The sequence below is a fragment of the Streptomyces sp. NPDC088354 genome (assembly GCF_044753585.1).
Taxonomy (GTDB): Bacteria; Actinomycetota; Actinomycetes; order Streptomycetales; family Streptomycetaceae; genus Actinacidiphila.
The window spans coordinates 1-54,310 of record NZ_JBIVNJ010000028.1 but is presented as its reverse complement, the minus strand read 5'-3'; the positions used below and the strand labels follow the sequence as shown (position 1 = coordinate 54,310).

The following is a 54,310-nucleotide window of genomic DNA, read 5'->3' as shown; positions in this document are numbered from 1 at the left end:
CAGATCGCCGAGAAGCGCGCGTTGAAGCCCGCCGGGGCCTGCCCGACCCGCCACACGCGCACGTCCCAGGGCAGCCGCCCGGCCAGCCGGCGCAGCAGCTTGTCGCCCTCCCGGGCCCACACGTCCTGCGGCAGGTCCGCGTGCGCGACCTGTCCGCGCGCGTGCACGCCCGCGTCCGTGCGCCCGGCCACGGTCAGCTCGACCGGGTCGGGCAGCCGCAGCACGGTCTGGAGGGCCGACTCCAGCTCACCCTGCACGGTCCGCCGGCTGCGCTGCTTCGCCCAGCCGGAGAACTCGGCCCCGTCGTACGCCAGGTCCAGCCGCACCCGGACAAAGCCGGGAGCCACCTCGTCACTCACCAGTCACTCCACCAGTCACTCAAACGGAACGGGCCCGCCCCCAGGAATCTGGGTGCGGGCCCGTCCGAGTACGCCTTACGCGTCCTTGGACTCCTCGGCCGGAGCCTCGGCGGCCTCGGCCTTGTCCTCGACCTCGGCGGGAGCCTCGGTCTTGGTCTCGGCCTCCTTGACCGCGCGCTTGGTCGCGGCCTCCGCCTCGCCCGTGGCCTGCTGGGCCACGGTCAGCGCCTCCACCAGCTCGATGACCGCCATCGGCGCGTTGTCGCCGCGACGGTTACCGATCTTGGTGATGCGGGTGTAGCCACCCGGGCGGTTCTCGTACCGCGGGGCGATCTCGGTGAAGAGCGTGTGGACGATGCTCTTGTCCGTGATCGTCTGCAGCACCAGGCGACGGTTGTGGATGTCGCCCTTCTTCGCCTTGGTGATCAGGCGCTCCGCGACCGGACGCAGACGGCGCGCCTTGGCCTCGGTGGTGGTGATGCGACCGTGCTCGAACAGCGACTTCGCGAGGTTCGCGAGAAGCAGACGCTCGTGCGCGGCGCTGCCGCCCAGACGGGCACCCTTGGCGGGCTTCGGCATGGTGTTTCTCCTCAATCTCTGCACCGGCCGTGTCAGGTACCGGTGTCAGGGCCCCCCGGGCGGGCGCCCGGGGGCAGTCAGATCAGTACTGCTCGGTCTCGACGAAGCCGGCGTCGACGTCGTCGTCCGCGCCGAAGGCGTCGGCGGCGGCGGTCGGGTCGAATCCGGGCGGGCTGTCCTTGAGGGCCAGGCCCATGCCGGCCAGCTTCGCCTTGACCTCGTCGATCGACTTCGCACCGAAGTTGCGGATGTCGAGCAGGTCGGCCTCGGAGCGCGCCACGAGCTCACCCACGGAGTGGATGCCCTCGCGCTTGAGGCAGTTGTAGGAACGGACGGTGAGCTCGAGCTCCTCGATCGGGAGCGCGAGGTCGGCCGCCAGGGCGGCGTCCGTCGGGGACGGGCCCATGTCGATGCCCTCGGCGTCGACGTTCAGCTCGCGGGCGAGACCGAACAGCTCGACGAGGGTCTTGCCGGCCGACGCCACGGCGTCACGGGGACGCATGGCGGGCTTGGTCTCGACGTCGACGATCAGCTTGTCGAAGTCGGTGCGCTGCTCGACACGGGTCGCCTCGACCTTGTAGCTGACCTTGAGCACCGGGCTGTAGATGGAGTCGACCGGGATACGGCCGATCTCCTGGCCCTGCTGCTTGTTCTGGACGGCGGAGACGTAGCCGCGACCGCGCTCGACGGTCAGCTCCATCTCCAGCTTGCCCTTGCCGTTCAGCGTGGCGAGGACGAGGTCGGGGTTGTGCACCTCGACACCGGCCGGGGGCGCGATGTCGGCGGCGGTGACCACACCCGGGCCCTGCTTGCGCAGGTACATCACGACCGGCTCGTCGTGCTCCGAGGAGACGACCAGCTGCTTGATGTTGAGGATGAGGTCGGTGACGTCCTCCTTGACGCCCGGCACGGTGGTGAACTCGTGCAGGACACCGTCGATCCGGATCGAGGTGACGGCGGCACCCGGGATCGAGGAGAGGAGCGTGCGGCGGAGCGAGTTGCCGAGGGTGTAGCCGAAGCCCGGCTCCAGCGGCTCGATCACGAACCGGGAGCGGAATTCGTCGACGACCTCTTCGGTCAACGAGGGGCGCTGAGCGATCAGCATGGATAAAGCCTTCCAGTCATCGGCACCCGCTATTTGATGCCGAGCCGCCGGGCGTCAGCCCGATATCGATACTGCAAGGGTACGGGCGGTGCGGCGCCCGAAGCGCCGCACCGCCCGGAACCCGTGGCGCTGCGCCGGCGCGAGGCGCCGGCACATCACTGGTCAGACGCGCCGGCGCTTCGGCGGGCGGCATCCGTTGTGCGGAGTCGGGGTGACGTCCTGGATCGAGCCCACCTCCAGGCCGGTGGCCTGGAGCGAGCGGATCGCGGTCTCACGGCCGGAGCCGGGACCCTTGACGAACACATCGACCTTGCGCATGCCGTGCTCCTGCGCGCGACGCGCGGCCGACTCGGCGGCCATCTGCGCGGCGAACGGGGTCGACTTGCGCGAGCCCTTGAAGCCGACGTGGCCGGCGGAGGCCCAGGAGATCACGTTGCCGGACGGGTCCGTGATCGAGACGATGGTGTTGTTGAACGTGCTCTTGATGTGCGCGTGGCCGTGAGCGACGTTCTTCTTTTCCTTGCGGCGCACCTTCTTGGCAGCGCCCTGACGACCCTTGGGGGGCATCTACTAACTCCTACGGGAGGTGGTCGGTCCTACAGCGAAGACCGCTGACGAGCGTCCGCTGAGGACTACTTCTTGCCCGGCTTCTTCTTACCGGCGATGGCGCGACGCGGGCCCTTGCGGGTGCGGGCGTTGGTGTGGGTGCGCTGGCCGTGGACCGGCAGGCCGCGGCGGTGGCGCAGGCCCTGGTAGCAGCCGATCTCGACCTTGCGGCGGATGTCCGCCTGGATCTCGCGACGGAGGTCACCCTCGGTCTTGATGTTGGCGTCCACGTACTCGCGGATCTTGACCAGGTCCTCTTCGTCCAGGTCGCGAACGCGGGTGTTCGGGTTCACGCCCGTGGCGGCGAGGGTCTCCTGGGCCAGGGTGCGGCCGATGCCGAAGACGTAGGTGAGGGCAACCTCCACGCGCTTTTCGCGCGGGATGTCAACACCTGAAACGCGTGCCATTCAATGGCTCCTGTTGGTGTTCGGGGGTCTTCCGCAGCACCACTCCTGACCGCCGTACGAGGTACGGATCAGGTCCCCGGCCCCCGGCCGGAGGTGTCGTCAGCCTTGATCGGCTCAACGGATGCTGCGTATGTACACATTGCTTGCGTCGCGCGAAGAACTGCGAGGTGCAGGTCGGTGTGCGTCAGCCCTGGCGCTGCTTGTGGCGCAGGTTGTCGCAGATGACCATGACCCGGCCGTGACGGCGGATCACCTTGCACTTGTCGCAGATCTTCTTGACGCTCGGCTTGACCTTCATGGGATGTCAGGTTCTCCGGGTCGTGAGATCTACTTGTAGCGGTAGACGATCCGTCCGCGCGTGAGGTCGTAGGGAGACAGCTCCACAACGACTCGGTCATCGGGGAGGATGCGGATGTAGTGCATACGCATCTTGCCGCTGATGTGCGCGAGGACCTTGTGACCGTTCTGCAGCTCCACCTTGAACATAGCGTTCGGCAGAGACTCGATCACGGTGCCCTCGATCTCAATGGCGCCTTGCTTCTTGGCCATGTCCTGCTTTCGGGATCGGCTACCTTGGTCGGCTTTTGGCATGCCTGAAGACATACGTGAGCCGACGTGTCAGTCTACGCCAGGCATCCGTGAAAGACGAATCCGGGGTGTATGCCCCCGAACGAAGATCATTAAGCAAGCGGGTCGGGCGCCGCCGTGACCCCGTGCTCCGCCAGCTTGGCCTTGCCGCCGTCCTCGGCGGTCAGCACCAGCGGGCCCTGCTCGGTCAGCGCGACCGAGTGCTCCCAGTGCGAGGCCCAGGTGCCGTCGGTGGTGACCACGGTCCACTGGTCCTGCAGCACCCGGGTGTGCGGGGTGCCCAGGCTGACCATCGGCTCGATGGCGAGGCACATGCCCGGCACCAGCTTGGGCCCGCGGCCCCGTCCGCGCTCGACGTAGTTCAGCACGTGCGGCTCCATGTGCATCGCCGAGCCGATGCCGTGGCCGCCGTACCCCTCGACGATCCCGTACTTGCCCTTGGAGGGCAGCGGCTGCCGGCGGATGTAGGACTCCACTCCGCGGCTGATGTCCTGGAGCCGGTTGTTCTTCTTCACCTGGGCGATGCCGGACCACATCGAGCCCTCGGTGGTCGCGCTGAGCTGCAGCAGCTCCGGTGCCACCGCGCCGACCGGGACGGTGATCGCCGCGTCGCCGTGCCAGCCGTCGACGATCGCGCCGCAGTCGATGGAGATCAGGTCGCCCTCCTCCAGCACCCGCCCGCCGGGGATCCCGTGCACGACCTCGTCGTTCACCGACGCGCAGATCACACCGGGGAAGTACAGACCGCCGTGGTCGGCCTTGAAGTTGGAGGTGGCGCCGTGGTCGGCGATCACCTTGGCCGCGATCTCGTCCAGATCGCCGGTGCTCACCCCCGGCGCGACCGCGTCGCGGCACGCCTTGAGCGCCGCCGCGACGACCAGCCCCGCGGCGCGCATCTTCGCGATCTGCTCGGGGGTCTTGATCTCCACCATCGGCTCTCGCCTTCCTCAGTGCAGCGGATAGCTCAACGGTACGGCCGCGGCGTCCTCCCGGACACCGCGGCCGCAACGCACTCTGACAGGTTCAGGCGGCGCTGTCGCCCGTGGCCTTCTTGACGCCCAGGGCTTCCATCGCCCGCTGGGTGACCTCGGAGACCTTGCCCAGAGCCGAGATCGTGCGGACCAGGCCCTGCTGCTTGTAGTAGTCGATGATCGGCTCGGTCTTGCTGTGGTACTCCTCGAGCCGGACCCTGACCTTCTCCTCGGTGTCGTCCGAGCGCTGGTAGAGCTCGCCACCGCACTCGTCGCAGACGCCCTCGACGGCCGGAGGGTTGTAGACCACGTGGAAGACGTGGCTGCCGTCCTTGCGGCACAGCCGGCGACCGGCGATCCGCTTGACGACCTCTTCCTCCGGGACCTCCAGGTCCAGGACCGCGTCCAGCGCTATCCCGTTCTCGCTGAGGATCGTGTCGAGCGCCTGGGCCTGGCCGACGTTCCGCGGGAAGCCGTCCAGCAGGAAGCCGTTCGCGGCGTCCGGCTGGAGCATGCGGTCCTGGGCCATGCCGATGGTGATCTCGTCGGGAACCAGCCGGCCGGCGTCCATGTACTCCTGGGCCTTGCGGCCCAGTTCCGTGCCCTGGCTGATGTTCGCCCGGAAGAGGTCGCCCGTGGAGATGTGCGGGATCGACAGGTTCCTGGCAAGGTACGCGGCCTGCGTACCCTTGCCGGCCCCGGGGGGCCCGACGAGGACAATGCGCATCAGCGGAGGAACCCTTCGTAGTTACGCTGCTGAAGCTGGCTCTCGATCTGCTTCACGGTTTCCAGGCCGACACCCACGATGATCAGGATGCTCGTCCCGCCGAACGGGAAGTTCTGGTTCGCGTTGAACAGCACCAGCGCCACGGTGGGCACCAGGGCGATCAGACCCAGGTACATCGCGCCCGGCCACGTGATGCGGTTGAGCACGTAGCTGAGGTACTCCGCGGTGGGTCGACCAGCCCGGATGCCCGGGATGAACCCACCATACTTCTTCATGTTGTCCGCGACTTCCTCGGGGTTGAACGAGATGGCCACGTAGAAGAAGGCGAAGAAGACGATCAGCAGGAAGTACGTCGTGATGTAGATCGGGTGATCGCCCTTGACCAGGTTGTCCCTGACCCAGTTTGCCCACGTTGAGGTGGATCCACTGAACTGGACGACCAGTGACGGGATGTACAGGAGCGATGACGCGAAGATGACGGGAATCACACCCGCCTGGTTCACCTTCAGCGGGATGTAGGTGGACGTACCGCCGTAGGAACGGCGGCCGATCATGCGCTTGGCGTACTGCACGGGGATCCGGCGCTGCGCCTGCTCCACGAAGACCACCAGGGCCACCATCGCCAGGCCGACCAGGATGACCGCACCGAACTCGACCCAGCCGTCCGCGATCTTGCCGGACTTCTTGATCGCCCAGAGGGCGCCGGGGAAGCCGGCCGCGATGGACAGGAACATCAGGATCGACATGCCGTTGCCGATGCCGCGGTCGGTGATCAGCTCGCCCAGCCACATGATGAAGGCGGTGCCCGCGGTCATCGTGATGACCATCGTGACGGTCGTGAAGATCGACTGGTTCGGGACGATGCTGAAGCGCTCGGTGCACCCCTGGAACAGGCTGCCGGAGCGGGCGGTCGCCACCAGGCCCGTGCCCTGCAGGACCGCGAGGGCCACCGTCAGGTAACGGGTGTACTGCGTGATCTTCGTCTGGCCGGCCTGACCCTCCTTCTTGAGGGCCTCGAGCCGGGGAATGACCACGGTCAGCAGCTGCAGGATGATGCTCGCCGTGATGTACGGCATGATCCCGAGCGCGAAGATGGTCAGCTGAAGGAGCGCGCCGCCGCTGAAGAGGTTCACCAGGCCGAAGAGACCCTGGCTACCCTGCACCTCCTTGATGCACTGGTTCACGACCTGGTAGTCGATCCCCGGGATCGGGATGTGCGCACCCAGCCGGAACAGCACCATGATGCCCAGCGTGAACAGCAGCTTCTTGCGCAGGTCGGGCGTCCTGAACGCCCGGGCGAACGCGGTGAGCACGGTGCCTCCTGCGCCCCCCGCTTCTTGGGCGGGAGGTAACGGTTGAACAGCAACGAATACGAGTGTGATCCCAGACCCGCGTCAGCACACAGGCTTCACGAGACTAGCAGCGTCTGCCACCTTACCGGCGCACGACCACCGCTTGGAATGAACAACCGGGGATGCTCCGCACAATGTGCGGAACATCCCCGGTCGGGTGTGCCATCAGTCTCAGACGAGCTCGGTGACCGAGCCGCCCGCAGCGGTGATCTTCTCCTTGGCGGAGCCGGAGACCGCGTCAACGGCCACCTGCAGCGCCACGGAGATCTCGCCGGTGCCGAGCACCTTGACGAGCTGGTTCTTGCGCACCGCGCCCTTGGCGACCAGATCGGCCACCGTGACCTCGCCACCCTCGGGGTAGAGCGCGGCCAGCTTGTCCAGGTTCACGACCTGGAACTCGGTGCGGAAGGGGTTCTTGAAGCCCTTCAGCTTCGGGAGGCGCATGTGGAGGGGCATCTGCCCGCCCTCGAAGCGCTCCGGAACCTGGTAGCGGGCCTTGGTGCCCTTCGTACCACGACCGGCCGTCTTGCCCTTGGACGCCTCACCACGACCCACACGGGTCTTGGCGGTCTTGGCACCGGGGGCCGGACGGAGGTTGTGGACCTTCAGCGGGTTCGACGTGTTGTCGGTTCCCATGTCAGTCGACCTCCTCGACCGTGACGAGGTGGCGGACAGTGTGGACCATGCCGCGGATCTCCGGGCGGTCCTCCTTGACCACAACGTCGTTCAGCCGCTTCAGGCCGAGCGAACGCAGGGTGTCACGGTGGTTCTGCTTGCTGCCGATGTACGACTTGACCTGCGTGACCTTGAGGCGAGCCATTACGCACCCACCCCAGCACGCGCCCGGAGCAGAGCCGCGGGAGCCACGTCCTCGAGGGGCAGGCCACGACGGGCGGCGATCTCCTCGGGGCGCTGCAGGCCCTGGAGAGCGGCCACCGTGGCGTGCACGATGTTGATCGCGTTGTCGGAGCCGAGCGACTTCGACAGGACGTCGTGGATGCCGGCGCACTCCAGAACGGCGCGCACCGGACCACCGGCGATCACACCCGTACCGGGGGAAGCAGGCTTGAGCAGGACGACGCCCGCGGCCTTCTCGCCCTGGATGGGGTGGGGGATGGTGCCCTGGATACGGGGGACCTTGAAGAAGTGCTTCTTGGCCTCCTCAACACCCTTGGCGATGGCGGCCGGCACCTCCTTGGCCTTGCCGTAACCGACACCCACGGTGCCGTCACCGTCACCCACCACGACCAGCGCGGTGAAGCTGAAGCGACGACCACCCTTCACAACCTTGGCGACGCGGTTGATCGCGACAACGCGCTCAACGTACGCGGTCTTCTCGGCGGCAGCTGCGCCGCCGTCACGGCCCTTCCGGTCCCGCCGCTCGCCGCCACCGGCACCGCCACCGCGGCGCTGGGGTCCAGCCATTGGATTACCTCTCTCTGTTTCCGCTAGCTACGGAACCGGCTCAGAAACCGAGCCCGGCTTCGCGGGCGGCGTCGGCAAGGGCGGCAATGCGCCCGGCGTACCGGTTGCCACCACGGTCGAACACGACGGTCTCGACACCGGCCGCCTTGGCGCGCTCGGCGACCAGCTGGCCGACCTTCTTCGCCTGCTCGGTCTTGTCGCCCTCGGCACCCCGGATCGAGGTGTCCAGGTGCGACGCCGAGGCCAGCGTGTGGCCCTTGAGGTCGTCGATGACCTGCGCCGTGATACCGCGGTTGGACCGGGTCACGACCAGGCGCGGACGCGCCTCGGTGCCCGAGACACGCTTGCGGACCCGGATGTGGCGGCGCTTCTTGGCGGCGCCCTTGTAAGCATCGCCCTTGGCGATCTTCACACCGTATGCCATGGCTTACTTACCAGCCTTTCCGACCTTGCGGCGGATGACTTCGCCCTCGTACTTGACACCCTTGGCCTTGTACGGGTCGGGCTTCCGCAGCTTGCGGATGTTCGCGGCGACCTCGCCGACCTTCTGCTTGTCGATGCCCTCGACCGAGAACTTGGTCGGGTTCTCGACCTTGAAGGAGATGCCCTCGGGGGCCTCGACAAGGATCGGGTGGCTGTAGCCCAGGGCGAACTCCAGGTTGGAGCCCTTCGCCTGGACGCGGTAGCCGACACCGCTGATCTCGAGCTTCTTCACGTAGCCCGCGGTCACGCCGGTGATCATGTTCGCCACCAGCGTGCGGGACAGGCCGTGCAGGGCCTTGTTCTGACGCTCGTCGTTCGGACGCGTCACCTGCAGGGTGCCGTCCTCGCCCTTGACGATGTCGATGGGCGCGGCAACGGTGTGGGTCAGGGAACCCTTGGGGCCCTTCACCGAGACCGTCCGGCCATCGATGGTGACGTCCACGCCGGCGGGAACCGGGATGGGCAGCCGTCCAATTCGCGACATGGCTTTACCTCCGTTTCCCGACTACCAGACGTAGGCGAGGACTTCCCCACCCACGCCCTTCTTGTTCGCCTGCTTGTCGGTGAGGAGCCCGTGGGAGGTGGAGATGATCGCCACGCCCAGGCCGCCGAGCACCTTCGGCAGGTTGGTGGACTTTGCGTAGACCCGCAGACCGGGCTTGCTGATGCGCTTGATGCCGGCGATCGAGCGCTCGCGGTTCGGACCGAACTTCAGCTCGAGAACGAGGTTCTTGCCGACCTCGGCGTCCTCGACCTTCCAGCCGGTGATGTAACCCTCCTGCTGGAGGATTTCCGCGATGTGCGACTTGATCTTGCTGAACGGCATCGTGACGTCGTCGTGATACGCGGAATTCGCGTTCCGCAGACGCGTCAGCATGTCTGCGATCGGGTCAGTCATGGTCATGTGATGGCCTTAGGCCTCTCTCGCCGGGGTTTCCTATATGCGCCATCCCTCTCCCCCATCAGACTGGGGACGGGTGCGGCGCGGGGACCTACGGCGTAGTAAGACGGTCATGGGCGACGAGCGCCCAACCCTTCTACCTTACGGTATGCGGGAAGGGAGTTCCGCCGCCCGCCAGGGCGCCCCCGGAGGGGCGGTGGCGGGCGACGGGCGGGATCTCGCCGTCCTTGATGCTCACCGAGAGTCCGGCACAACCCAGAAGGGTTGTTACCAGGAGCTCTTGGTCACGCCCGGCAGCTCACCGCGGTGTGCCATCTCACGAAGGCACACGCGGCAGAGGCCGAACTTGCGGTACACGGAGTGCGGACGGCCGCAACGCTGGCAGCGCGTGTAGCCACGCACGCCGAACTTGGGCTTGCGGGCGGCCTTCGCGATAAGAGCCTTCTTCGCCACGGCTCACGCCTCCTTGAACGGGAAGCCGAGGTGACGAAGGAGCGCGCGGCCCTCAGCGTCGTTGGTCGCCGTGGTCACCACGGTGATGTCCATACCCCGGACACGGTCGATCTTGTCCTGGTCGATCTCGTGGAACATGACCTGCTCCGTGAGACCGAAGGTGTAGTTGCCGCGGCCGTCGAACTGCTTCGGCGAAAGACCCCGGAAGTCGCGGATACGCGGAAGCGCGAGCGACAGCAGGCGGTCCAGGAACTCCCACATGCGGTCACCGCGGAGGGTGACGTGGGCGCCGATCGGCTGACCCTCGCGCAGCTTGAACTGCGCGATGGACTTCCGGGCCTTGGTGACGGCCGGCTTCTGGCCGGTGATCGTGGTGAGGTCGCGGATGGCGCCCTCGATCAGCTTGGAGTCGCGGGCGGCGTCGCCCACACCCATGTTGACCACGATCTTGGTGAGACCGGGGATCTGCATGACGTTCTCGTACTGGAACTCGTCACGCATCTTGCCCGCGATCTCCTCGCGGTAGCGCGCCTTCAGACGCGGCTTCACGTGCGTCGTGTCGGTGGTAGTCATCAGATGTCCTCACCGGTCCGCTTGGCAACGCGGATCTTGTTGCCCTCGTCGTCGAAGCGGTAGCCGACGCGGGTCACGACCTTGTTCCCGTCCTTCTCCACGACCAGCTGGACGTTGGAGACGTGCACGGGGGCCTCGGTCGTGATGATGCCGCCGGTCTTCGAACCGCGGTCCGTCTGGCCGGCCTTCGTGTGCTTCTTGACCCGGTTGACACCCTCGACCAGGACGCGGTCCTCAGCCGGGTAGGCCGCGATGACCTTGCCCTGCTTGCCCTTGTCCTTACCGGTGATGACCTGGACCAGGTCGCCCTTCTTGATCTTCATCGGTTACAGCACCTCCGGCGCGAGCGAGATGATCTTCATGAACTTCTTCTCGCGCAGCTCCCGGCCCACCGGGCCGAAGATGCGGGTGCCGCGGGGGTCACCGTCGTTCTTGAGGATGACGGCCGCGTTCTCGTCGAAGCGGATGTACGAACCGTCGGCACGGCGGCGCTCCTTGACGGTGCGCACGACGACCGCCTTGACGACGTCGCCCTTCTTCACGTTGCCACCGGGGATCGCGTCCTTGACGGTGGCGACAATGACGTCACCGATTCCCGCGTAGCGGCGACCGGAGCCACCGAGCACACGGATGCAAAGGATTTCCTTCGCACCAGTGTTGTCGGCGACACGAAGTCGCGACTCCTGCTGGATCACGTCTATCTCCTGATCGTCTGCCGGTTCCCGCAGGATCCTTGCGGATCACCCTGCGAGCCTGGCGGAACCGTCCTGCGGGATGTTCCCCGCAGGAATTGCTGACCGGCTCCGGACCGGCCGCGTGCGATCACGCGGCCGGTCCGGGGGCCCGGCGTGTTACTTGGCCTTCTCGAGGATCTCGACGACGCGCCAGCGCTTGGTCGCGGACAGCGGCCGGGTCTCCATGAGGAGGACACGGTCGCCGACACCCGCGGCGTTCTGCTCGTCGTGCGCCTTGAGCTTGTTGGTGCGGCGGATGACCTTGCCGTAGAGGGCGTGCTTCACACGGTCCTCGACGGCGACCACAACGGTCTTGTCCATCTTGTCGCTCACCACGAGGCCCTCACGGGTCTTGCGGTCGCCGCGCTGCTCGCTGCTCTCAGTCACATTCTTCTCGCTCATCAGGCGTTCTCCACCGTCTCGATGCCGAGCTCACGCTCACGCATGAGGGTGTAGATCCGGGCGATGTCCTTGCGGACGATCTTCAGCCGGGAGTTGTTCTCGAGCTGTCCGGTGGCCGCCTGGAAGCGGAGGTTGAACAGCTCCTCCTTGGCCTCACGCAGCTTGCCGACGAGCTCCTCGTCGCCCAGCTGACGCAGCTCGGTCGCCTTGGTACCGGCCGCCATCACAGCTCACCTGCCTCGCGCCGGACGATCCGGCACTTCATCGGAAGCTTGTGGGCGGCTCGGGTGAGCGCCTCACGCGCAACCTTCTCGTTCGGGAAGGACAGCTCGAACATCACCCGACCGGGCTTGACGTTCGCGACCCACCACTCGGGGGAGCCCTTACCGGAACCCATGCGGGTTTCGGCCGGCTTCTTCGTGAGGGGACGGTCCGGGTAGATGTTGATCCAGACCTTGCCGCCACGGCGGATGTGACGGGTGATGGCGATACGAGCGGACTCGATCTGCCGGTTCGTCACATAGGCCGGGGTCAGCGCCTGGATGCCGTACTCACCGAACGCCAGCTCGGTGCCACCCTTGGCCATGCCATCGCGCTTGGGGTGGTGCTGCTTACGGTGCTTGACCCGACGGGGGATCAGCATGGGGGTCAGGCCTCCGTTCCAGTGGTCTCCGCGGCCGGAGCCTCAGCGGTGGTCGCCTCGGCCTTGGGGGCCTGGGCGTCACCCTGGGGACGGCGGCCGCGGCCGCCGCGCTCGCCACCGCGGCGCTGCGGGCGGTCGTTGCCGGCGCCGCCACCACGGGCCGGGCGGTTGCCGGCACGGGCCGCGGCGTTGTCCGCGCGGACCTCGGCGATGTTCTTGACATCGCCCTTGTAGATCCAGACCTTCACGCCGATACGGCCGAAGGTCGTCTTGGCCTCGAAGAAGCCGTAGTCGACGTTGGCGCGCAGCGTGTGCAGCGGAACGCGACCCTCGCGGTAGAACTCGGAGCGGGACATCTCGGCGCCGCCGAGACGGCCACCGCACTGGATCTTGATGCCCTTGGCGCCGGCCTTCATCGTGCTCTGCATGCTCTTGCGCATGGCACGACGGAAGGAGACGCGGGAGGACAGCTGCTCGGCGACGGCCTGGGCCACCAGCTGAGCGTCCGTCTCCGGGTTCTTGACCTCGAGGATGTTCAGCTGGACCTGCTTGCCGGTCAGCTTCTCCAGGTCGCCGCGGATACGGTCGGCCTCCGCGCCGCGACGGCCGATGACGATGCCCGGCCGGGCGGTGTGGATGTCGACGCGGACGCGGTCACGGGTGCGCTCGATCTCGACCTTCGAGATGCCGGCCCGCTCCATGCCCTGCGTCATCATCCGGCGGATGGCGACGTCTTCCTTGACGTAGTCCTTGTACAGCTTGTCGGCGTACCACCGGGACTTGAAGTCCGTGGTGATGCCGAGGCGGAACCCGTACGGGTTAACCTTCTGGCCCATTACCGGGTTCCTTCCTTGCTGCTGACGACCACGGTGATGTGGCTGGTCCGCTTACGGATCCGGTAGGCACGGCCCTGCGCACGCGGACGGAACCGCTTCAGGGTCGGGCCCTCGTCCACGAACGCCTCGCTGATGTACAGCGACTCGGCATCGGTGTGGTCGTAGTTGTGCGCGGCGTTGGCAATGGCGCTGTCGAGCACCTTGCCCACCGGCACGCTCGCGGCCTGCGGGGCGAAACGCAGGACCGCCTGAGCCTCCGTGGCACTCATGCCACGGATGAGGTCCACCACGCGGCGGGCCTTCATGGGCGTGACGCGGATGTACCGCGCCTGGGCCCTGGCTTCCATGGTTGTCCCTTCGGTGTCTGTCTTTGTCGTCACTGTTCCGCTCCGCAGGTCAGCGACGACGCGACTTGCGGTCGTCCTTCTCGTGGCCGCGGAAGGTGCGGGTCGGCGCGAACTCGCCGAGCTTGTGGCCGACCATCGACTCGGTGACAAACACCGGGACGTGCTTACGGCCGTCGTGCACCGCGATCGTGTGGCCCAGCATCGCCGGGATGATCATCGAGCGGCGGGACCAGGTCTTGATGACGTTGTGGGTACCGGCCTCGTTCTGAACGTCCACCTTCTTGATGAGGTGGTCGTCGACGAAGGGCCCCTTCTTGAGACTGCGCGGCATCTAAACCCGCTCCTAGCGCTTCTTGTTCGTCTTGCGGCGGCGGACGATGTACTTGCTGCTGGCCTTCTTCGGCGAGCGAGTACGACCTTCCTTCTGGCCCCACGGGCTGACCGGGTGGCGACCACCGGAGGTCTTGCCCTCACCACCACCGTGCGGGTGGTCGACGGGGTTCATGGCCACACCGCGGACGGTCGGGCGGACGCCCTTCCAGCGCATACGGCCGGCCTTGCCCCAGTTGATGTTCGACTGCTCGGCGTTGCCAACCTCGCCGATGGTGGCGCGGCAGCGGACGTCGACCATGCGAACTTCACCGGACGGCATGCGAAGGGTGGCCATGGAGCCCTCCTTCGCCAGCAGCTGCACCGAAGAGCCCGCGGAACGGGAGATCTTCGCGCCGCCGCCGGGACGCAGCTCGATGGCGTGCACCGTCGTACCGACCGGGATGTAGCGCAGCGGCAGGTTGTTGCCCGGCTTGATGTCGGCCCCGGGGCCGTTCTCGATCCGGTCACCCTGGCTCAGCTTGGCCGGCGCGAGGATGTAGCGCTTCTCGCCGTCCGCGTAGTGCAGGAGCGCGATGCGCGCGGTGCGGTTGGGGTCGTACTCGATGTGCGCGACCTTGGCCGGCACGCCGTCCTTGTCGTGACGACGGAAGTCGATCACGCGGTAGGCGCGCTTGTGGCCACCACCCTGGTGGCGAACGGTCACACGACCGGCGTTGTTACGGCCGCCCTTGCTGTGCAGCGGGCGGACCAGCGACTTCTCCGGCGTGGACCGCGTGACCTCGACGAAGTCGGCGACGCTGGAGCCACGACGGCCCGGGGTCGTCGGCTTGTACTTGCGGATACCCATTTCTCAGTCCTCGGAAGATTCCGGACTTCGACTCGTCCCGGCCCCCGTTAGGAGACCGGTCCGCCGAAGATGTCGATGCGGTCGCCCTCGGCGAGGGTCACGATGGCGCGCTTGGTGTCCTTGCGCTTGCCGAAACCGGTCTTGGTGCGCTTGCGCTTACCCTGACGGTTGATCGTGTTGACCCCGGTGACCTTGACCGAGAAGACCGCCTCGACGGCCTGCTTGATCTGGGTCTTGTTCGCGCGCGGGTCGACGACGAACGTGTACTTGTTCTCGTCCAGCAGCGCGTAGCTCTTCTCGGAGACCACCGGCTTGACCAGGATGTCACGGTGGTCCGTGAAGGTCCGGCTGGTGATCGCGGTCTGCTCGGCCATCAGGCGTCGCTCCCTTCGGTCTCGGCGGCGCCGTTACCGATGAAGCGGTCGAAGGCGGCCTTGGTGAAGACCACGTCGTCGGAGACGAGCACGTCGTACGTGTTCAGCTGGCCGGCCTCCAGGATGTGCACCTGGGGCAGGTTGCGCGCGGACAGCCACGCGGCCTCTTCGGCGCGGTCGGCGACGAGCAGCACGTTCTTGCGGTCGCTGATCTTGCCCAGCAGCACCTTGGCGGCCTTCGTCGACGGGGACTCGCCCTCGATGACGCCGGTCACGACGTGGATGCGGTTGTGACGCGCCCGGTCGGTGAGGGCACCGCGCAGGGCGGCGGCCTTCATCTTCTTCGGGGTCCGCTGCGAGTAGTCACGCGGCACGGGACCGTGCACGACGCCACCACCGGCGAACTGCGGGGCGCGGGTCGAACCCTGACGGGCGCGGCCGGTGCCCTTCTGGCGGTACGGCTTCTTGCCGCCACCGCGGACCTCGCCACGCGTCTTGACCTTGTGCGTGCCCTGACGGGCGGCGGCCAGCTGCGCCACGACGACCTGGTGGATCAGCGGAATGCTGACCTTCGCGTCGAAGATCTCGCCCGGGAGCTCAACGGTCCCGGCCTTGTCGCCGGCGGGCGACAGAATGTCAATGGTGCTCATATCCTCAGGCCCCCTTGGCCGCGGTGCGGACCAGGACGAGGCCGCCGTTCGGGCCGGGAACCGCGCCCTTGATGAGCAGCAGGCCCTTCTCCGCGTCAACGGCGTGGACGGTCAGGTTCTGGGTGGTGACCCGCTCGTTGCCCATGCGGCCCGCCATGCGCAGACCCTTGAACACACGGCCCGGGGTGGCGCAGCCACCGATGGAGCCGGGAGAGCGGTGCTTGCGCTGGGTGCCGTGACCGGCGCCGAGGCCCTTGAAGTTGTGACGCTTCATGACACCGGCGAAGCCCTTGCCCTTGCTCTTGCCGGTGACGTCCACCTTCACGCCGGCCTCGAAGACCTCCGCGGTGATCTCCTGGCCGAGGCTGTACTCGGCCGCGTCGGAGGTGCGGAGCTCCACCAGGTGGCGGCGGGGGGTCACGTCGGCCTTGGCGAAGTGGCCCTTGAGGGGCTTGTTCACCTTGCGCGGGTCGATCTCGCCGAAGGCGATCTGGACCGACTCGTAACCGTCGACATCGTTCGTACGGACCTGGGTCACGACGTTCGGGCCGGCCTTGACCACGGTCACCGGGACGACACGGTTGTTCTCGTCCCAGACCTGGGTCATGCCGAGCTTCTCGCCCAGGATGCCCTTGATCTGCTTAGCCATCTGTTCCGCGCCTCTCAGAGCTTGATCTCGATGTCAACGCCGGCCGGAAGGTCCAGGCGCATCAGCGAGTCAACGGTCTTGGGCGTCGGGTCGAGGATGTCGATCAGGCGCTTGTGCGTGCGCATCTCGAAGTGCTCGCGCGAGTCCTTGTACTTGTGCGGCGACTTGATGACGCAGTACACGTTCTTCTCAGTGGGCAGCGGCACCGGGCCCGCGACCTGCGCACCAGTACGCGTCACCGTCTCGACGATCTTCTTCGCCGAAGAGTCGATGACCTCGTGGTCGTAGGCCTTGAGCCGGATGCGGATCTTCTGTCCCGCCATGGCTACTTCGTAGTCCTGTCTAGTAGTAACGCTCTGGAACTCGGTGGTTCGACCGTCTTCTCCGACCCACGCGGTCGGGCGTGTCGCACCCCTTCTTGTAAATCTCCGCATGGCGGAGACCCTCAGGGAGGGGATACGTGGGAGAAGACACCCACCGAGCGCCTGGCGAGCACCCCGCTGACGCTTCCCGGAAGATTCCCGTACGTCCGCCCCCTGAGGGACGACGAGTACTGTGGGACTCGCTTCCGGTCCTCCCGACGGGAGGCGCGCAACATCGGCGCTCGACCGAGCAACCCGGCTAGTCTGCCATACCGGACGTGCCGGACGCCAATCGGGCCGGGTAGCTTACCCCGCCGGCGCCGGACTCCAAACCCGCCCCCCGTGCCGGATCACAGCCCCCCGGTGTACAGCATCAGGCGCGGCGTGCCGGCGGGCAGCAGCGCGGGCACGTCCGGCGTGGCGTTGGCGGTCAGCCAGGCGGCGAGGGCGGCGGTGGACACGTCCCCGTGGGTGTCCTTGTAGAGCGCGGCGACACCGGTGACGTGCGGCGCCGCCATCGACGTGCCGCTCATACGGGCGAAGCCGCCGCCCCGGGCGGCCGAGGTGATGTTCGTGCCCGGCGCGTTGATGTCCACGCACGGCCCCCAGTTGCTGAACTCCGCCTTGCGGTCGGACTCGTCGGCGGCGGCGACGGTGAAGGCCTCCGGCGCCCCCGCGGGCGAGGTGCCGCAGGCGTCGGTGTCGCCGTTGCCCGCCGCGACGACCGGGAAGACCCCGGCCGCGGCCAGCCCCTCGACCGCCCGCTCCGAGGCCTCGGTGTGCGGCCCGCCGACCGACAGGTTCGCGACGGCCGGCTTCACGGCGTGCTCCGCCACCCAGTTGACGCCCGCCACCACCGAGGCGATCGAGCCGCTGCCGTCGCAGCCCAGCACCCGCACCGACACCAGCCGGGTACCGCGGGCCACGCCCGAGTGCGCGCCGCCGACGGTGCCGGCGACATGGGTGCCGTGCCCGTTGCAGTCCGCGCCCTGCTGCCCGTCCCCCACCACGTCGTAGCCGGGCACCGCCCGCCCCCCGAACTCCTCGTGGGCGAAGTCGATCCCGGTGTCGATGATGTACGAGGTGACGTCGGCGCCGGTCGCCCGGACCGAGAAGCCCGCGGCGCCCGCCTCGCGGTGGTTGATCCGGGCCAGGCCCCACGAGACCTCGTCGGACGCGGCCGCCACCGCCTGCGGCCGCGGCATGGTCACCACCGCGTCCTGCTCCACCGCCCGCACACCTGGCACCGTGCGCAGTTCCGAGACCTGGCGGTCGGTCAGCCGCGCCGCGAAGCCCAACAGGGCGCTGGTGAAGGTGAACATGGGCGCCGCACCGACCTCGCGCACCACCGACCGCGGATCGGTGCCGGCCGCCAGCGTCACCAGGTACTGCCCCGCGATGCCGCCCTCCGACGCCATCCTGAGCGGCGCCGGGACCGGAGGCGGCGCCGCCGCCCCGGAGGTGCCCGCCGGGGCGGCGAGAACGGCCGTGAGGGCTGCGGCGACGGCCGCGAGCCGGCGCGGGGATATGCGCATGGCGGGGGGCTCCAGGAGTCGTACGGGTGTGCACCGAACGCAATCATTCGTAACACCCGGTCACCGGGGCACGCCCGTGCTGCGCGCCATTGGTGGTACCCGGCCCGCGCCGCCCGGCACCGCCGGGAGCCCGGAACGGCGCGGCACGACGACGAGGGCCCCGGCCCACCGCGTGAACGGTGGGCCGGGGCCCTCGTGCAGCTCGCCTACGGCAAGCGGCGGATCGCCGGGATCCTTACTTCAGGATCTTGGTGACCTGGCCGGCGCCGACGGTCCGGCCACCCTCGCGGATGGCGAACTTCAGGCCCTCCTCCATGGCGATCGGCTGGATCAGCGCGACCGTCATGGCGGTGTTGTCGCCCGGCATGACCATCTCGGTGCCCTCGGGGAGGGTCACGACGCCGGTCACGTCCGTGGTACGGAAGTAGAACTGCGGGCGGTAGTTGTTGAAGAACGGGGTGTGACGGCCACCCTCGTCCTTCGACAGGATGTAGGCCTGGGCCTCGAAGTCGGTGTGCGGCGTGACCGAACCCGGCTTGATGATGACCTGGCCGCGCTCGACGTCCTCGCGCTTGATGCCACGGAGGAGCAGACCGACGTTCTCACCGGCCTGGCCCTCGTCGAGCAGCTTGCGGAACATCTCGATGCCGGTGACCGTGGTGGTGGTCTTCTCGGTCTTGATGCCGATGATGTCGACGGTCTCGTTGACCTTGAGCACACCACGCTCGATGCGGCCGGTGACGACGGTGCCACGACCGGTGATCGTGAAGACGTCCTCGATCGGCATCAGGAACGGCTTGTCGACGTCGCGCTCGGGGGTGGGGATGGCCTCGTCCACGGCGGACATGAGGCCGAGGAGCTTCTCGCCCCACTCCTTGTCGCCCTCGAGGGCCTTGAGCGCGGAGACGCGGACGACCGGCAGGTCGTCGCCCGGGAACTCGTACTCGGAGAGCAGCTCGCGGACCTCGAGCTCGACGAGCTCCAGGATCTCCTCGTCGTCCACCATGTCGGCCTTGTTCAGCGCGACCACGATGTAGGGAACGCCGACCTGGCGGGCCAGGAGGACGTGCTCCTTGGTCTGCGGCATCGGGCCGTCGGTGGCGGCGACCACGAGGATCGCGCCGTCCATCTGCGCGGCACCGGTGATCATGTTCTTGATGTAGTCCGCGTGACCCGGGCAGTCGACGTGGGCGTAGTGGCGCGCCTCGGTCTGGTACTCGACGTGCGCGATGGAGATGGTGATACCGCGCTGGCGCTCCTCGGGAGCCTTGTCGATCTGGTCGAAGGCCGAGGCCTCGTTCAGGTCCGGGTACGCGTCGTGCAGCACCTTGGTAATGGCGGCCGTGAGGGTCGTCTTACCGTGGTCGATGTGACCGATGGTGCCGATGTTGACGTGCGGCTTAGTCCGCTCGAACTTCGCCTTCGCCACTGGGGTCCTCCTGTGAAGTGGTTCTGGTACGCCTTACTTCATCGGCGCCAGGTGATCTTTGCTGGGTTGCGGGCGGCCGGGGTATCCGACGCTCCCCTTGCGGTTTGCGGCGGAATACCCCGAAGCCTCCCGGTCAAGCCTACGGCGTGTGTGCAGCGTGAAGAACTGCGGTTACTCGCCCTTGGCCTTCGCGATGATCTCCTCGGCGACGTTCTTGGGAACCTCGGCGTAGGAGTCGAACTGCATCGAGTAGCTTGCGCGACCCGACGTCTTGCTGCGGAGGTCGCCGACGTAGCCGAACATCTCCGACAGGGGCACCAGGGCCTTGACGACCCGGGCGCCGGCACGCTCCTCCATGGCCTGGATCTGGCCACGGCGGGAGTTGATGTCGCCGATGACGTCGCCCATGGACTCCTCGGGCGTGGTGACCTCGACGGCCATCATCGGCTCGAGCAGCACGGGGCTCGCCTTGCGCGCGCCCTCCTTGAAGGCCTGCGAACCGGCGATCTTGAACGCCAGCTCGGAGGAGTCGACCTCGTGGTAGGCACCGTCGAGAAGGGTGATGCGAACGCCCACCATCTCGTAGCCCGCCAGGATGCCGAACTTCATGGCCTCCTGAGCACCGGCGTCCACCGACGGGATGTACTCGCGGGGGATGCGGCCACCGGTGACCTGGTTGACGAACTCGTAGTTCGCGTCGCCGCCCTCGAGAGGCTCGATGGAGATCTGGACCTTCGCGAACTGGCCCGTACCACCGGTCTGCTTCTTGTGGGTGTAGTCGATCCGGTCGACCTTCTTGCGAATGGTCTCGCGGTACGCCACCTGCGGCTTGCCGACGTTGGCCTCGACCTTGAACTCACGGCGCATGCGGTCGACCAGCACCTCGAGGTGCAGTTCGCCCATACCGCCGATGATGGTCTGGCCGGTCTCCTCGTCCGAGTGGACCTGGAAGGAGGGGTCCTCCTCCGCGAGACGCTGGATGGCGACACCCAGCTTCTCCTGGTCGCCCTTGGACTTGGGCTCGATCGCGACCTGGATGACCGGCGCCGGGAAGTCCATGGACTCCAGGATCACCGGGTTCTTCTCGTCGCTCAGCGTCTCACCGGTGGTGGTCTGCTTCAGGCCCATGACGGCGACGATGTCGCCGGCGCCCACCGACTCGATCTCCTCACGCTTGTTCGCGTGCATGCGGTAGATCTTGCCGATGCGCTCCTTGCGGCCCTTGACGGAGTTCAGCACGGCGGTGCCGGACTCCAGGCGGCCGGAGTACACGCGGACGAACGTGAGCTTGCCGAGGTGCGGGTCGCTCATGATCTTGAACGCCAGCGCCGACAGCGGCTCGTCGTCGGACGGCCTGCGCTTGACGATCTCCTCCGCGTCGCCGACCGCGTGGCCCTCGATGGCCTCGACGTCCAGCGGGGAGGGGAGGTAGCGCACGACCGCGTCGAGCAGGGGCTGCACGCCCTTGTTCTTGAAGGCGGTGCCGCAGAAGACCGGGGTGACGGTGACGCCGTCGCCCTTGCCGGAGTTGATGGTGACGCGGCGGATGGCCGCGTACAGCTGCTCCTCGGTGGGCTCAGTGCCCTCCAGGTACAGCTCCATCATCTCTTCGTCGTTCTCGGCGACGGCCTCGAGCATCTTGCCGCGCCACTCGTCGGCCGCCTCGGTGTGCGTGGCCGGGATGTCGACGACGTCGTACATCTCGCCCTTGGTCGCCTCCGCGGACCAGACCAGGGCCTTCATGCGGACCAGGTCCACGACGCCCTTGAAGTCGGCCTCGGCACCGATCGGCAGCTGCATGACGATCGGGGTCGCGCCCAGCCGGTCCGTGATCATGTCGACGCAGCGGTGGAACTCCGCGCCGGTACGGTCCAGCTTGTTGACGAAGCAGATGCGCGGAACGCCGTAGCGGTCCGCCTGACGCCACACGGTCTCGGACTGCGGCTCAACGCCGGCGACACCGTCGAACACCGTCACGGCACCGTCGAGCACGCGAAGGGAGCGCTCCACCTCGACGGTGAAGTCGACGTGACCCGGCGTGTCGATGATGTTGATCGTGTGGTCGACGTTCTCCAGCGGCCAGTGACAGGTGGTCGCGGCGGACGTGATCGTGATGCCGCGCTCCTGCTCCTGCTCCATCCAGTCCATCGTGGCAGCGCCGTCGTGGACCTCACCGATCTTGTACGAAACACCGGTGTAGAACAGGATCCGCTCGGTGGTCGTCGTCTTGCCCGCGTCGATGTGGGCCATGATCCCGATGTTGCGGACCCTGGCCAGGTCAAGTGAAGTGGTAGCCATAAGGCTTCAGTCTTCTCTCGGATCTCGATGGGGTAGCGACTACCAGCGGTAGTGCGCGAAGGCCTTGTTGGACTCGGCCATCTTGTGGGTGTCCTCGCGGCGCTTCACCGCGGCGCCCAGACCGTTGCTGGCGTCCATCAGCTCGTTCATCAGACGCTCGGTCATGGTCTTCTCGCGGCGGGCACGGGAGTAACCCACGAGCCAGCGCAGCGCCAGGGTGTTGGCACGGCCGGGGCGGACCTCGACCGGCACCTGGTAGGTCGCGCCACCGACACGGCGGGACTTGACCTCCAGGGAGGGCTTGACGTTCTCCAGAGCGCGCTTGAGCGTGATGACCGGGTCCTGGCCGGTCTTCTCGCGCAGGCCCTCGAGGGCGCCGTACACGATGCGCTCGGCGGTGGAGCGCTTCCCGTGCAGGAGGATCTTGTTGACGAGCGAGGTCACCAGAGGAGAACCGTAGACCGGGTCGATGATGACCGGGCGCTTCGGGGCGGGGCCCTTACGAGGCATTCTTACTTCTCCTTCTTGGCGCCGTAGCGGCTGCGGGCCTGCTTGCGGTTCTTGACACCCTGGGTGTCCAGCGAACCGCGGATGATCTTGTAACGAACACCCGGCAGGTCCTTCACACGGCCACCACGCACGAGCACGATGGAGTGCTCCTGCAGGTTGTGACCCTCACCCGGGATGTAAGCGGTGACCTCGATGCCGCTGGTCAGACGCACACGCGCGACCTTACGCAGGGCCGAGTTCGGCTTCTTCGGGGTGGTCGTGTAGACGCGCGTGCAGACGCCGCGGCGCTGCGGGGAACCCTTCAGCGCGGGCGTCTTGTTCTTCTCGACCTTGTCCTGCCGGCCCTTTCGGACCAGCTGCTGGATCGTAGGCACCGTTTCTCCGGTTTCTGTGTGCCGATCTCGATACTTCTAACCTGGAGTTCCCCCGACCCACGCGGTCGGGTGTGTCGCGAGCCCCATACGCTTTCCACCGAAGCGGAAAGTGCGTATTGTCGGCGTGTCGCGGCGTTCGGCCTCGGAATCCCGCGCGGACAAGTGCACGCGCAGGAACCCGGGCACACCCCAGGCACAAGGTCAGAGCGTACCCAGCGCACCCGCTCCGGTCAAAACAAATGGGATTTCGTCCCGTCGCGCCCGATATGTCCCCATGTGTTAAGGGCCGGTGGGTGACGTGACCTCGTTCGTCACGGCGACCACGAGCACGACCACGAGCACCGTCACGAGCAGCAGCAGCGCCGTGACGACGTAGCCCAGGATCAGCCCGGCCAGCGCGAAGCCGTCCCCCTGTTCACCCGTGCGGCGGACCTCCCGGCGGGCCAGGTGACCCAGCACGATCGCGGGCAGCGCCGTGAGCCCCAGGAACACCGCGCTTATGCCGCAGATCAGCGCGGCGACGGCCTTCGAGTTGACCCCGGGCGGCGGCGCCGGCCGCGGCCGCGGGATGTCCAGCACCAGCACGTCCAGTTCACCGTAGGTGCGGGACACGTACGCCCGCCCTATGCGCTCCTCGTACTCCTGGAGCGTCAGCCGTCCCTCGGTGTACGCGTCCTTGAGCACTTCCACCGTCCGCTCGCGTGCGGCATCGCCGGCAAGCACCGTCGCACCACCTCCCCGATCCGCTCCGTCCTCCCATAGTGCCCGAAGACGGGCATGGACGGCCGAAGGGCGGCCACCCCCGTGAGGGTGACCGCCCTTCGGCGTGATGACGTGGACGTCAGCCGTTGTACGGGCCGTAGTCGTAGTCCTCCAGCGGAACGGCCTGGCCGGAGCCGGTGCCGAACGGGCTGTAGTCGATGTCGTCGTAGCCGACGGCCGAGTACATCGCGGCCTTGGCCTCCTCGGTCGGCTCCACCCGGATGTTGCGGTAACGGGACAGGCCCGTACCGGCCGGGATGAGCTTACCGATGATGACGTTCTCCTTCAGGCCCAGCAGCGAGTCGGACTTGGCGTGGATCGCCGCGTCCGTCAGGACCCTGGTCGTCTCCTGGAAGGAGGCGGCCGACAGCCAGGACTCGGTCGCCAGCGAGGCCTTGGTGATACCCATCAGCTGCGGACGGCCGGAGGCCGGGTGGCCACCCTCCGCCACGACCCGACGGTTCTCGGTCTCGAAGCGGCCGCGCTCGACCAGCTCGCCGGGCAGCAGCTCGGCGTCGCCGGACTCGATGATCGTGACCCGGCGGAGCATCTGCCGGATGATGATCTCGATGTGCTTGTCGTGGATCGACACACCCTGCGAGTTGTAGACCTTCTGGACTTCCCCGACCAGGTGGACCTGGACGGCCCGCTGACCCAGGATGCGCAGCACGTCGTGCGGGTTGGTGGCACCCACGGTCAGCTTCTCGCCGACCTCGACGTGGTCGCCCTCGCCGACCATCAGACGGGCACGCTTGGAGATCGGGTAGGCGATCTCCTCGGAGCCGTCGTCCGGGGTGATGACGATCTTCTTGGTCTTCTCGGTCTCCTCGATACGGATGCGGCCGGCCGCCTCCGAGATCGGGGCGACACCCTTGGGCGTACGGGCCTCGAAGAGCTCGACGACACGCGGCAGACCCTGGGTGATGTCGTCACCGGCCACACCACCGGTGTGGAAGGTACGCATCGTCAGCTGGGTGCCGGGCTCACCGATGGACTGGGCGGCGATGATGCCGACCGCCTCACCGATGTCCACCAGCTTGCCGGTCGCGAGCGAGCGGCCGTAGCACATCGCGCAGGTGCCCACCGCGGACTCGCAGGTCAGGACCGAGCGGGTCTTGACCTCGGCGACGCCGTTGTGGATGAGCTGCTCGATGAGCACGTCGCCCAGGTCGGTGCCGGCGGTGGCCAGGACACGCCCGTCCACCACGACGTCCTCGGCGAGGCAGCGCGCGTACACGCTGGTCTCGACGTCGTCCGTCTTGCGCAGCGAACCGTCCTCGGCGCGCTCGGCGATCGCCAGCTTGAGGCCGCGGTCGGTGCCGCAGTCCTCCTCGCGGATGATGACGTCCTGGGAGACGTCCACCAGACGACGGGTCAGGTAACCCGAGTCGGCGGTGCGCAGAGCGGTGTCGGCCAGACCCTTACGGGCACCGTGGGTGGAGATGAAGTACTCCAGCACGGTCAGGCCCTCACGGAACGAGGCCTTGATGGGACGCGGGATCGTCTCGTTCTTGGCGTTGGACACCAGGCCACGCATACCCGCGATCTGACGCATCTGCATCATGTTTCCACGGGCACCCGAGTCGACCATCATGAAGATCGGGTTGGTCTTCGGGAAGTTCTCGCGCATGGCCTCGGCGACGTCGTTGGTCGCCTTCGTCCAGATCGCGATGAGCTCCTGCGTGCGCTCGTCCTTGGTGATCAGACCGCGCTCGTACTGCTTCTGAACCTTCTCGTCCTGCGCCTCGAAGCCCGCGATGATCCCCTTCTTCGCCTCGGGAACGACGATGTCGGAGATGGCCACGGTGACGCCGGAACGGGTCGCCCAGTGGAAGCCGGCCGCCTTCAGGTTGTCGAGCGTCGCCGCCACGATGACCTTCGGGTAGCGCTCGGCGAGATCGTTGACGATCTCGGAGAGCTGCTTCTTGCCCACCGGGTAGTCCACGAACGGGTAGTCCTCGGGCAGCAGCTCGTTGAAGAGCGCGCGGCCCAGCGTCGTGTTCAGCCGGAAGGAGTCGCCGAGCTGCCAGGGCTCCTCGCCCTCCACGTCCGCCGGCGGGGTCCAGCCACGCGGCGGGACGGTGCCGATCGGGAAGCGGATGTCGATCCTGGACTGCAGCGACAGCTCGCGGGCGTCGAAGGCCATGATCGCCTCGGCGGTCGAGCCGAACGCCCGGCCCTCACCCTTGAGCTCGCGCTCCTCCGCGTCCGTGGTGAGGAAGAACAGACCCAGGACCATGTCCTGCGTCGGCATCGTCACCGGACGGCCGTCGGCGGGCTTGAGGATGTTGTTCGAGGACAGCATCAGGATGCGGGCCTCGGCCTGCGCCTCCGCGGACAGCGGCAGGTGCACGGCCATCTGGTCGCCGTCGAAGTCCGCGTTGAACGCGGTGCAGACGAGCGGGTGGATCTGGATGGCCTTGCCCTCGACCAGCTGCGGCTCGAAGGCCTGGATGCCGAGGCGGTGCAGGGTCGGCGCGCGGTTCAGCAGCACCGGGTGCTCGGCGATGACCTCTTCGAGCACGTCGTACACGACCGTGCGGCCGCGCTCGACCATGCGCTTGGCCGACTTGATGTTCTGCGCGTGGTTCAGATCCACCAGGCGCTTCATCACGAACGGCTTGAAGAGCTCCAGCGCCATGGCCTTGGGCAGACCGCACTGGTGCAGCTTGAGCTGCGGGCCGACGACGATGACCGAACGGGCCGAGTAGTCGACGCGCTTGCCGAGCAGGTTCTGACGGAACCGGCCCTGCTTGCCCTTGAGCATGTCGGACAGCGACTTCAGCGGACGGTTGCCGGGGCCCGTGACCGGGCGACCGCGACGGCCGTTGTCGAAGAGCGCGTCGACGGCCTCCTGGAGCATGCGCTTCTCGTTGTTCACGATGATCTCGGGGGCACCGAGGTCGAGGAGGCGCTTGAGGCGGTTGTTGCGGTTGATGACGCGGCGGTACAGGTCGTTCAGGTCGGAGGTCGCGAAGCGGCCACCGTCCAGCTGCACCATCGGACGCAGGTCCGGCGGGATCACCGGGACGCAGTCCAGCACCATGCCCTGCGGCTTGTTGGTGGTCTGCAGGAAGGCGGAGACGACCTTGAGGCGCTTGAGCGCACGGGTCTTCTTCTGGCCCTTGCCGGTACGGATGATCTCGCGGAGCTTGGCGGCCTCCTCGTCGAGGTCGAAGGACTCCAGGCGCTTCTGCAGCGCCGCGGCACCCATCGAACCCTGGAAGTAGGTGCCGAAGCGCTCCCGCAGCTCGCGGTAGAGCAGCTCGTCACCCTCCAGGTCCTGGACCTTGAGGTTCTTGAAGCGGGACCACACCTCGTCGAGGCGGTCCAGCTCGCGCTGCGCACGGTCGCGCAGCTGCTTCATCTCACGCTCGGCGCCCTCGCGCACCTTGCGGCGCACGTCGGACTTGGCGCCCTCGGCCTCCAGCTCGCCGAGGTCGGCCTCGAGCTTCTTCTGCCGGGACTCGATGTCCGCATCACGGCGCTGCTCGACCTGCTGGCGCTCGACGGAGACCTGGGCCTCCAGCGAGGGCAGGTCGCGGGTGCGCCGCTCCTCGTCCACCCACGTGATCATGTAGGCGGCGAAGTAGATGACCTTCTCCAGGTCCTTCGGGGCGAGGTCGAGCAGGTAGCCCAGCCGCGACGGAACGCCCTTGAAGTACCAGATGTGGGTCACGGGAGCGGCCAGCTCGATGTGGCCCATCCGCTCACGACGCACCTTGGCGCGAGTGACCTCGACGCCGCAGCGCTCGCAGATGATGCCCTTGAAGCGGACACGCTTGTACTTGCCGCAGTAGCACTCCCAGTCCCGGGTGGGGCCGAAGATCTTCTCGCAGAAGAGCCCGTCCTTTTCCGGCTTGAGGGTGCGGTAGTTGATGGTCTCCGGCTTCTTCACTTCGCCGTGGGACCACTGCCTGATGTCGTCCGCGGTCGCAAGGCCGATCCGCAGCTCGTCGAAGAAGTTGACGTCGAGCACTTTGTCGTCAATCCCTCTTTCGGGGTCGAATGTCAAACATGTCTGAACGGTCCGGGGCCCTCAGGCCGCTTGGGCGGCCCTGAGGGTGGGGTAGCCGGGGAACTGCCGGAGCAGTTCCCCGACCGGCCCGTCAGACCTCTTCGACGCTGCTCGGCTCACGCCGGGACAGGTCGATTCCGAGCTCCTCCGCAGCGCGGAAGACGTCCTCGTCGGTGTCGCGCATCTCGATCGACATGCCGTCCGAGGACAGCACCTCCACGTTGAGGCAGAGCGACTGCATTTCCTTGATGAGCACCTTGAAGGACTCGGGAATGCCCGGCTCGGGAATGTTCTCGCCCTTGACGATGGCCTCGTAGACCTTCACACGGCCGAGAACGTCGTCGGACTTGATGGTGAGGAGCTCCTGCAGCGCGTAGGCCGCGCCGTATGCCTCAAGGGCCCACACCTCCATCTCACCGAAGCGCTGACCACCGAACTGCGCCTTACCACCCAGCGGCTGCTGGGTGATCATCGAGTACGGACCGGTGGAACGCGCGTGCAGCTTGTCGTCCACCAGGTGGTGCAGCTTGAGGATGTACATGTAGCCGATCGAGATCGGGTCCGGGAACGGCTCGCCGGAGCGGCCGTCGAAGAGCCGGGCCTTGCCCGAGGGCAGCACCAGGCGCTGGCCGTCGCGGTTCGGGATCGTGGCCTCGAAGAGGCCGGTGATCTCGTCCTCGCGGGCACCGTCGAACACCGGGGTGGCGACGTTGGTGCCGGCGGCGACCTGGTCGGCGCCGATCGCCGTGAGGCGGCGGGCCCACTCGTCGCTGAGGCCGGAGACGTCCCAGCCCTGTGCGGCGAGCCAGCCCAGGTGGATCTCCAGGACCTGTCCCGGGTTCATTCGGGACGGGACACCCAGCGGGTTGAGGATGATGTCGACCGGGGAGCCGTCCTCCAGGAACGGCATGTCCTCGATCGGCAGGATCTTGGAGATGACGCCCTTGTTGCCGTGACGGCCGGCGAGCTTGTCACCGTCGGTGATCTTGCGCTTCTGCGCGACGTAGACGCGGACCAGCTGGTTCACGCCCGGGGGCAGCTCGTCGCCCTCCTCGCGGTCGAAGACGCGCACGCCGATGACCTTGCCGGTCTCGCCGTGCGGCACCTTCAGCGAGGTGTCACGGACCTCTCGGGCCTTCTCGCCGAAGATCGCGCGCAGCAGGCGCTCCTCGGGGGTCAGCTCGGTCTCGCCCTTCGGGGTGACCTTGCCGACCAGGATGTCGCCGGCGACGACCTCGGCACCGATGCGGATGATGCCGCGCTCGTCCAGGTCCGCCAGGACCTCCTCGGAGACGTTCGGGATGTCCCGGGTGATCTCCTCGGGGCCGAGCTTGGTGTCACGGGCGTCGACCTCGTGCTCCTCGATGTGGATCGAGGAGAGGACGTCGTCCTGCACGAGGCGCTGCGACAGGATGATCGCGTCCTCGTAGTTGTGACCCTCCCACGGCATGAACGCGACCAGGAGGTTCTTGCCGAGCGCCATCTCGCCCTGCTCGGTGGACGGACCGTCGGCGAGCACCTGGCCGGCGATCACCCGGGCGCCCTCGTCCACGACGACCTTCTGGTTGAAGGACGTGCCCTGGTTCGAGCGGGAGAACTTGGCGACGCGGTAGGTGTTGTACGTGCCGTCGTCGTTGGCGACGGTGACGTAGTCCGCGGAGACCTCCTGGACCACACCGTCCTTGTCGGCCTTGATGACGTCACCGGCGTCGACCGCGCAGCGGTACTCCATGCCGGTGCCGACCAGCGGGGCCTGCGCCTTCAGCAGCGGCACGGCCTGGCGCATCATGTTCGAGCCCATGAGCGCGCGGTTGGCGTCGTCGTGCTCGAGGAACGGGATCATGGCGGTCGCGACCGACACCATCTGGCGCGGCGAGACGTCCATGTAGTCCACGTCCTCGCCGGGGACGTAGTCGATCTCCCCGCCGCGGCGGCGCACCAGGACGCGGGACTCCGCGAAGCGGTTGTCCTCCGTCAGCGGCGCGTTCGCCTGGGCGATGACGTAGCGGTCCTCCTCGTCGGCGGTGAGGAAGTTGACCTCGTCGGTCACGATGCCGGTCTCGTCGACCTTGCGGTACGGCGTCTCGACGAAGCCGAACGCGTTGACCCGGCCGTAGGAGGCCAGCGAGCCGATCAGACCGATGTTCGGGCCTTCGGGGGTCTCGATCGGGCACATGCGTCCGTAGTGGGACGGGTGCACGTCACGGACCTCGAAGCCGGCCCGCTCACGGGACAGACCACCGGGGCCCAGCGCGGACAGACGGCGCTTGTGGGTCAGGCCCGACAGCGGGTTCGTCTGGTCCATGAACTGGGACAGCTGGCTGGTGCCGAAGAACTCCTTGATGGAGGCGACGACCGGCCGGATGTTGATCAGGGTCTGCGGCGTGATCGCCTCGACGTCCTGGGTGGTCATCCGCTCGCGGACGACGCGCTCCATACGGGCCAGACCCGTGCGGACCTGGTTCTGGATGAGCTCGCCGACGTTGCGCAGACGACGGTTGCCGAAGTGGTCGATGTCGTCGACCTCGACGACCACGGAGGAACCGTTGTCGCCGGTGGTCTCGGTCTCGCCCGCGTGCAGCTTGACCAGGTACTTGATCGTCGCGATGACGTCCTCGACGGTCAGTACGCCGGCGTCGAGCGGCGCGTCGGCACCCAGCTTCTTGTTGATCTTGTAGCGGCCGACCTTGGCCAGGTCGTAGCGCTTGGGGTTGAAGTAGAGGTTCTCCAGCAGCGTCTGCGCGGCCTCACGGGTCGGCGGCTCGCCCGGACGCAGCTTGCGGTAGATGTCCAGCAGCGCGTCGTCCTGGCCCTGGGTGTGGTCCTTCTCCAGGGTGGCGCGCATGGACTCGTACTCGCCGAACTCCTCGAGGATCTGCTCGGTGGTCCAGCCGAGCGCCTTCAGGAGGACGGTGACGGACTGCTTGCGCTTGCGGTCGATGCGGACACCGACCATGTCGCGCTTGTCGATCTCCATCTCCAGCCAGGCACCACGCGAGGGGATGACCTTGGCGGAGTAGATGTCCTTGTCGGACGTCTTGTCGATCTGGCTGTCGAAGTAGACACCCGGTGAGCGGACCAGCTGGGACACCACGACACGCTCGGTGCCGTTGATGACGAAGGTGCCCTTGTTCGTCATGAGCGGGAAGTCGCCCATGAAGACCGTCTGGGACTTGATCTCACCGGTCTCGTTGTTGGTGAACTCGGCCGTGACGAAGAGCGGGGCCGCGTACGTGAAGTCGCGCTCCTTGCACTCGTCGATCGAGTTCTTCGGCGGCTCGAAACGGTGGTCGCGGAAGGTCAGCGACATCGACCCGGAGAAGTCCTCGATCGGGGAGATCTCCTCGAAGATCTCCTCCAGACCGGACTTGGTGGGGACGTCCTGACCACTGTCCAGGGCAGCCTCGACGCGAGCCTTCCACGCGGCGTTGCCGAGGAGCCAGTCAAAGCTCTCGGTCTGCAGCGCGAGGAGGTTCGGGACCTCGAGGGGCTCCTTGATCTTCGCGAAAGAAATGCGCAGCGGGGCGGTGCTTGCGCCGTTGTTCGAATTGGCAGTCGAGGCGTTGCGCGAGGCGGCCAAGAGGGGGTCCTTCCGAGGGCTCGGACTCACTACGCGCGTACCGGCTTCCGCCCCCGGGCGCAGACAAGGATGTCCTGGTCAGGACGGTTCCTCATGTGTGCTCAGGCTTGGGCTGGTCCCTGGTGACGGGCCAGGCGACAGCTAACAGGCAGCGCAAAGGGTCAGTGTAGCCACTTGGCACACTGATGTCCAGTGCAGAGTTTCGGAGACCGGTGCTGCACCAATCTCGTCCTCCGTAGGGGTCGCTAGGAGCCCCTTGTTGTGAGCCGTCATGCCCCTCGTTCACGCTTGCCACGCTAGGCATTCCCGCATCGCCCTCGATCCATGCCTCGGTACATGGCCGATGTGGCGACGCGTCCTGAGAATCGCGCGCTCCGTGCGGTTCGTCAAGGGCCCCGCCCCGCGGAGATCGTCACAGGGGGTGGCACGCGACGAACGCCGACGTCAGCGGAACGACGATGATCACCTTACCCGGGGATGGTGACACCCCGGGTGAAGGCCCACGCAGACGACCGAGGGCGGCCACCCGAAAGGGTGGCCGCCCTGCGGCTGATCAGCCCCGGGAGGGGCGTAGATCACTTGACCTCGACGGAGGCGCCGGCGCCCTTGAGGGACTCGGCGGCCTTGTCCGCGGCCTCCTTGTTGACCTTCTCCAGGACGGGCTTCGGGGCGCCGTCCACGAGGTCCTTGGCCTCCTTCAGACCCAGGGAGGTCAGCTCGCGCACGACCTTGATGACCTGGATCTTCTTGTCGCCGGCGCCGGTGAGGATGACGTCGAACTCGTCCTTCTCCTCGACGGCCTCGACCGGGGCACCCGGGACACCCGGGCCGGCGATGGCGACCGGGGCGGCGGCGGTGACGTCGAACTTGTCCTCGAAGGCCTTCACGAACTCGGAGAGCTCGATGAGGGTCATCTCCTCGAACTGCGCGAGCAGGTCGTCCTGGCTGAGCTTCGCCATGATGGCGGTCCTTCCACTATGCGGCTGGTGCCGTAGGTACATTGCGGCGGGCGTACGGGCCCGCTAGAGAACAGCGGGAGTGGTTACTCCGCGTCCTCGGCGGGAGCCGGCTCGCCGGCACCGCCCTGCTCCGCCTGCTTGGCACGGAGCGCGTCCACGGTGCGGACGAGCTTCGAGGGCAGTGCCTGGAAGACCGCGGCAGCCTGGGAGGGCTTGGCCTTCATGGCACCCGCCAGCTTGGCGAGCAGCACCTCGCGGGACTCGAGGTCCGCGAGCTTCTTGATCTCATCGGCGGACAGCGCCTTGCCGTCAAGGACACCGCCCTTGATGATGAGGTTCGGGTTGTCCTTGGCGAAGTCACGAAGACCCTTCGCCGACTCCACCGGGTCACCGGTGACGAAGGCGACAGCCGTCGGACCCGCGAACAGGTCGTCCAGCTGGCTGATCCCGGCCTCGTTGGCCGCGATCTTGGTCAGCGTGTTCTTCACCACGGCGTACGTGGCGTTCTCACCGAGCGAACGGCGCAGCGTCTTGAGCTGCGCCACGGTGAGACCGCGGTACTCGGTCAGCACGGCGGCGTTGGAGCTGCGGAACTTGTCCGTCAGCTCGGCAACCGCGGCGCCCTTGTCGGGCCTCGCCATAGAGCCTCGGCCTCCTTCCGGGTGATTCGGACCGCACGGGAAGGGGCCGGCAAAAACGAACGCCCCGGCGCAGGCGCACGGGGCGTGACTCGACCGGGACCGCAAAGCGTTCCCAGGAGTGCATCCACAGTCACCTGCGCGGGTCGTCCGCAGTAAACGGATCCTTCGGCCGCCGGGCCCTGTGCGGGCACGGCAACGACCAGCGGTCTTTGGCTTCTGTGGAAGGGTACGCGAACCGATCGGCGGCAAGCAAATCGGGCGACAGGGCCTCGGTATCAGCCGTTCACACCGGAGGGCTTCATGTCCCCCAGCATCTTGAACAGGTCGACGGTCTCCTTCGCCGGCGGCGCCTGGACGGTGGCCGCGGCACCGTAGTCGGAGTAGTCGGCACGGACCTTGATCGTGCCCTTCGGCATGGTCATCCCGACGGCCATCCGGACCGGGTAGTGATCGGAGTTGACCCAGAACTCGGTGTCGTAGCCCTTGATCCCCAGCTTCTTGGTGTTGGCGATCACCTCGGCCCGCTGCTTCGCCGAGAGGGCGGAGGCGCCCTTGTTGGCGTCGAGCATCTCCTCGAAGGTGAGAGTGCCCTTGTAGTGCTCCGTCTGGACGCCGCCGACCTTCTCCGAGCCGAGGTGCTTCAGGCTCGGGGACTCCAGCAGCAGGGCGAGCTGCTCGGACGGGTCCTGGTTCATGTTCTCCAGGCCGGCGCTCATCTGCTTCTGCATCTCGGCGTTCCCGCTGGCGGCGGCGGCCGCCTTGAAGTCCAGCTTCATCCAGTGCTTGCCGCCCATCTCGGCGGCCTGCTCGGCGCCCATGTCCATGTAGATGGCGTCGTCCACCATCACCATGTGCACCTGCGAGGGGGCGCCGGGGGCGCTGTCGGTCAGGGCGGAGCCCTTGACCGTCATGTCCATCACGGCGGGGTCCCAGCCCTGGACACCGGAGACCTGCACGGTGCCGCTGTCATCCATGCCGGGCGGCGTCGTCACCGTCATCCGGACCTTGGCGGACTTGGCCTCGGAGGTCTTGGTGAAGGCGGCACGGATGAAGTCGAGCGCCTCGCTCCGCGTCTGCAGGGCCCCCGCCTTACCGCCGCTGCTGCCCGTGTCGCCGCCCTGGCAACCCGCGAGACCCACCACGACGGCCGCGGCCGCCAGACCGGCACTCGCGCGCCTGGCTACGGACATGTTCATGAATTCCCACCCCTGTGTCTCGTCACTCCGGCCCCGGCAGGTACCCCGGGACCGTTTGCACGCTAGCGCACCCCGCCGACACTGTCGTACGAAAAAACCGGCCCCCGCGCCTCGAAGGCGCGGGGGCCGGTCCACGGCACACGACCCGGTCAGAGAGCGGCCGGGTCCTCCTCGGCGAGGAGGTTGCGGGTGCGGTTGGCGTCCAGCGGGATGCCGGGGCCCATCGTGGTGCTGATGGCGGCCTTCTTGATGTAGCGGCCCTTGGCGGCGGACGGCTTCAGACGCATGATCTCGTCCAGCGCGGCGCCGTAGTTCTCGACCAGCTGCTGCTCACCGAACGACGTCTTGCCGATGATGAAGTGCAGGTTCGAGTGCTTGTCGACGCGGAACTCGATCTTGCCGCCCTTGATGTCGGTGACGGCCTTGGCGACGTCGGGGGTGACGGTGCCGGTCTTCGGGTTCGGCATCAGACCACGGGGACCGAGGACACGGCCCAGGCGGCCGACCTTGCCCATGAGGTCCGGGGTGGCGACGACGGCGTCGAAGTCCAGACGGCCCTTCGCCACCTCGTCGATCAGCTCGTCGGCGCCGACGATGTCGGCGCCCGCGGCACGCGCGGCCTCGGCACGGTCACCGGTCGCGAAGACCAGGACCCGGGCGGTCTTGCCGGTGCCGTGCGGAAGGTTCACGGTGCCACGGACCATCTGGTCGGCCTTGCGCGGGTCGACGCCCAGACGGAAGGCCACCTCGACGGTGCTGTCGAACTTGGTGGTGGAGGTCTCCTTGGCGAGACGGACCGCCTCGAGGGGGGCGTACACACGCTCCCGGTCGATCTTGCTGTCCGCAGCGCGGAGAGACTTGCTGCGCTTGCTCACTGCTGCTCCTGTGTGTCTTGAGGAGTCGTGGTGCGGGCCGAGCCGGCCCTGCCACGTGTCTGCCGGTGTGGAGTGGTGCGGGGGCTGTGTCAGCCCTCGACCGTGATGCCCATGGAACGCGCGGTGCCGGCGATGATCTTCTCGGCGGCGTCCAGGTCGTTCGCGTTCAGGTCGGGCAGCTTGGTCGTGGCGATCTCGCGGACCTGGTCACGCGTCAGCTTCGCGACCTTGGTCTTGTGCGGCTCGCCGGAGCCCTTCTCCACACCCGCGGCCTTCAGGATCATGCGGGAGGCCGGCGGCGTCTTGGTGATGAAGGTGAAGGAACGGTCCTCGTAGACCGTGATCTCCACCGGGATCACCCAGCCACGCTGCGACTCGGTCGCCGCGTTGTAGGCCTTGCAGAACTCCATGATGTTGACGCCGTGCTGGCCGAGCGCCGGGCCGACGGGCGGGGCCGGGTTGGCCGCACCTGCGTTGATCTGGAGCTTGATAAGCCCCGTGACCTTCTTCTTCTTGGGAGGCATTGCTCTCTCCGGGTCCTAGTGAGAGTGTTCCTGCCTGCGAGCAGGCATACCGCACGATTTTAGCGGTGTGCCGCCGAAACCCGGAAACCGGCAGGTCAGACCGTCCTCCGGAGACCTTTTAGCGGCGCGCGCGCCCGGCGGCGGCCGGCAGCCCGGCCGCGTTCCCCGGCACGCGAAAGAGCCCCTGCTCAGCGCGGGAACGCTGGAGGCAGGGGCCCTTTCGGAAGATCGTCCGGCTAGTTCTTCTGGATCTGGTCGAAGCTGAGCTCGACCGGCGTCTCGCGGCCGAAGATCTCGACGAGGCCCTTGACCTTCTTGGAGTCCGGGTTGATCTCGTTGATCGTGGCCTGGAGGGTCGCGAAGGGGCCGTCGGTGACCGTGACCGAGTCGCCGACCTCGAAGTCCAGCACCTGGACCTCGACCTTGCGCTTGGTGACGCCGCCCTCGCCGCCCTCGGCGGTCGCGGCCTGCTCCTCGACCTCGGGAGCGAGCATCTTGGTGACCTCGTCCAGCGTCAGCGGGTACGGGTCGTAGGCGTTGCCGACGAAGCCGGTGACGCCGGGCGTGTTGCGGACGACGCCCCAGGACTCGTTCGTCAGGTCCATGCGCACCAGCACGTAGCCGGGGAGCTTGTTCTGACGGACGGTGCGGCGGTCGCCGTTCTTGATCTGGACGACTTCTTCCTGGGGCACTTCGGCCTGGTAGATGTAGTCCTCGACGTTCAGCGAGACGGCGCGCTGCTCCAGGTTGGACTTCACGCGGTTCTCGTAGCCGGCGTAGGTGTGGATGACGTACCACTCGCCGGGCAGGGCACGCAGCTCGTCACGGAAGGCCGCCACCGGGTCCACCGGGGCCTGCTCCTCCGCGGTCTTCTCGTCCTCGCCCTCGACGGCCGCCGTCTCGTCCACGTCCTCGTCGACGACCTGCACCGCGTCCTGCTCGGCCGGCTCACCGGCGGCCTGGTCAGCAGCCTCGGCCTGGTCGATGTCGCCGTCGGCGGCCTCGACGATGTCGAGCGCGGTGTCGTCGCCCTCGACGGTCTCGTCGGCGTCGTACAGGTTCGGGTCAGACACGGTCGCTGCTTCTTCCTTCAAGATGTGGAACAGGCGGTCGGGCACCACGGGTGCCCTCCGCGAGGGGAATCACCCGAAGATGTACGAGACGCCCTTGTTGAGTCCCCAGTCAATCACGGTCACGAGCGCGATGATGACCACAACGAAGACAATCACCACGCTGGTGTACGTGCTGAGCTCGCTGCGCGTCGGCCAGACGACCTTGCGGAGCTCCGCCACGATCTGGCGGTAGAAGAGCGCGAGGCGGGCCAGGGGGCCCTTCTTCCCGCGCTTGCCGCCGCGACGGGCCTTCTTGGAGCCGTCGTCCGCGGAGCCGTCATCAGGACGACCGCTTTCAGGTGTTGCGGTCGAGCCCAGGGCTTCCGTCACTCGTCCTCACCTGAATCCGATTGATTGCCTGTACAACGAAGAAGCGTGTGCCTGCGAACAGCAGGGCCGGAGGGACTCGAACCCCCAACCGCTGGTTTTGGAGACCAGTGCTCTACCAATTGAGCTACGACCCTTCGAGTGTCCCCCAACGTACCGCATCCGGCCGAGTGCACGATGTGCACAGGCAAGATCGGCTCGTGGGGGCCATCGACGGATGAGTGTACGTGTTCCGGGCCCGGCCGTCGAATGCGTTGCGTGTTCGGCGCGCTTCGGCTCGGTTCTGCCCGGAACGTGAACTCGTGTGCCCGGGCCCCCCGCGGTCTGCGACGATGCAGACATGACCGCAGCAAATGAACGACGCGTGTCGGCCCGCATCGGGTCGATCTCCGAGTCCGCGACGCTCGCCGTGGACGCCAAGGCCAAAGCGCTCAAGGCCGCCGGGCGACCGGTCATCGGCTTCGGTGCCGGCGAGCCCGACTTCCCCACGCCCGACTACATCGTCGAGGCGGCCGTGGAGGCGTGCCGCAATCCGAAGTACCACCGCTACACCCCGGCCGGCGGGCTGCCGGAGCTGAAGGCCGCGATCGCCGCCAAGACGCTGCGCGACTCCGGCTACGAGGTCGACGCCTCCCAGATCCTGGTCACCAACGGCGGCAAGCAGGCCATCTACGAGGCCTTCGCCGCCATCCTGGACCCGGGCGACGAGGTCATCGTCCCGGCCCCGTACTGGACGACCTACCCGGAGTCGATCCGGCTGGCCGGCGGTGTCCCGGTCGAGGTCGTCGCCGACGAGACGACCGGCTACCGGGTCACCGTCGAGCAGCTGGAGGCCGCGCGCACCGAGAACACCAAGGTCGTGCTCTTCGTGTCGCCGTCCAACCCGACCGGCGCGGTCTACAGCGAGGCCGAGACCGAGGCCATCGGCCGCTGGGCCGTCGAGCACGGCCTGTGGGTGCTGACCGACGAGATCTACGAGCACCTGGTGTACGGCGGCGCCTCCGCGGTCTCGATGCCGGCGGTCCTGCCCCAACTGCGCGACAAGTGCATCGTGGTCAACGGCGTCGCCAAGACGTACGCCATGACCGGCTGGCGGGTCGGGTGGGTCATCGGCCCCAAGGACGTGGTCAAGGCCGCGACCAACCTGCAGTCGCACGCCACCTCGAATGTGAGCAACGTCGCACAGGCCGCCGCCCTGGCCGCCGTCTCCGGCGACCTGGAGGCCGTGGCGAGGATGCGCGAGGCCTTCGACCGGCGCCGGCAGACCATCGTGCGGATGCTCAACGAGATCCCGGGCGTGGTGTGCCCCGAACCCGAGGGCGCGTTCTACGTGTACCCGTCGGTCAAGGGCGTGCTCGGCAAGGAGATCCGCGGCAGGCGGCCGCAGAGCTCCGTGGAGCTCGCCGAGCTGATCCTGGAGGACGCGGAGGTCGCGGTCGTCCCGGGCGAGGCCTTCGGCACCCCGGGCTACCTGCGGCTGTCGTACGCGCTCGGTGACGAGGACCTGGTCGAGGGCGTGGCCCGGATCCAGAAGCTGCTGGGCGAGGCCAGGGCCTGACGCATCGGCGCTGTCGCGGGCCCCGGCCGGTTCGGCCGGGGCCCGCGCGCGTGTGCGGGCAAGCCCTCGTTCGGGGAAAGCGCTACCGGCACCCCGGGGCAGTGCGGCAGGATCTCTGAATGGCACGCGATGTTTCCCTCCTCCCCAAGGCGCACCTGCACCTGCACTTCACCGGCTCGATGCGGCCCGCGACCCTGATGGAACTGGCCCAGAAGTACGGGGTGCACCTCCCCGAGGCCCTGACCTCCGGCGAGCCGCCCAGCCTCCGCGCGACCGACGAGCGCGGCTGGTTCCGCTTCCAGCGCCTGTACGACATCGCGCGGTCGGTGCTCCGCACCCCCGAGGACATCCGGCGGCTGGTGCGGGAGGCGGCGGAGGAGGACGCCAGGGACGGTTCGGGGTGGTTGGAGATACAGGTCGACCCGACCTCGTACGCGCCCCGGCTGGGCGGGCTGATCCCGGCCATGGAGATCATCCTGGACGCGGTGGAGACCGCCTCCCGCGACACCGGTGTGGGCATGGCCGTGGTCGTCGCCGCCAACCGCACCAAGCACCCGCTGGACGCCCGCACGCTGGCCCGGCTCGCGGTGCGCTACGCCGGCCACGGCGTGGTCGGCTTCGGGCTCTCCAACGACGAACGGCGGGGCCTGGCACGGGACTTCGACCGGGCCTTCGCCATCGCCCGGGAGGGCGGCCTGCTGGCGGCCCCGCACGGCGGCGAGCTGGCCGGGGCGAGCAGCGTCCGCGACTGTCTGGACGACCTGCACGCGAGCCGGGTCGGGCACGGCGTCCGGGCCGCGGAGGACCCGCGGCTGATGGCCAGGCTCGCCGAGCGCGGCGTGACCTGCGAGGTGTGCCCCGCCTCCAACGTCGCCCTGGGTGTCTACGAGGAGCCCGGGCAGGTGCCGCTGCGCACGCTCTTCGACGCCGGGGTGCCGATGGCCCTGGGCGCGGACGACCCGCTGCTGTTCGGCTCGCGGCTGGCCGCGCAGTACGAACTGGCACGCGGGGCGCACGGCTTCGGGGACGCCGAACTGGCCGAACTGGCCCGCCAGTCGGTGCGCGGCTCGGCGGCACCGGAGGGGGTGCGCACCAAGCTGCTGGCCGGCATCGACGACTGGCTCGCTCACTGATCCGGGGCGATCCCGGACAGCACGGTGCGGGCGATGGCGGCGGCGAACTCCTCCAGCGGCTGGTCGTCGACGGGTTCGCCCAGGTAGCAGTTGAGGAAGCCGCGCTGGTAGCAGGCGCCGAGGAGCAGCGCGGCGGCCGCGTCGGTGTCGGCGTCGGCGCGGATGCGGCCGCCCGCGCGCTCCGCGCGCAGGTAGCGGGAGAGCGCGCGCAGCGGGACGACCGGGCCGCGGTCCAGCGGGCGCAGGGCCTCGCGGTGCCGGGCCAGCAAGGCGGGTTCGGCGAAGAGCGAGGCGGCGATCGGCACGCTGGACTCGTAGAACAGCACGGCGGTGCGCGCGATGTCGGCCAGGCAGCTCTCGACGCTGCGGCCGCCGGGGTCCGCGGTCAGCTCGGCCATCAGCGGTCCGAGCCGGGGCGCCCGCTCCGCCAGGACGTGGACGAAGAGCTCCTCCTTGTTGGCGAAGTGCTTGTAGAGCGCGGCCTCTGAGCAGCCGGCCGCCTTGGCGATCTCCTTGGTGGTCGTCCTGGCGAGGCCGATCGTGCGCATCAGGCGGTCGGCGGCGTCCAGAATTCGCTGCCGGGTGGGCGTTGACTCGGGGGTGAGCATGCACTCACCCTAGTAGTGAGTGAATACTCACCCACCTCTCACTCGGGGAGATCAGCGATGGAGCTCACGGTGTTCGGAGCGACCGGCGGCATCGGGCAGGAGATCGTGCGGCAGGCACTGGCGCAGGGCCACGGTGTGACCGCGGTGGTGCGCGACCCGGCCCGGCTGCCGGTGACCGGTACCGGCCTGCGGGTCGTCACCACGGGGCTGACCGACCCCGAACCGCTGCGCACGGCGGTCGCCGGGCGGGACGCGGTGCTGTCCGGGCTCGGCCCGCGACGGCGGGGGGACGCGGGGATCGCCACCCGGATCACCCGTCCGGTACTGCGCGCCATGGAGGCCGAGGGCGTACGCCGCTTCGTCGCGGTCAGCGCGGCGCCGCTGGGTCCCGTGCCGGAGGGCGAGACGCTGTTCGGGCGGATCATGACGCCCGTGGTCTCCGGGCTGCTGCGGCCGGTCTACGACGACCTGCGGGAGATGGAGGACGAGATGCGCCGCAGCGCGACCGACTGGACCGCCGTCCGGCCGCCGAAGCTCAACGACAAGCCGCTGACCGGGGTCTACCGGACGGCCCTGGGCGCCAATCTGCGCGGCGGCCACAGCATCGGCCGGGCCGACGTGGCCCACGCGATGCTGGCCGCGATCGGCGACCCCGCGACCGTGAAGCAGGCCCTCGGCGTGGCGTACTGACCCCTGGCGACGCCCGGCCCCGCACGTCCGCTTCCCGCCCGCCGGGTCACTGCGGCATCGTTCCCGGTATGACACATGCGCCGCGCCTGGAGACGATCACCGTCGGCAACATCGACGCCGCGCTCGGCCTGCGCGTCCGGCCCGGACAGGAGCACCTGGTCGCGCCGGTCGTGAAGTCCCTCGCCGAGGCGTACGTCCATCAGGACACCGCCTGGCCGCGGCTGATCGTCGACGGCGGCCGGGCGGTCGGCTTCGTGATGGCCTTCCTGGACATCGACTGGACCGGCGACGGCACCGGCCGCGACGTGCGGTCCGGCCTGTGGCGGCTGCTCGTGGACGCGGACGAGCAGGGCCGCGGTTACGGCCGCTTCGCCGTCGCGGAGGTCGCCGCCGAGATCCGCCGCCGCGGCGGCACCCGGATGACCGTCACCTGGGTGCCCGGCCCGGGCGGCCCCGAGCGGTTCTACGCGGGCCTCGGCTTCCGCCTGACCGGGGAGACCAGCGGGGACCAGGTGGTCGGCGAGCTGGAGCTCGGCGGCCCGGGCTCCAGCCCGGCCCCGGTCAGAGGCTGACGCCCACCGTCACCGGCTCGTTGACCAGGACGACGCCGAAGGCCTCGTGGACGCCCGCGACGACCTCGCGGGCGAGGGCCAGCAGGTCGGCGGTGGTGGCGGAGCCGCGGTTGGTCAGGGCGAGGGTGTGCTTGGTGGAGATGCGGGCGGGACCGCTGCCGTAGCCCTTGGTGAAGCCGGCCTTGTCGATCAGCCAGGCCGCGGAGGTCTTGATGTGCCCGTCGCCCGAGGGGTAGGCGGGGGGCTCCGTGTCCGCGCCGAGGCGGTCGTGGACGCGGGCCAGGAAGTCGGCGTACCCGGCCTCCGTGAGGATCGGGTTGGTGAAGAAGGAGCCGGCCGACCAGGTGTCGTGGTCCTCCGGGTCCAGCACCATGCCCTTGCCGGAGCGCAGCTTCAGCACCGTCTCGCGAGCGGTGGCAAGCGCCACCCGCTCCCCGGCGCCGACCCCCAGGGCGCGGGCCACCTCGGCGTACTTCACGGGCGCGGACATGCCGTCGGCGTCCTCCAGCGCGAAGCGGACGCGCAGCACGACGTAGCGCGCCGGGTCCGCCTTGAAGCGGCTGTGGCGGTAGGAGAAGGCGCACCCGGCGTTGTCCAGCGTGACGGTCTCCCCCGCGACGCGGTCGTACGCGATCACCTCGGTGATCGTGCTCGCCACTTCCTGGCCGTACGCCCCCACGTTCTGGATCGGCGTGGCCCCGGCGGAGCCCGGGATGCCGGCCAGGCACTCCACGCCCGCCAGGCCCGCCTCGACGGTGCGGGCGACGGCATCGGTCCACACCTCACCGGCGGCCAGTTCCAGTGCGGTGCCGTGCAGTTCGAAGCCCTGGGTGGCGATGCGCAGCGCCGTTCCCGCGAAGCCCTCGTCGCCGATGACCAGGTTGCTGCCGCCGCCGATGACCAGCAGCGGTGTCCCGGACGCGTCGGCCTCCCGGACGGCCTCGACGACCTCGGCGTCGGTGGTCGCGGTCACCAGGCGGGCGGCGGGGCCGCCGAGGCGGAAGGTGGTCAGGGGCGCGAGCGGGGCGTCGTGGAGTACGTGCACGGCATTCAGGGTACGGGGCGGGCCGCGCCGGTCCGCGGCCCGGCCGCCCCGCACCCCGGGCGGCTAGAGCGCTTCGAGGATCGTGGCGTTGGCCAGGCCGCCCGCCTCGCACATGGTCTGCAGCCCGTAGCGCGCGCCGCGTGCCCGCATGGCGTGGACGAGGGTGGTCATGATCCGCGCGCCGCTGGCGCCGAGCGGGTGGCCGAGCGCGATGGCGCCGCCGTTGACGTTGACCTTGGCCGGGTCGGCGCCGGTCTCCTGCTGCCAGGCGAGGACGACGCTGGCGAAGGCCTCGTTGACCTCGAACAGGTCGATGTCCTCCAGGTTCAGTCCGGCACGGCGCAGGACCCGCTCGGTGGCCGGGATGACGCCGGTCAGCATGAGCAGCGGGTCGGAACCGGTGACGGCGAAGCTGTGCAGGCGCGCGAGCGGGCGCAGGCCGAGGCGTTCGGCGGTCTCACTGCTCATGATCAGCACGGCGGAGGCGCCGTCGTTGATCGGGCTGCTGTTGCCGGCGGTGACCGACCAGTCGATCTGCGGGAAGCGCTCGGTGTAGCCGGGGTGGGCGAAGGCGGGGCGGAGCCCGGCCAGGACCTCCGGGGTGGTCGCGGGGCGCACGGACTCGTCGGCGGTCAGCCCGGCGAGCGGCGCGACCTCCGCGTCGAAGGCGCCCGCCGCCCAGGCCGCGGCCGCCTTGCGGTGCGACTCGGTGGCGAAGACGTCCATGGCCTCGCGGCTCAGCGACCACTTGGCCGCGATCAGCTCGGCGCTGATGCCCTGCGGGATCAGCCCGCCGGGGAAGCGCTCGGCGATGCCGGGCCCGAACGGGTCGGAGCCGGGCAGCACGTTGGAGCCCATCGGCACCCGGCTCATCGACTCCACTCCGCAGGCCACGACGATGTCGTAGGCGCCCGCGATGACGCCCTGCGCGGCGAAGTGCACCGCCTGCTGCGAGGAACCGCACTGGCGGTCGACGGTGGTGGCCGGGACGGAGTCGGGGAAGCCGGCGGACAGCCAGGCCCAGCGCGTGGTGTTCATGGCCTGCTCGCCGACCTGGCCGACGGTGCCGCCGATGACGTCGTCCACCAATGCGGGGTCGATACCGCTACGGGTGACGAGCTCCGCGAGGGTGTGGGCGAGCAGCTCCACCGGGTGCGTCCCGGCGAGCGCCCCGCCGGGCTTGCCCTTGCCGATCGGGGTGCGGACGGCTTCGACGATGACGGCGTCACGCATGACGGTCGCCTCCTGGGTGAGGGTGGGGTTCCGGACGACGAGAGGGGCGGCGCGCGGCAACCGCTCCCGGCAGGTCGCCGGGCCGGACACCGGGTCCGCCGAGGGAGTTGATTTGAATCTCCAACTCACTCCCTACTCCAGAGTAGGACCAGTCGATTTGAAATCACAACCTGCCATGTGAGACTGGACCGGTGAGCCCGACCACAGCCCGCCCCGCCGTCCCCGGACGCCCCTGCTCCGCCGCCGCCGCGCTCCAGGTCGTCGGGGAGAAGTGGGCGCTGCTCGCGATGCGCGAGATCCTCTACGGCAACCACCGCTTCGACGTCATCGCCCGCAACACCGGCGCCCCGCGCGACCGGCTCACGGCGCGGCTGCGCGCGCTGGAGGAGGCGGGCGTCATCGAGCGCCGCGCCTACAGCGAGCGTCCGCCGCGCTACGAGTACCACCCCACCGCCGCCGGACGGGACCTCACCGAGGTGCTCCGCGCCCTGGTCAGGTGGGGCGACACATGGGTCCTCGACGAGCCGCCGGTCTCCTTCCGCCACCACGACCACCCCTTCGACCCCGTCGAGACCTGCCGCACCTGCGGGGAGACGGTGGCCGAGGGCACCCTCTCGCTCACCCTCAACACCCCGGACTGGGACCACGCCGGCCCCGTGGGCTGAAGTCCGCGGCCGAGTCCGCCGGCGAACGCCGTGCGGCCCCGCCCCCGCACCGGGGACGGGGCCGCACGCGCGCCGGTGTCACTGCTCGGCGCCCACCAGAAGCCGCGCGTCCCCGGCCGCGCCCGCCTTCCCGGCCGCCGCCGCGGAGCGCCGCCCCGGTACGAGGAGCGCCGCGACCGCGCCGACAGCGACCGCCGCCGCGCCGACCCAGAGGGCGGGGGTGATGCCGTCCACGAAGCGGGTCGCGGACTCGTAGCCGCCCTGGGCGGAGAAGACCGCCGCCAGACTGGCCACGCCGAGCGCGCCGCCGACCTCGCGCAGGGCGTTGTTGGCGCCCGAGGCGATGCCCTGCTCCTCGGGGCGGACGCTGCTCATGACGATGTTGGCGCTGGGCGCGAAGTACAGAGCCATGCCGACACCGCTCACGACGAGCGCCGGGATCTGCGCTCCGTAGGACACGCCGGGCTCGATGACCAGGGCGAAGAGCCCGAGCCCGACCGCCTGCAGGGCGAGTCCCGCCGCGACGACCGGGCGGCCGCCGATCCGGTCGGAGAGAAAGCCCGCGATCGGCGCCACGATCATCGGCATGCCGGTCCAGGGCAGCATCCGCAGCCCCGCCTCGGTCGGGGAGTAGCCCGCCACGCCCTGCAGGAACTGGCTGAGCAGGAAGATCGACCCGAACATCCCGAGGAACATCAGCAGGCTGGCCGTGTTGATCGCGGCGAACGCGCGGCTGCGGAACAGCCGCATCGGCAGGATCGGGTTGCGGGCCCGCATGCCGTGCCGCACGAAGAGGGCGAGCAGGACGCCGCCCGCGATCAGGCCGCCGAGCACCGGCCCGCTGGTCCAGCCGTCGGCGTTGCCGCGGACCAGGGCGTAGACGATCCCGAAGAGGCCACCGCTGGCGAGCAGCGTGCCGGGCACGTCCAGCCGCGGGTTGGGGCCGCGGCTCTCCGCCAGGCGCAGCCGGGCGAGCGGGATGAGCAGCAGACCGAGCGGGACGTTGACCCAGAAGATCCACTGCCAGGAGATGTGCTCGGTCAGCGAGCCGCCGATCAGCGGCCCGGCGGCGACCGCGAGGCCGTTGACCGCGCCCCAGATGCCGAAGACCATGCCGCGCCGCTGCGGCGGCACCGCGGCCGACAGCAGGGTGAGGGTGAGCGGCATGAGGATGGCCGCGCCGACGCCCTGGACCGCGCGGGCCGCGATCAGCTCCCCCATGCCCGGCGCGAGCGCGGCACCCGCGGAGGCCGTGGAGAAGATCCCGAGGCCTACCAGGAACATCCGGCGCCGTCCGAAGCGGTCGCCGAGGGCCGCGCCGAACATGAGGAGGACGGCGAAGGTGAGCGTGTAGGCGCTCACCGTCCATTCCAGGTCCTCCAGGGCGCCGCCCAGGTCCTTGCGGATGGAGGGCAGCGCGGTGGTGACGACGAGGTTGTCCAGCGCGGCCATGAAGCCGGCGACGCTGGTGACGAGCAGGGCCCAGCCGACGCCCCCGCGTCCCGCGGGGGCGTCCTGCCGCTGTTCTTGCTGTGCCGGTTCCATGATTCCGTCCCCCAAGCAATTTAGTAATTGATCAATAACTTTCGCGGACAGACGTCCGCCCGCCGGGATCCGGCCCGCGCGGTCCGCCGGCCGTTCCCCTCCTTGTGCGTGCTCAGTGCGCGCCGCCCGGGGGCTTGTCCGGGAAGCGGTCGCCGTACAGCTCCTCGACGCCCGCCCAGCAGCGCGACTCCGGTGGGACACCGAGCGCGACCAGGACGTTCACCAGCATGCCGGTGCCGAAGAACTCGGCCGTCTCCCGCTCGCTCACCCCGGTACGGGCCGCGACGTACTCCCACAACCCCATCCAGCCGCTGCGGCAGGCGTCCCGGATCTCCTCGTCGTCGACGGAGGCCACGTACATCTGCAGCTGCATCCGCAGGATGTCGCCGCCCGAGATGAGCTCCTGGTACGAGCCGCACATCGCCTCGAAGGCCTCGCCGCCCTCCAGACCCTGCGCCGCCTTCTCGAAATGCCCCTCGATGGACTGCAGGCACCGTTCGAGCACGGCCAGGAACAGCGCCTTCTTGTTCGGGAAGAGCCGGAAGAGGTACGGCTGCGACACGCCCATGCGCTTGGCGATGACGCCGGTGGAGGTGCCGTGGAAGCCACTCATGCCGAACTCCGTCATCGCGGCGCGCACGGCCGCCTCGCGGCGCTCGTCCGCGCTCATCCGCATTCCGTCGCTCGCCATGGTCAGTAAGTTATCAGTCACTAACTACGCGGGGCAAGAGGGGAGGCGGCGGGACCTCCCGCCGCCTCCCCCCTCGAACGCCGCTTCCGGCTACGCCAGCCGGACCACCGCACGGGACATGCCCAGCACCTTCTGCCCGGCACTGACGGCCGTCAGATCCACCCGCACCGTGCGCTCCCCGTCGTCCAGCTTTGCCGCGACCTTGGCGCTGACCTCGATGAGCGCGCCCTCGTCGTCGTCGGGCACCACGACCGGCTTGGTGAAGCGCACCCCGTAGTCGACGACCGCGCCCGGGTCGCCCGTCCAGTCGGTGACCACCCGGATCGCCGAGGCCATGGTGAACATGCCGTGCGCGATGACGTCCGGCAGGCCCACCTCCTTGGCGAACCGCTCGTTCCAGTGGATCGGGTTGAAGTCGCCCGAGGCACCCGCGTACTGCACGAGTGTGGCGCGATTCACGGGGAAGGACCGCGCCGGCAGCTCGGTGCCGACCTCGACCTCGTCGTAGGAGATCTTCGCAGTCATCAGCTCACTCACCCTCCGGCGCGCGCGCCACCAGCTTCGTCAGCGCCGTCACCACGTGCTCGCCGCTCTCGTCGTGAGCCTCGCCACGGACGTCGATGACATCGTTGCCCGCGAGCGACTTGATCGCGTCGATCGCGACCGTCACCGACAGCCGGTCACCGGCGCGCACCGGACGGGTGTACTCGAACCGCTGGTCGCCGTGGACGACCCGCTCGTAGTCGAGGCCCAGTTCCGGGTCGAGGATGACCTGCATCGAGGCCTTGTAGGTCATCACGAAGGCGAAGGTCGGCGGGGCGATCACATCGGGGTGCCCGAGCGCCTTGGCGGCCTCGGGGTCGAGGTAGACCGGGTTCGGGTCGCCGATCGCCTCGGCGAACTCGCGGATCTTCTCCCGGCCGACCTCGTACGGAGCGGTGGGGGGATAGGTCCGCCCCACGAACGACTGGTCCAGCGCCATCGGCACCTCCTGGAGCTGTGGTGGTTCTTGGTCCAACAACGCCGCGAGGCCGCCCCTGCAGTACAGGGACGGCCTCGTCGGTCCTACTACGGCCTGTGTCAGCGCGTCTCGCGATGCGCGGTGTGCGCGTTGCAGCGCGGGCAGTGCTTCTTCATCTCAAGACGGTCCGGGTCGTTGCGCCGGTTCTTCTTGGTGATGTAGTTCCGCTCCTTGCACTCCACGCAGGCCAGCGTGATCTTCGGGCGGACGTCGGTGGCGGCCACGTGAGTGCTCCTTGACGAACGGTAATAAGGTTTCGAACACGGAAAGAGTAGCCGATTGAGGGACCGATCCCACAATCGGCTACGCAAGGTAGCGGCGACCGGACTTGAACCGGTGACACAGCGATTATGAGCCGCTTGCTCTACCGACTGAGCTACGCCGCTTCGATGAGGAGATCACCCGCCCGAAGGCGGGTCACCTGATCATCAGAGCCCCAATACGGAATCGAACCGTAGACCTTCTCCTTACCATGGAGACGCTCTGCCGACTGAGCTATTGGGGCGAGCGAGGAAGACATTACACGGTCCGCCGCCGAAGGTGAAATCCGTATCTAGTGGGCACCGGCCGCGTCCCCCGGGCGGCGGCCACGCGCCACCCACCCGGTGCCGTACGTCACTTGACGGCACCAGTACGACTATTCGCTCTTCCCGGACGGATCGGGCACCGGCCCCTAGGCTCGGATCCGCGTGATCTTGCCTCCGGCCCCGAGGAGCGCGATGACCGACAGCCAGCCGCAACAGCCCGCCGACCCGCTCCGCGGCGAATCCGCCCCGGCGCCCGCACTCCTGCTCTGCGGGGGCCGCCTCGCCGACGGCCGGACGGTCGACGTGCGCCTGGCCGGGCCGCGGATCGAGGCCGTCGGCACCGCGGGCAGCCTCACCGGTGACGGACAGACACCCCGCGTCGACCTGGCCGGCTATCTGTTGCTGCCCGCACCCGCCGAACCGCACGCCCACCTCGACACCGCCCTGACCGCGGACTGCGCCGGGCCGCCGTCCTACGAGGGCGAGGAGGTCCAGCGCCGGGTGACCGAGGCGGCCCTCCTGCAGCTCGGGCACGGCGTGACCGCGGTGCGGGCCCACGCGCGGATCGGCGACGTGCAGGGGCTGCGCGCGGTCGAGGCCGTCCTCCAGGCCCGGCGCGCCCTGCGCGGGCTGATCGAGGTGCAGGCCGTCGCCGTGCCCCGGGTGCTCACCGGTGCCGCCGGCGCGGACAGCCTCGCGATGCTCCACGACGCGCTGAAGATGGGGGCCGGCGTGGTGGGCGGCTGCCCCGACCTGGACCCCGACCCCTCCGGGTACGCGGAGGCGGTGCTCGGCGTCGCCGCGGAGTACGGGCTCCCCGTCGACCTGCACACCGACGCGGCCGACCCCGCCCGGCTCTCCCGGCTCGCCGCCATGGCCGGCGGCCTGCGCCCCGGGGTCACCCTGGGGCCGTGCGGGGGTCTGGCCCTGCAGGGAGCCGACACCGTCACCCGGCTCGCCGGGCAACTCGCGGCCGCCGGGGTCTCGCTGACCGCCCTGCCGCAGGGCGGCTGCGGCGCCATGGAGTCCGTGCGCCGGGGCACCACCGCCCCGGTGCGCGCGCTGCGCGCGGCCGGGGTGCGCGTCGCCGCGGGCAGCGGGGCGCTGCGCGACCTCACCAACCCGGTGGGCCGGGGCGACCCCCTGGAGGCCGCGTTCCTGCTCGCGTCGCACGGCGAGTGCTCCCCCGCGGAGGCCTACGACGCGATCAGCCGCGAGGCCCGGGCCGTCATGGGCCTGCCCGAGGTGCGGGTCGAGGCGGGCTTCCCCGCGGAACTGCTGGCGGTGCGCGCCGAGCGGCTGGAGAACGCGCTGTCGCTCGCGTACAGCCGGGTCGTGATCCACCGCGGGAGGGTGGTCTCGCGCACCAGTGCGGTCCGCGAGTTCACCGACACGCTCGCGCTCGACCTGCCACGTCAGTCCCGGAGCCGCCGAGATCCGGCATGAGCCGTCCGGCGGGCGTACGGTCGGTGGCATGCGCACTGTGATCGCTGGTGGACATGGACAGATCGCGCTGCGGCTGGAGCGGCTGCTCGCCGGGCGCGGTGACGAGGTGGCGGGCATCATCCGCAAGCCCGAACAGGCCGCGGCGCTGAGAGAGGCCGGCGCGGAGCCGGTCGTCCTGGACCTGGAGGCGGCCTCGGTCGACGAGGTCGCGGAGGTCCTGCGGGACGCCGACGCGGTGGTCTTCGCCGCCGGCGCGGGACCCGGCAGCGGCGTCGCGCGCAAGGAGTCCGTCGACCGGGACGCGGCCGTGCTGCTCGCCGACGCGGCCGAACGCGCGGGCGTGCGCCGCTATCTGATGGTCTCGTCGATGGGCGCCGACTCCGATCCCCGGCCGGGCACCGACGACACCTTCGCCGCCTATCTCAAGGCCAAGGGCGCCGCCGACGCGGCGGTGCGGCACCGTGCCGCCCTCGACTGGACCGTCCTGCGGCCCGGCCTGCTCACCACCGACCCGGGCACCGGCCGGGTGCGGCTCGCCGCGTCCACCGGCTACGGGTCGGTGACCCGCGACGACGTCGCCGCGGTCCTGGCCGAACTCCTGGACACCCCGTCGACGGCCGGCCTGACACTGGAACTGATCGGTGGTCACACCCCGGTGCCGGTCGCGGTCAAGGACGTCGCCGGCAACTGAGCGTCACTTCATTCGTTTGGCCGTCACAGTGAGCAACCCCCTGTGGCGGCCTCTTGAATGGCCTCATCAGTCTCATTTCGGCCGTAGCGGAACGCTGCGGCGTGCCACGAAAGAGGTGTCCGATGAGGCGTATCGAACGATCGGGTCAGGACGACACTCCGCCCGGCATATCCCGCACAGGCCGCCGCCATCGCTGGCGGCGGCTCGTCGTCCTGGCGCTCGCCCCCCTGCTGGCGCTGACCGCCACCGGCGCGACCGCCCAGGGCGTGTGGCTGACCCTCCCCTCCATCCCCACGGCCCGTTCGGGCCACGCGGCGGCGACGGCGCCGTGCCCGGGCGGACTGCAGAAGGCGTGCGTGTACGTGTTCGGCGGGCAGCTCACTGCCGGTGGCCTGCGCAACGAGTTCGAGGCCTTCAACCCGGTCACCAACGCCTGGGCCACCCTGCCCCCGCTGCCCACGCCGCGCAGCGGCCTCGCGGGCCGCGGGGCGCCCTGCCCGGGCGGACTCGACGACGGGTGCGTGTACGCCATCGGCGGGACCGACGGCACCACGCCGCTGAAGACCGTGGAGGCGTACAGCCCGGCCACCAACGCCTGGGCCACCCTCCCCGACCTGCCCACCGCCCGTGAGGACCTCGCCGCGGCGAAGGCGCCCTGCCCGACCGGGCTCGGCCTGCGCGGCACCTGTGTGTACGCGATCGGCGGCCGGAACGCGAGCGGCCCCCTCACCACGGTGGAGGCGTACAGCCCGGCCACCGAGACCTGGGCCACCCTGCGTGACCTGCCCGTCGCCCGCACCGACCTCGGCGCCGTGGGTGCCCCCTGTCCTCCCGGCCTCGGCCTGCACGGCGGCTGCGTCTACGCCATCGACGGCACGGGCAACGGCTCGGTGACGGTCTACAGCCCGGTCACGAACGCGTGGGTGACGCTCCCCGCGCTCCCGGTCTCGCACGGCGACCGCCCTGCGGTGGTCGCGGCTCCCTGCCCGGGCGGACTGCCGGGCGGCTGCGTGTACGTCATCGGCGGCACCAGCGCGGGTGTGCTGCTGCGCGCCGTGCACGCGTACAGCCCGGTGGCCAACTCCTGGGTGACCCTGCCGCTGACGCCCACCCCGCACCGGCGGACCGCCGGCACGGTGGCGCCGTGCCCCAAGGAGTCCGCGAGCCCCTGCGTGTACGTCGTCGGCGGGCTGCCCGACAACGGGGGCGTGGCGGGTGCGGCGACCGAGGCCTTCGCGGTCGAGCACCACCTCCAGCGTCCCGGCGGACCCGGAGGACCCGGGGGACCCGGCGGGCCTCGCGGATGAACGGGCCCACCAACCTCGTGCCTGCGCCCCTCGACACACCTTTGCGCTCCGCCTGTTCGAGCACGTACCCCGCAACTGCCCTCGGGGGCGCGGCAGCAGCCGCGTCCCGCCATGGAAGAGGTAATCGATGAGGCGCATCCGACGGTCCGGGCCCGGGTCGGGACCCCGGTCCGCGACCGCCCCGGCCGGCCATCTCAGGCGCCGCCGGCGGCTCGCCGGGCTCGCCGGCCTTGTCCTGGCCCCGCTCCTCGCGCTGGTGCCCACGGGCGCGACGGCGGACGGCGTATGGCTGGACATCCCCCCGCTGCAGACCCCGCGCGCGGAGCTCGCGGCCGCACCCGCACCCTGCCCGCCGGGCTTGCGGCAGACCTGCGTGTACGCCTTCGGAGGCCGTGACGCGGGAGGGCTGACCCACACCCTCGAGGCGTACAGTCCCGCCACCAACGCCTGGATCACCCTGGCCCCGCTGCCCACGGCGCGCACCGGGCTGGCGGGCAAGGCGGCTCCGTGCCCGGAGGCCGTGAAGAAGAAGACGTGCGTGTACGCCGTCGGCGGCTCCGTCGATCGCAGTGTCGTGGGCACGGTGGAGGCCTACAACCCGGCCGCCAACACCTGGATCGACATCCCCCCGCTGCCCACCCCCCGCAGCGACCTGGGCGCGGCACCGGCGCTCTGCCCCGAGGGGTACGGCCTGCGCGGCGCCTGCGTGTACGCCGTCGGGGGCAGGACGGACACGGACGCGGCAGTGGGCACGGTGGAGGCCTACAGTCCGGCAACCGGCACTTGGGCCACCCTGCACGACCTGCCCACGCCGCGGGCCGGGCTCGCCGTCGCCTCCGCGCCGTGTCCCGAGGCGCCCGGGCTGCGCGGACTGTGCGTGTACGCGTTCGGAGGGCGTGACGACGCCGGGATCAGCCTGCGGACGGTCGAGGTCTACAGCCCCGTCACCAACGCCTGGCTCACCTTGCGGCCGCTGCCCACCGCCCGCGACAGCTTCGCCGTCGCGCCGGCGCCCTGCTCGGACGGACCGCGCGGACGGTGCCTCTACGTCTTCGGCGGCGTCCAGAGAACGGGCGTGGCGCCGGACCGCCTCCTGGACACCGTCCAGGCCTACAGCCCGGTGGCAGACACCTGGTCGATCCTGCCTCCGTTGCGGATCGCCCGTTCCCACCTGGCGGTCGCCTCCGCGGCGTGCCCCAAGACGTCGAAGGGGGTCTGCCTCTATCCCCTCGGCGGATTCGTCACGACCGGTCCTCCTTTCGTCCTCACGGACACGGCGGAGGCCTTCGCCATCAAGCACGAACTCCCGCCGGCCCGCCCGACGCTGGGCGAGCGTCCGTACGGCGGCGGTGGCGGCGGCGGCGGGAGGCCCGACGCCGCACAGGGCGGCGGCCGGGAGCAGGCGGGCCGGAACGAGCAGGCCGGCGGCCGTCCGGGCGGCGGCTGGAACGACAACGGTCCCCGGCAGAGCACCCGCGACGGCCTCGGCCAGGGCAACGACCGCACCGAGACCGGCCAGAACGATCTGGACGACGCCGGCACCGGCCGCTCAGGGCCCCCAGCGGGCTGACGGGAACACCCTTCGGGCCGGCGCCTCCCCAGGTGCCGGCCCGCGGTCCGTCAGGGGTGACGCGTCCTCACCGGCCGTGCCCGCCCGGGTCCGCGGCCCGGTCACGGCGGCATCCCCGGAATAGTAGCTGCGGACATAATATCCGCATACAGTATCTCGTATGAAGCTCGACTACACGCCCGGCTATCTGGTGTGGCGGCTGTCCATGAAGTGGCGCGCCGCCGTCGACCGCGCGGTCGGCCCGCTCGGCCTCACCCACGCGCAGTACTCGCTCCTGGCGTCGCTGTACGGCATGACCCGCGGCGGGACGCGCCCCAGCCAGCGCCAGCTCGCCGACCACACGGGCCTGGAACCGATCTTCGTCTCGAAGCTCGTCCGCACCCTGGAGGCGGCCGGCCTCGTACGCCGCGACGCCCACCCCGACGACGCCCGCGCGGTCCAGCTCACCCTCACCGACGAGGGCGCCGACGTGGCCGTCCGGGCGGTCGCGGTCGTACGGAAACTCCACGAGGAACTGACCGCACCCCTCGGCGGACCGGGCGCCGCGCCCACCGCCGAGTTCACGCACGCCCTGCACACCCTCCTCGGCACCGACGACAGGAGCAGGAGCACGTCCGTAACCCCCGCCCCCACCCCCCTGACCGGCCAGGACATCGGCAGCGCCCACCACTCGACCCGCGCCGTGCTCGACGTGCTCCTCCAGCGGCACGGACTCGACCTCGGCCAGTGGGCCGCGCTGCGCACCCTCGCCACCCGCGGCGAGGCCCTCGGCCGCCCCGACCTGGAACGGGTGCTGACCGAGAGCCGCGCCTTCACGCCCGAGGCCTCGAGCACCCTCGCCGACCGCCTCACCGATGCAGGGCTCGCCACCGCCGACGCCTCCGGCGCCCTTACCCCCACCCCCCGGGGCGACGCCCTCCACGCGGAGATCACCGAGGCCCTGGCGGTCGTCACCGACCGCATCTACGGCCGCCTCGACCCCGCCGACCTGGCCACCACCCAGCGCACGCTCGCACTGATCACCGAACGGGCACGCGAGCTGCACGACGAGTTCCAGGCCTCCTCTTCTAGACGAGTCTGTCCGAATGCGTTCAGTGGTCGAAGGCGGTCAGTGAGCGGCTGACCGCCTGGCCGGTCTGGAAGTTGTGCCAGATCGCTGCGG

At 69.2% G+C, this 54,310-nt stretch carries 63 protein-coding genes, 3 tRNA genes and 1 pseudogene (1 of these 67 cut by a window edge); 10 read left to right on the top strand and 57 right to left on the bottom strand.

The window, feature by feature from the left end:
* The 47 genes from truA to ACIP98_RS30265 all read right to left on the bottom strand — a co-directional run.
* A protein-coding gene (gene truA / locus ACIP98_RS30495; RefSeq protein WP_401978992.1) for a tRNA pseudouridine(38-40) synthase TruA crosses the window boundary here: on the bottom strand, positions 1-359 show its 5' portion. The gene continues 499 nt to the left of window position 1, outside the view; 359 of the gene's 858 nt are visible here — the first part of the coding sequence; its start codon is at positions 357-359; the stop codon falls past the left edge of the window.
* Positions 360-434: 75 nt separating this feature from the next.
* Complete coding sequence (gene rplQ / locus ACIP98_RS30490) at positions 435-938, bottom strand: 50S ribosomal protein L17 (RefSeq protein WP_319658500.1); 504 nt, start codon at positions 936-938, stop codon at positions 435-437.
* An 82-nt stretch (positions 939-1,020) separates the two neighbouring features.
* Positions 1,021-2,043, bottom strand: a complete 1,023-nt coding sequence (locus tag ACIP98_RS30485; RefSeq protein ID WP_319658499.1) for a DNA-directed RNA polymerase subunit alpha — start codon at positions 2,041-2,043, stop codon at positions 1,021-1,023.
* A 162-nt stretch (positions 2,044-2,205) separates the two neighbouring features.
* Positions 2,206-2,610, bottom strand: coding sequence for a 30S ribosomal protein S11 (rpsK, locus tag ACIP98_RS30480; RefSeq protein WP_003956432.1), 405 nt, complete (start codon positions 2,608-2,610; stop codon positions 2,206-2,208).
* 65 nt (positions 2,611-2,675) lie between these two features.
* Positions 2,676-3,056 (bottom strand): 30S ribosomal protein S13, encoded by a 381-nt coding sequence (gene rpsM / locus ACIP98_RS30475; RefSeq protein ID WP_089226450.1) that lies wholly within the window; start codon positions 3,054-3,056, stop codon positions 2,676-2,678.
* 184 nt (positions 3,057-3,240) lie between these two features.
* Complete coding sequence (gene rpmJ, locus ACIP98_RS30470) at positions 3,241-3,354, bottom strand: 50S ribosomal protein L36 (RefSeq protein ID WP_003956441.1); 114 nt, start codon at positions 3,352-3,354, stop codon at positions 3,241-3,243.
* Between the two features lie 29 nt (positions 3,355-3,383).
* Positions 3,384-3,605: a translation initiation factor IF-1 gene (infA, locus tag ACIP98_RS30465; protein WP_003956442.1), complete on the bottom strand. Its 222-nt coding sequence runs from the start codon at positions 3,603-3,605 to the stop codon at positions 3,384-3,386.
* Between the two features lie 131 nt (positions 3,606-3,736).
* Entirely contained in the window at positions 3,737-4,576 is an 840-nt protein-coding gene (map, locus tag ACIP98_RS30460) for a type I methionyl aminopeptidase (protein WP_319658498.1), read from the bottom strand.
* A gap of 91 nt (positions 4,577-4,667) precedes the next feature.
* Positions 4,668-5,342, bottom strand: a complete 675-nt coding sequence (locus ACIP98_RS30455) for an adenylate kinase (RefSeq protein WP_319658497.1) — start codon at positions 5,340-5,342, stop codon at positions 4,668-4,670.
* The gene (gene secY, locus ACIP98_RS30450; RefSeq protein WP_319658496.1) at positions 5,342-6,655 is read right to left on the bottom strand and encodes a preprotein translocase subunit SecY; all 1,314 of its coding nucleotides are present in this window, start codon (positions 6,653-6,655) and stop codon (positions 5,342-5,344) included. The genes ACIP98_RS30455 and secY overlap by 1 nt, the downstream gene beginning before the upstream one ends.
* Positions 6,656-6,865: 210 nt before the next feature.
* A complete protein-coding gene (gene rplO / locus ACIP98_RS30445; RefSeq protein ID WP_319658495.1) occupies positions 6,866-7,330 on the bottom strand; it encodes a 50S ribosomal protein L15 in 465 nt (154 codons plus the stop codon).
* 1 nt (position 7,331) lies between these two features.
* Positions 7,332-7,514, bottom strand: a complete 183-nt coding sequence (gene rpmD / locus ACIP98_RS30440; protein WP_018558884.1) for a 50S ribosomal protein L30 — start codon at positions 7,512-7,514, stop codon at positions 7,332-7,334.
* Positions 7,514-8,119: a 30S ribosomal protein S5 gene (gene rpsE, locus ACIP98_RS30435; protein WP_319658494.1), complete on the bottom strand. Its 606-nt coding sequence runs from the start codon at positions 8,117-8,119 to the stop codon at positions 7,514-7,516. The genes rpmD and rpsE overlap by 1 nt, the downstream gene beginning before the upstream one ends.
* A gap of 40 nt (positions 8,120-8,159) precedes the next feature.
* Positions 8,160-8,543 (bottom strand): 50S ribosomal protein L18, encoded by a 384-nt coding sequence (gene rplR, locus ACIP98_RS30430; protein WP_319658493.1) that lies wholly within the window; start codon positions 8,541-8,543, stop codon positions 8,160-8,162.
* 3 nt (positions 8,544-8,546) lie between these two features.
* Positions 8,547-9,086 carry a 50S ribosomal protein L6 gene (gene rplF / locus ACIP98_RS30425; protein WP_319658492.1) on the bottom strand — a complete coding sequence of 180 codons (540 nt, stop codon included), beginning with the start codon at positions 9,084-9,086 and terminating at the stop codon, positions 8,547-8,549.
* 21 nt (positions 9,087-9,107) lie between these two features.
* Positions 9,108-9,506, bottom strand: coding sequence for a 30S ribosomal protein S8 (gene rpsH / locus ACIP98_RS30420; protein WP_319658491.1), 399 nt, complete (start codon positions 9,504-9,506; stop codon positions 9,108-9,110).
* Between the two features lie 264 nt (positions 9,507-9,770).
* The gene (locus ACIP98_RS30415) at positions 9,771-9,956 is read right to left on the bottom strand and encodes a type Z 30S ribosomal protein S14 (protein ID WP_003948630.1); all 186 of its coding nucleotides are present in this window, start codon (positions 9,954-9,956) and stop codon (positions 9,771-9,773) included.
* Between the two features lie 3 nt (positions 9,957-9,959).
* Positions 9,960-10,529 carry a 50S ribosomal protein L5 gene (gene rplE, locus ACIP98_RS30410; protein ID WP_319658490.1) on the bottom strand — a complete coding sequence of 190 codons (570 nt, stop codon included), beginning with the start codon at positions 10,527-10,529 and terminating at the stop codon, positions 9,960-9,962.
* Positions 10,529-10,852: a 50S ribosomal protein L24 gene (gene rplX / locus ACIP98_RS30405; RefSeq protein WP_319658489.1), complete on the bottom strand. Its 324-nt coding sequence runs from the start codon at positions 10,850-10,852 to the stop codon at positions 10,529-10,531. Before rplX ends, rplE begins: the two co-directional genes overlap by 1 nt.
* Before the next feature lie 3 nt (positions 10,853-10,855).
* Positions 10,856-11,224: a 50S ribosomal protein L14 gene (gene rplN, locus ACIP98_RS30400; RefSeq protein ID WP_319658488.1), complete on the bottom strand. Its 369-nt coding sequence runs from the start codon at positions 11,222-11,224 to the stop codon at positions 10,856-10,858.
* Positions 11,225-11,380: 156 nt separating this feature from the next.
* Positions 11,381-11,665: a 30S ribosomal protein S17 gene (rpsQ, locus tag ACIP98_RS30395; protein ID WP_319658487.1), complete on the bottom strand. Its 285-nt coding sequence runs from the start codon at positions 11,663-11,665 to the stop codon at positions 11,381-11,383.
* On the bottom strand, positions 11,665-11,889 hold the full coding sequence (rpmC, locus tag ACIP98_RS30390) for a 50S ribosomal protein L29 (protein WP_319658486.1): 225 nt from the start codon (positions 11,887-11,889) through the stop codon (positions 11,665-11,667). The genes rpsQ and rpmC overlap by 1 nt, the downstream gene beginning before the upstream one ends.
* Positions 11,889-12,308, bottom strand: coding sequence for a 50S ribosomal protein L16 (gene rplP, locus ACIP98_RS30385; protein ID WP_319658485.1), 420 nt, complete (start codon positions 12,306-12,308; stop codon positions 11,889-11,891). The genes rpmC and rplP overlap by 1 nt, the downstream gene beginning before the upstream one ends.
* A 5-nt stretch (positions 12,309-12,313) precedes the next feature.
* Positions 12,314-13,144 (bottom strand): 30S ribosomal protein S3, encoded by an 831-nt coding sequence (gene rpsC, locus ACIP98_RS30380; RefSeq protein WP_319658484.1) that lies wholly within the window; start codon positions 13,142-13,144, stop codon positions 12,314-12,316.
* The gene (gene rplV / locus ACIP98_RS30375; protein WP_319139012.1) at positions 13,144-13,491 is read right to left on the bottom strand and encodes a 50S ribosomal protein L22; all 348 of its coding nucleotides are present in this window, start codon (positions 13,489-13,491) and stop codon (positions 13,144-13,146) included. The genes rpsC and rplV overlap by 1 nt, the downstream gene beginning before the upstream one ends.
* A gap of 49 nt (positions 13,492-13,540) precedes the next feature.
* Positions 13,541-13,822, bottom strand: a complete 282-nt coding sequence (gene rpsS, locus ACIP98_RS30370; RefSeq protein WP_018558873.1) for a 30S ribosomal protein S19 — start codon at positions 13,820-13,822, stop codon at positions 13,541-13,543.
* Between the two features lie 12 nt (positions 13,823-13,834).
* Complete coding sequence (gene rplB, locus ACIP98_RS30365; RefSeq protein ID WP_319658483.1) at positions 13,835-14,671, bottom strand: 50S ribosomal protein L2; 837 nt, start codon at positions 14,669-14,671, stop codon at positions 13,835-13,837.
* Positions 14,672-14,718: 47 nt separating this feature from the next.
* The gene (gene rplW / locus ACIP98_RS30360; protein WP_319139009.1) at positions 14,719-15,045 is read right to left on the bottom strand and encodes a 50S ribosomal protein L23; all 327 of its coding nucleotides are present in this window, start codon (positions 15,043-15,045) and stop codon (positions 14,719-14,721) included.
* Positions 15,045-15,695, bottom strand: a complete 651-nt coding sequence (gene rplD / locus ACIP98_RS30355) for a 50S ribosomal protein L4 (RefSeq protein ID WP_319658482.1) — start codon at positions 15,693-15,695, stop codon at positions 15,045-15,047. Before rplD ends, rplW begins: the two co-directional genes overlap by 1 nt.
* A gap of 4 nt (positions 15,696-15,699) precedes the next feature.
* Positions 15,700-16,344 (bottom strand): 50S ribosomal protein L3, encoded by a 645-nt coding sequence (gene rplC / locus ACIP98_RS30350; protein WP_319658480.1) that lies wholly within the window; start codon positions 16,342-16,344, stop codon positions 15,700-15,702.
* A gap of 14 nt (positions 16,345-16,358) precedes the next feature.
* Positions 16,359-16,667 (bottom strand): 30S ribosomal protein S10, encoded by a 309-nt coding sequence (gene rpsJ / locus ACIP98_RS30345; RefSeq protein ID WP_014144312.1) that lies wholly within the window; start codon positions 16,665-16,667, stop codon positions 16,359-16,361.
* Positions 16,668-17,056: 389 nt separating this feature from the next.
* Complete coding sequence (locus ACIP98_RS30340; protein WP_401978987.1) at positions 17,057-18,241, bottom strand: S8 family peptidase; 1,185 nt, start codon at positions 18,239-18,241, stop codon at positions 17,057-17,059.
* 235 nt (positions 18,242-18,476) lie between these two features.
* Positions 18,477-19,670 carry an elongation factor Tu gene (gene tuf / locus ACIP98_RS30335; RefSeq protein WP_319658478.1) on the bottom strand — a complete coding sequence of 398 codons (1,194 nt, stop codon included), beginning with the start codon at positions 19,668-19,670 and terminating at the stop codon, positions 18,477-18,479.
* A gap of 171 nt (positions 19,671-19,841) precedes the next feature.
* Positions 19,842-21,968 carry an elongation factor G gene (gene fusA, locus ACIP98_RS30330; RefSeq protein WP_319658477.1) on the bottom strand — a complete coding sequence of 709 codons (2,127 nt, stop codon included), beginning with the start codon at positions 21,966-21,968 and terminating at the stop codon, positions 19,842-19,844.
* A gap of 39 nt (positions 21,969-22,007) precedes the next feature.
* Entirely contained in the window at positions 22,008-22,478 is a 471-nt protein-coding gene (gene rpsG, locus ACIP98_RS30325; RefSeq protein WP_319158066.1) for a 30S ribosomal protein S7, read from the bottom strand.
* Positions 22,479-22,480: 2 nt separating this feature from the next.
* Complete coding sequence (rpsL, locus tag ACIP98_RS30320; protein ID WP_014144289.1) at positions 22,481-22,852, bottom strand: 30S ribosomal protein S12; 372 nt, start codon at positions 22,850-22,852, stop codon at positions 22,481-22,483.
* A gap of 279 nt (positions 22,853-23,131) precedes the next feature.
* Positions 23,132-23,575, bottom strand: a complete 444-nt coding sequence (locus ACIP98_RS30315) for a DUF1707 and DUF4190 domain-containing protein (RefSeq protein ID WP_319658476.1) — start codon at positions 23,573-23,575, stop codon at positions 23,132-23,134.
* 118 nt (positions 23,576-23,693) lie between these two features.
* On the bottom strand, positions 23,694-27,593 hold the full coding sequence (locus ACIP98_RS30310; RefSeq protein WP_401978985.1) for a DNA-directed RNA polymerase subunit beta': 3,900 nt from the start codon (positions 27,591-27,593) through the stop codon (positions 23,694-23,696).
* 130 nt (positions 27,594-27,723) lie between these two features.
* On the bottom strand, positions 27,724-31,212 hold the full coding sequence (gene rpoB / locus ACIP98_RS30305) for a DNA-directed RNA polymerase subunit beta (protein ID WP_319658474.1): 3,489 nt from the start codon (positions 31,210-31,212) through the stop codon (positions 27,724-27,726).
* Positions 31,213-31,787: 575 nt separating this feature from the next.
* Complete coding sequence (gene rplL, locus ACIP98_RS30300; protein ID WP_401978984.1) at positions 31,788-32,171, bottom strand: 50S ribosomal protein L7/L12; 384 nt, start codon at positions 32,169-32,171, stop codon at positions 31,788-31,790.
* Positions 32,172-32,254: 83 nt separating this feature from the next.
* Positions 32,255-32,812 (bottom strand): 50S ribosomal protein L10, encoded by a 558-nt coding sequence (rplJ, locus tag ACIP98_RS30295; RefSeq protein WP_319658472.1) that lies wholly within the window; start codon positions 32,810-32,812, stop codon positions 32,255-32,257.
* A gap of 275 nt (positions 32,813-33,087) precedes the next feature.
* Entirely contained in the window at positions 33,088-34,008 is a 921-nt protein-coding gene (locus tag ACIP98_RS30290; RefSeq protein WP_319658471.1) for a hypothetical protein, read from the bottom strand.
* Positions 34,009-34,157: 149 nt separating this feature from the next.
* Entirely contained in the window at positions 34,158-34,883 is a 726-nt protein-coding gene (rplA, locus tag ACIP98_RS30285; RefSeq protein WP_319658470.1) for a 50S ribosomal protein L1, read from the bottom strand.
* Between the two features lie 89 nt (positions 34,884-34,972).
* Positions 34,973-35,407 carry a 50S ribosomal protein L11 gene (gene rplK / locus ACIP98_RS30280; protein ID WP_319135229.1) on the bottom strand — a complete coding sequence of 145 codons (435 nt, stop codon included), beginning with the start codon at positions 35,405-35,407 and terminating at the stop codon, positions 34,973-34,975.
* 236 nt (positions 35,408-35,643) lie between these two features.
* Positions 35,644-36,480 carry a transcription termination/antitermination protein NusG gene (gene nusG, locus ACIP98_RS30275; RefSeq protein WP_319658469.1) on the bottom strand — a complete coding sequence of 279 codons (837 nt, stop codon included), beginning with the start codon at positions 36,478-36,480 and terminating at the stop codon, positions 35,644-35,646.
* A gap of 69 nt (positions 36,481-36,549) precedes the next feature.
* Positions 36,550-36,849, bottom strand: coding sequence for a preprotein translocase subunit SecE (secE, locus tag ACIP98_RS30270; RefSeq protein ID WP_319658468.1), 300 nt, complete (start codon positions 36,847-36,849; stop codon positions 36,550-36,552).
* Positions 36,850-36,910: 61 nt separating this feature from the next.
* Positions 36,911-36,983 (bottom strand) — tRNA-Trp (locus ACIP98_RS30265).
* A 203-nt stretch (positions 36,984-37,186) separates the two neighbouring features.
* Here ACIP98_RS30265 and ACIP98_RS30260 point away from each other — a divergent pair.
* Both ACIP98_RS30260 and ACIP98_RS30255 read left to right on the top strand, forming a co-directional pair.
* Complete coding sequence (locus ACIP98_RS30260) at positions 37,187-38,404, top strand: pyridoxal phosphate-dependent aminotransferase (RefSeq protein ID WP_401978981.1); 1,218 nt, start codon at positions 37,187-37,189, stop codon at positions 38,402-38,404.
* Positions 38,405-38,523: 119 nt separating this feature from the next.
* A complete protein-coding gene (locus ACIP98_RS30255) occupies positions 38,524-39,537 on the top strand; it encodes an adenosine deaminase (protein WP_319658466.1) in 1,014 nt (337 codons plus the stop codon).
* Here the strand turns inward: ACIP98_RS30255 and ACIP98_RS30250 are convergent.
* Positions 39,531-40,145: a TetR/AcrR family transcriptional regulator gene (locus ACIP98_RS30250; protein WP_319658465.1), complete on the bottom strand. Its 615-nt coding sequence runs from the start codon at positions 40,143-40,145 to the stop codon at positions 39,531-39,533. The two genes, ACIP98_RS30255 and ACIP98_RS30250, sit on opposite strands and share 7 nt — an antisense overlap.
* Positions 40,146-40,202: 57 nt before the next feature.
* Between ACIP98_RS30250 and ACIP98_RS30245 the strand changes: the two genes are divergently transcribed.
* Both ACIP98_RS30245 and ACIP98_RS30240 read left to right on the top strand, forming a co-directional pair.
* The gene (locus tag ACIP98_RS30245; RefSeq protein WP_319658464.1) at positions 40,203-40,835 is read left to right on the top strand and encodes an NAD(P)H-binding protein; all 633 of its coding nucleotides are present in this window, start codon (positions 40,203-40,205) and stop codon (positions 40,833-40,835) included.
* Positions 40,836-40,903: 68 nt separating this feature from the next.
* Positions 40,904-41,407: a GNAT family N-acetyltransferase gene (locus ACIP98_RS30240; protein ID WP_401978979.1), complete on the top strand. Its 504-nt coding sequence runs from the start codon at positions 40,904-40,906 to the stop codon at positions 41,405-41,407.
* On the opposite strand, the gene ACIP98_RS30235 is transcribed toward ACIP98_RS30240, so the two are convergent.
* Positions 41,397-42,452, bottom strand: a complete 1,056-nt coding sequence (locus ACIP98_RS30235; protein ID WP_401978977.1) for a UDP-N-acetylmuramate dehydrogenase — start codon at positions 42,450-42,452, stop codon at positions 41,397-41,399. The two genes, ACIP98_RS30240 and ACIP98_RS30235, sit on opposite strands and share 11 nt — an antisense overlap.
* A gap of 63 nt (positions 42,453-42,515) precedes the next feature.
* The gene (locus tag ACIP98_RS30230) at positions 42,516-43,685 is read right to left on the bottom strand and encodes a thiolase family protein (protein WP_401978976.1); all 1,170 of its coding nucleotides are present in this window, start codon (positions 43,683-43,685) and stop codon (positions 42,516-42,518) included.
* 191 nt (positions 43,686-43,876) lie between these two features.
* Here ACIP98_RS30230 and ACIP98_RS30225 point away from each other — a divergent pair, with 191 nt between their 5' ends.
* The gene (locus tag ACIP98_RS30225; RefSeq protein WP_319658460.1) at positions 43,877-44,350 is read left to right on the top strand and encodes a helix-turn-helix domain-containing protein; all 474 of its coding nucleotides are present in this window, start codon (positions 43,877-43,879) and stop codon (positions 44,348-44,350) included.
* A 78-nt stretch (positions 44,351-44,428) separates the two neighbouring features.
* Here the strand turns inward: ACIP98_RS30225 and ACIP98_RS30220 are convergent, their stop codons facing one another.
* The 7 genes from ACIP98_RS30220 to ACIP98_RS30190 all read right to left on the bottom strand — a co-directional run bounded on the left by ACIP98_RS30220 (position 44,429) and on the right by ACIP98_RS30190 (position 48,112).
* Positions 44,429-45,895 (bottom strand): DHA2 family efflux MFS transporter permease subunit, encoded by a 1,467-nt coding sequence (locus ACIP98_RS30220; RefSeq protein ID WP_401978975.1) that lies wholly within the window; start codon positions 45,893-45,895, stop codon positions 44,429-44,431.
* 112 nt (positions 45,896-46,007) lie between these two features.
* Positions 46,008-46,586 (bottom strand): TetR/AcrR family transcriptional regulator, encoded by a 579-nt coding sequence (locus tag ACIP98_RS30215; protein WP_319658458.1) that lies wholly within the window; start codon positions 46,584-46,586, stop codon positions 46,008-46,010.
* 90 nt (positions 46,587-46,676) lie between these two features.
* Entirely contained in the window at positions 46,677-47,111 is a 435-nt protein-coding gene (locus ACIP98_RS30210) for a MaoC family dehydratase (RefSeq protein ID WP_319658457.1), read from the bottom strand.
* A 4-nt stretch (positions 47,112-47,115) separates the two neighbouring features.
* Positions 47,116-47,568, bottom strand: coding sequence for a MaoC family dehydratase N-terminal domain-containing protein (locus tag ACIP98_RS30205; RefSeq protein WP_319658456.1), 453 nt, complete (start codon positions 47,566-47,568; stop codon positions 47,116-47,118).
* A 98-nt stretch (positions 47,569-47,666) separates the two neighbouring features.
* The gene (gene rpmG / locus ACIP98_RS30200) at positions 47,667-47,831 is read right to left on the bottom strand and encodes a 50S ribosomal protein L33 (RefSeq protein WP_004571794.1); all 165 of its coding nucleotides are present in this window, start codon (positions 47,829-47,831) and stop codon (positions 47,667-47,669) included.
* Between the two features lie 89 nt (positions 47,832-47,920).
* Positions 47,921-47,993: transfer RNA gene (locus ACIP98_RS30195), tRNA-Met, on the bottom strand.
* A gap of 46 nt (positions 47,994-48,039) precedes the next feature.
* Positions 48,040-48,112, bottom strand: a tRNA-Thr gene (locus ACIP98_RS30190).
* 214 nt (positions 48,113-48,326) lie between these two features.
* Between ACIP98_RS30190 and ACIP98_RS30185 the strand changes: the two genes are divergently transcribed.
* The 5 genes and pseudogenes from ACIP98_RS30185 to ACIP98_RS30165 form a co-directional block, all read left to right on the top strand.
* Entirely contained in the window at positions 48,327-49,580 is a 1,254-nt protein-coding gene (locus ACIP98_RS30185) for an amidohydrolase family protein (protein ID WP_319658455.1), read from the top strand.
* Between the two features lie 28 nt (positions 49,581-49,608).
* Positions 49,609-50,271 carry an SDR family oxidoreductase gene (locus ACIP98_RS30180; protein WP_319658454.1) on the top strand — a complete coding sequence of 221 codons (663 nt, stop codon included), beginning with the start codon at positions 49,609-49,611 and terminating at the stop codon, positions 50,269-50,271.
* Positions 50,272-50,393: 122 nt separating this feature from the next.
* Positions 50,394-51,578 (top strand): Kelch repeat-containing protein, encoded by a 1,185-nt coding sequence (locus ACIP98_RS30175; protein WP_401978972.1) that lies wholly within the window; start codon positions 50,394-50,396, stop codon positions 51,576-51,578.
* A 127-nt stretch (positions 51,579-51,705) separates the two neighbouring features.
* Entirely contained in the window at positions 51,706-53,148 is a 1,443-nt protein-coding gene (locus tag ACIP98_RS30170; protein WP_401978970.1) for a Kelch repeat-containing protein, read from the top strand.
* Between the two features lie 160 nt (positions 53,149-53,308).
* Positions 53,309-53,740 (top strand): annotated as a pseudogene (locus ACIP98_RS30165) (MarR family winged helix-turn-helix transcriptional regulator); the annotation flags it as partial.
* Positions 53,741-54,310 lie beyond the last annotated feature (570 nt).

Excerpts from the sequence above, each read along its gene's own strand:
- rplQ (WP_319658500.1), bottom strand. The coding sequence starts at position 938 with ATGCCGAAGCCCGCCAAGGGTGCCCGTCTGGGCGGCAGCGCCGCGCAC.
- ACIP98_RS30485 (WP_319658499.1), bottom strand. The coding sequence starts at position 2,043 with ATGCTGATCGCTCAGCGCCCCTCGTTGACCGAAGAGGTCGTCGACGAA.
- rpsK (WP_003956432.1), bottom strand. The coding sequence starts at position 2,610 with ATGCCCCCCAAGGGTCGTCAGGGCGCTGCCAAGAAGGTGCGCCGCAAG.
- rpsM (WP_089226450.1), bottom strand. The coding sequence starts at position 3,056 with ATGGCACGCGTTTCAGGTGTTGACATCCCGCGCGAAAAGCGCGTGGAG.
- rpmJ (WP_003956441.1), bottom strand. The coding sequence starts at position 3,354 with ATGAAGGTCAAGCCGAGCGTCAAGAAGATCTGCGACAAGTGCAAGGTG.
- infA (WP_003956442.1), bottom strand. The coding sequence starts at position 3,605 with ATGGCCAAGAAGCAAGGCGCCATTGAGATCGAGGGCACCGTGATCGAG.
- map (WP_319658498.1), bottom strand. The coding sequence starts at position 4,576 with ATGGTGGAGATCAAGACCCCCGAGCAGATCGCGAAGATGCGCGCCGCG.
- ACIP98_RS30455 (WP_319658497.1), bottom strand. The coding sequence starts at position 5,342 with ATGCGCATTGTCCTCGTCGGGCCCCCCGGGGCCGGCAAGGGTACGCAG.
- rplO (WP_319658495.1), bottom strand. The coding sequence starts at position 7,330 with ATGGGAACCGACAACACGTCGAACCCGCTGAAGGTCCACAACCTCCGT.
- rpmD (WP_018558884.1), bottom strand. The coding sequence starts at position 7,514 with ATGGCTCGCCTCAAGGTCACGCAGGTCAAGTCGTACATCGGCAGCAAG.
- rpsE (WP_319658494.1), bottom strand. The coding sequence starts at position 8,119 with ATGGCTGGACCCCAGCGCCGCGGTGGCGGTGCCGGTGGCGGCGAGCGG.
- rplR (WP_319658493.1), bottom strand. The coding sequence starts at position 8,543 with ATGGCATACGGTGTGAAGATCGCCAAGGGCGATGCTTACAAGGGCGCC.
- rplF (WP_319658492.1), bottom strand. The coding sequence starts at position 9,086 with ATGTCGCGAATTGGACGGCTGCCCATCCCGGTTCCCGCCGGCGTGGAC.
- rpsH (WP_319658491.1), bottom strand. The coding sequence starts at position 9,506 with ATGACCATGACTGACCCGATCGCAGACATGCTGACGCGTCTGCGGAAC.
- rplE (WP_319658490.1), bottom strand. The coding sequence starts at position 10,529 with ATGACTACCACCGACACGACGCACGTGAAGCCGCGTCTGAAGGCGCGC.
- rplX (WP_319658489.1), bottom strand. The coding sequence starts at position 10,852 with ATGAAGATCAAGAAGGGCGACCTGGTCCAGGTCATCACCGGTAAGGAC.
- rpsQ (WP_319658487.1), bottom strand. The coding sequence starts at position 11,665 with ATGAGCGAGAAGAATGTGACTGAGAGCAGCGAGCAGCGCGGCGACCGC.
- rpmC (WP_319658486.1), bottom strand. The coding sequence starts at position 11,889 with ATGGCGGCCGGTACCAAGGCGACCGAGCTGCGTCAGCTGGGCGACGAG.
- rplP (WP_319658485.1), bottom strand. The coding sequence starts at position 12,308 with ATGCTGATCCCCCGTCGGGTCAAGCACCGTAAGCAGCACCACCCCAAG.
- rpsC (WP_319658484.1), bottom strand. The coding sequence starts at position 13,144 with ATGGGCCAGAAGGTTAACCCGTACGGGTTCCGCCTCGGCATCACCACG.
- rplV (WP_319139012.1), bottom strand. The coding sequence starts at position 13,491 with ATGGAAGCCAGGGCCCAGGCGCGGTACATCCGCGTCACGCCCATGAAG.
- rpsS (WP_018558873.1), bottom strand. The coding sequence starts at position 13,822 with ATGCCGCGCAGTCTCAAGAAGGGGCCCTTCGTCGACGACCACCTCATC.
- rplB (WP_319658483.1), bottom strand. The coding sequence starts at position 14,671 with ATGGGTATCCGCAAGTACAAGCCGACGACCCCGGGCCGTCGTGGCTCC.
- rplW (WP_319139009.1), bottom strand. The coding sequence starts at position 15,045 with ATGGCCGAGCAGACCGCGATCACCAGCCGGACCTTCACGGACCACCGT.
- rplD (WP_319658482.1), bottom strand. The coding sequence starts at position 15,695 with ATGAGCACCATTGACATTCTGTCGCCCGCCGGCGACAAGGCCGGGACC.
- rplC (WP_319658480.1), bottom strand. The coding sequence starts at position 16,344 with ATGGCTAAGCAGATCAAGGGCATCCTGGGCGAGAAGCTCGGCATGACC.
- rpsJ (WP_014144312.1), bottom strand. The coding sequence starts at position 16,667 with ATGGCGGGACAGAAGATCCGCATCCGGCTCAAGGCCTACGACCACGAG.
- ACIP98_RS30340 (WP_401978987.1), bottom strand. The coding sequence starts at position 18,241 with ATGCGCATATCCCCGCGCCGGCTCGCGGCCGTCGCCGCAGCCCTCACG.
- fusA (WP_319658477.1), bottom strand. The coding sequence starts at position 21,968 with ATGGCTACCACTTCACTTGACCTGGCCAGGGTCCGCAACATCGGGATC.
- rpsG (WP_319158066.1), bottom strand. The coding sequence starts at position 22,478 with ATGCCTCGTAAGGGCCCCGCCCCGAAGCGCCCGGTCATCATCGACCCG.
- rplL (WP_401978984.1), bottom strand. The coding sequence starts at position 32,171 with ATGGCGAAGCTCAGCCAGGACGACCTGCTCGCGCAGTTCGAGGAGATG.
- rplJ (WP_319658472.1), bottom strand. The coding sequence starts at position 32,812 with ATGGCGAGGCCCGACAAGGGCGCCGCGGTTGCCGAGCTGACGGACAAG.
- ACIP98_RS30290 (WP_319658471.1), bottom strand. The coding sequence starts at position 34,008 with ATGAACATGTCCGTAGCCAGGCGCGCGAGTGCCGGTCTGGCGGCCGCG.
- rplK (WP_319135229.1), bottom strand. The coding sequence starts at position 35,407 with ATGCCTCCCAAGAAGAAGAAGGTCACGGGGCTTATCAAGCTCCAGATC.
- ACIP98_RS30260 (WP_401978981.1), top strand. The coding sequence starts at position 37,187 with ATGACCGCAGCAAATGAACGACGCGTGTCGGCCCGCATCGGGTCGATC.
- ACIP98_RS30255 (WP_319658466.1), top strand. The coding sequence starts at position 38,524 with ATGGCACGCGATGTTTCCCTCCTCCCCAAGGCGCACCTGCACCTGCAC.
- ACIP98_RS30250 (WP_319658465.1), bottom strand. The coding sequence starts at position 40,145 with ATGCTCACCCCCGAGTCAACGCCCACCCGGCAGCGAATTCTGGACGCC.
- ACIP98_RS30245 (WP_319658464.1), top strand. The coding sequence starts at position 40,203 with ATGGAGCTCACGGTGTTCGGAGCGACCGGCGGCATCGGGCAGGAGATC.
- ACIP98_RS30240 (WP_401978979.1), top strand. The coding sequence starts at position 40,904 with ATGACACATGCGCCGCGCCTGGAGACGATCACCGTCGGCAACATCGAC.
- ACIP98_RS30230 (WP_401978976.1), bottom strand. The coding sequence starts at position 43,685 with ATGCGTGACGCCGTCATCGTCGAAGCCGTCCGCACCCCGATCGGCAAG.
- ACIP98_RS30220 (WP_401978975.1), bottom strand. The coding sequence starts at position 45,895 with ATGGAACCGGCACAGCAAGAACAGCGGCAGGACGCCCCCGCGGGACGC.
- ACIP98_RS30215 (WP_319658458.1), bottom strand. The coding sequence starts at position 46,586 with ATGGCGAGCGACGGAATGCGGATGAGCGCGGACGAGCGCCGCGAGGCG.
- ACIP98_RS30210 (WP_319658457.1), bottom strand. The coding sequence starts at position 47,111 with ATGACTGCGAAGATCTCCTACGACGAGGTCGAGGTCGGCACCGAGCTG.
- ACIP98_RS30205 (WP_319658456.1), bottom strand. The coding sequence starts at position 47,568 with ATGGCGCTGGACCAGTCGTTCGTGGGGCGGACCTATCCCCCCACCGCT.
- ACIP98_RS30185 (WP_319658455.1), top strand. The coding sequence starts at position 48,327 with ATGACCGACAGCCAGCCGCAACAGCCCGCCGACCCGCTCCGCGGCGAA.
- ACIP98_RS30180 (WP_319658454.1), top strand. The coding sequence starts at position 49,609 with ATGCGCACTGTGATCGCTGGTGGACATGGACAGATCGCGCTGCGGCTG.
- ACIP98_RS30175 (WP_401978972.1), top strand. The coding sequence starts at position 50,394 with ATGAGGCGTATCGAACGATCGGGTCAGGACGACACTCCGCCCGGCATA.
- ACIP98_RS30170 (WP_401978970.1), top strand. The coding sequence starts at position 51,706 with ATGAGGCGCATCCGACGGTCCGGGCCCGGGTCGGGACCCCGGTCCGCG.